At 69.8% G+C, this 57028-nt stretch carries 51 protein-coding genes and 2 riboswitches (1 of these 53 cut by a window edge); of the genes, 39 read left to right on the top strand and 12 right to left on the bottom strand.

The features are described 5' to 3' along the window. The 8 genes from ACFWN2_RS34610 to ACFWN2_RS34575 all read left to right on the top strand — a co-directional run. On the top strand, nucleotides 1-621 hold the 3' end of the coding sequence (locus tag ACFWN2_RS34610; RefSeq protein WP_382434685.1) for an MFS transporter. It extends 867 nt beyond the left edge of the window; 621 of the gene's 1488 nt are visible here — the last part of the coding sequence; its start codon lies off the left edge, out of view; the stop codon is at nucleotides 619-621. A gap of 23 nt (nucleotides 622-644) precedes the next feature. Next, complete coding sequence (locus ACFWN2_RS34605) at nucleotides 645-1595, top strand: ScbA/BarX family gamma-butyrolactone biosynthesis protein (protein WP_382434683.1); 951 nt, start codon at nucleotides 645-647, stop codon at nucleotides 1593-1595. Next, on the top strand, nucleotides 1592-2542 hold the full coding sequence (locus ACFWN2_RS34600) for a beta-ketoacyl-ACP synthase III (RefSeq protein ID WP_382434681.1): 951 nt from the start codon (nucleotides 1592-1594) through the stop codon (nucleotides 2540-2542). Before ACFWN2_RS34605 ends, ACFWN2_RS34600 begins: the two co-directional genes overlap by 4 nt. Next, nucleotides 2535-2762: an acyl carrier protein gene (locus tag ACFWN2_RS34595; protein WP_382434679.1), complete on the top strand. Its 228-nt coding sequence runs from the start codon at nucleotides 2535-2537 to the stop codon at nucleotides 2760-2762. The genes ACFWN2_RS34600 and ACFWN2_RS34595 overlap by 8 nt, the downstream gene beginning before the upstream one ends. Then, nucleotides 2762-3979, top strand: coding sequence for a beta-ketoacyl-[acyl-carrier-protein] synthase family protein (locus ACFWN2_RS34590; protein ID WP_382434677.1), 1218 nt, complete (start codon nucleotides 2762-2764; stop codon nucleotides 3977-3979). Before ACFWN2_RS34595 ends, ACFWN2_RS34590 begins: the two co-directional genes overlap by 1 nt. A 26-nt stretch (nucleotides 3980-4005) precedes the next feature. Next, complete coding sequence (locus ACFWN2_RS34585) at nucleotides 4006-5421, top strand: 3-hydroxyacyl-CoA dehydrogenase NAD-binding domain-containing protein (RefSeq protein WP_382434675.1); 1416 nt, start codon at nucleotides 4006-4008, stop codon at nucleotides 5419-5421. Beyond that, on the top strand, nucleotides 5418-6044 hold the full coding sequence (locus ACFWN2_RS34580; protein ID WP_382434674.1) for a thioesterase II family protein: 627 nt from the start codon (nucleotides 5418-5420) through the stop codon (nucleotides 6042-6044). The genes ACFWN2_RS34585 and ACFWN2_RS34580 overlap by 4 nt, the downstream gene beginning before the upstream one ends. Nucleotides 6045-6157: 113 nt before the next feature. Continuing rightward, nucleotides 6158-6970 (top strand): DNA/RNA non-specific endonuclease, encoded by an 813-nt coding sequence (locus tag ACFWN2_RS34575; protein ID WP_382434673.1) that lies wholly within the window; start codon nucleotides 6158-6160, stop codon nucleotides 6968-6970. Here ACFWN2_RS34575 and ACFWN2_RS34570 read toward each other — a convergent pair. Both ACFWN2_RS34570 and ACFWN2_RS34565 read right to left on the bottom strand, forming a co-directional pair. After that, the gene (locus tag ACFWN2_RS34570; protein WP_382434671.1) at nucleotides 6960-9824 is read right to left on the bottom strand and encodes an NACHT domain-containing protein; all 2865 of its coding nucleotides are present in this window, start codon (nucleotides 9822-9824) and stop codon (nucleotides 6960-6962) included. The genes ACFWN2_RS34575 and ACFWN2_RS34570 overlap by 11 nt on opposite strands. Nucleotides 9825-9876: 52 nt before the next feature. Continuing rightward, entirely contained in the window at nucleotides 9877-11811 is a 1935-nt protein-coding gene (locus ACFWN2_RS34565) for a helicase-associated domain-containing protein (protein WP_382434670.1), read from the bottom strand. A 76-nt stretch (nucleotides 11812-11887) separates the two neighbouring features. On the opposite strand from ACFWN2_RS34565, the gene ACFWN2_RS34560 reads away from it, so the two are divergent. Then, the gene (locus ACFWN2_RS34560; protein ID WP_382434668.1) at nucleotides 11888-12535 is read left to right on the top strand and encodes a DUF2461 domain-containing protein; all 648 of its coding nucleotides are present in this window, start codon (nucleotides 11888-11890) and stop codon (nucleotides 12533-12535) included. Here ACFWN2_RS34560 and ACFWN2_RS34555 read toward each other — a convergent pair. After that, on the bottom strand, nucleotides 12483-12827 hold the full coding sequence (locus ACFWN2_RS34555; protein ID WP_382434666.1) for a VanZ family protein: 345 nt from the start codon (nucleotides 12825-12827) through the stop codon (nucleotides 12483-12485). The two genes, ACFWN2_RS34560 and ACFWN2_RS34555, sit on opposite strands and share 53 nt — an antisense overlap. A gap of 64 nt (nucleotides 12828-12891) precedes the next feature. Between ACFWN2_RS34555 and pyk the strand changes: the two genes are divergently transcribed. From pyk to ACFWN2_RS34540, 3 genes are all read left to right on the top strand, one after another. Then, nucleotides 12892-14316: a pyruvate kinase gene (pyk, locus tag ACFWN2_RS34550; RefSeq protein ID WP_089917150.1), complete on the top strand. Its 1425-nt coding sequence runs from the start codon at nucleotides 12892-12894 to the stop codon at nucleotides 14314-14316. A 142-nt stretch (nucleotides 14317-14458) separates the two neighbouring features. Continuing rightward, nucleotides 14459-15379 (top strand): acyl-CoA thioesterase II, encoded by a 921-nt coding sequence (gene tesB / locus ACFWN2_RS34545; protein WP_382434664.1) that lies wholly within the window; start codon nucleotides 14459-14461, stop codon nucleotides 15377-15379. 2 nt (nucleotides 15380-15381) lie between these two features. Next, nucleotides 15382-15729: a nuclear transport factor 2 family protein gene (locus ACFWN2_RS34540; protein ID WP_382434662.1), complete on the top strand. Its 348-nt coding sequence runs from the start codon at nucleotides 15382-15384 to the stop codon at nucleotides 15727-15729. A gap of 6 nt (nucleotides 15730-15735) precedes the next feature. Here ACFWN2_RS34540 and ACFWN2_RS34535 read toward each other — a convergent pair whose 3' ends face one another. Then, nucleotides 15736-16245, bottom strand: a complete 510-nt coding sequence (locus ACFWN2_RS34535; protein ID WP_382434660.1) for an Lrp/AsnC family transcriptional regulator — start codon at nucleotides 16243-16245, stop codon at nucleotides 15736-15738. Nucleotides 16246-16305: 60 nt separating this feature from the next. On the opposite strand from ACFWN2_RS34535, the gene ACFWN2_RS34530 reads away from it, so the two are divergent. Further along, nucleotides 16306-16899, top strand: coding sequence for a LysE family translocator (locus ACFWN2_RS34530; RefSeq protein ID WP_382434658.1), 594 nt, complete (start codon nucleotides 16306-16308; stop codon nucleotides 16897-16899). Here the strand turns inward: ACFWN2_RS34530 and ACFWN2_RS34525 are convergent. Next, nucleotides 16882-17184 carry a DUF2218 domain-containing protein gene (locus ACFWN2_RS34525; RefSeq protein WP_382434656.1) on the bottom strand — a complete coding sequence of 101 codons (303 nt, stop codon included), beginning with the start codon at nucleotides 17182-17184 and terminating at the stop codon, nucleotides 16882-16884. The genes ACFWN2_RS34530 and ACFWN2_RS34525 overlap by 18 nt on opposite strands. A gap of 120 nt (nucleotides 17185-17304) precedes the next feature. Here ACFWN2_RS34525 and gndA point away from each other — a divergent pair, with 120 nt between their 5' ends. Both gndA and dacB read left to right on the top strand, forming a co-directional pair. Beyond that, nucleotides 17305-18735 carry an NADP-dependent phosphogluconate dehydrogenase gene (gene gndA / locus ACFWN2_RS34520; protein WP_382434654.1) on the top strand — a complete coding sequence of 477 codons (1431 nt, stop codon included), beginning with the start codon at nucleotides 17305-17307 and terminating at the stop codon, nucleotides 18733-18735. After that, on the top strand, nucleotides 18732-20264 hold the full coding sequence (dacB, locus tag ACFWN2_RS34515; protein ID WP_382434652.1) for a D-alanyl-D-alanine carboxypeptidase/D-alanyl-D-alanine-endopeptidase: 1533 nt from the start codon (nucleotides 18732-18734) through the stop codon (nucleotides 20262-20264). Before gndA ends, dacB begins: the two co-directional genes overlap by 4 nt. 53 nt (nucleotides 20265-20317) lie before the next feature. Here the strand turns inward: dacB and ACFWN2_RS34510 are convergent, their stop codons facing one another. Together ACFWN2_RS34510 and ACFWN2_RS34505 are read right to left on the bottom strand one after the other, a co-directional pair. After that, on the bottom strand, nucleotides 20318-22531 hold the full coding sequence (locus ACFWN2_RS34510; RefSeq protein WP_382434651.1) for a SulP family inorganic anion transporter: 2214 nt from the start codon (nucleotides 22529-22531) through the stop codon (nucleotides 20318-20320). A 414-nt stretch (nucleotides 22532-22945) separates the two neighbouring features. Beyond that, nucleotides 22946-23263, bottom strand: coding sequence for a hypothetical protein (locus ACFWN2_RS34505; RefSeq protein ID WP_089917134.1), 318 nt, complete (start codon nucleotides 23261-23263; stop codon nucleotides 22946-22948). Nucleotides 23264-23410: 147 nt separating this feature from the next. Between ACFWN2_RS34505 and ACFWN2_RS34500 the strand changes: the two genes are divergently transcribed. The 11 genes from ACFWN2_RS34500 (at nucleotide 23411) to ACFWN2_RS34450 (ending at nucleotide 39395) form a co-directional block, all read left to right on the top strand. Beyond that, a complete protein-coding gene (locus ACFWN2_RS34500) occupies nucleotides 23411-24259 on the top strand; it encodes a helix-turn-helix domain-containing protein (protein WP_382434649.1) in 849 nt (282 codons plus the stop codon). Nucleotides 24260-24291: 32 nt separating this feature from the next. Beyond that, nucleotides 24292-24474, top strand: a complete 183-nt coding sequence (locus tag ACFWN2_RS34495) for a DUF397 domain-containing protein (protein WP_382434647.1) — start codon at nucleotides 24292-24294, stop codon at nucleotides 24472-24474. 324 nt (nucleotides 24475-24798) lie between these two features. Then, nucleotides 24799-27633, top strand: a complete 2835-nt coding sequence (locus ACFWN2_RS34490) for a BTAD domain-containing putative transcriptional regulator (RefSeq protein ID WP_382434645.1) — start codon at nucleotides 24799-24801, stop codon at nucleotides 27631-27633. Between the two features lie 70 nt (nucleotides 27634-27703). After that, complete coding sequence (locus ACFWN2_RS34485) at nucleotides 27704-27859, top strand: hypothetical protein (protein ID WP_382434643.1); 156 nt, start codon at nucleotides 27704-27706, stop codon at nucleotides 27857-27859. An 11-nt stretch (nucleotides 27860-27870) separates the two neighbouring features. Then, nucleotides 27871-30843 (top strand): helix-turn-helix transcriptional regulator, encoded by a 2973-nt coding sequence (locus ACFWN2_RS34480; RefSeq protein WP_382434641.1) that lies wholly within the window; start codon nucleotides 27871-27873, stop codon nucleotides 30841-30843. Nucleotides 30844-30962: 119 nt separating this feature from the next. After that, the gene (locus ACFWN2_RS34475) at nucleotides 30963-31715 is read left to right on the top strand and encodes an ABC transporter ATP-binding protein (RefSeq protein WP_329789774.1); all 753 of its coding nucleotides are present in this window, start codon (nucleotides 30963-30965) and stop codon (nucleotides 31713-31715) included. A gap of 7 nt (nucleotides 31716-31722) precedes the next feature. Next, entirely contained in the window at nucleotides 31723-34242 is a 2520-nt protein-coding gene (locus ACFWN2_RS34470) for an ABC transporter permease (RefSeq protein ID WP_382434639.1), read from the top strand. Nucleotides 34243-34917: 675 nt separating this feature from the next. Beyond that, nucleotides 34918-36180: an extracellular solute-binding protein gene (locus tag ACFWN2_RS34465; RefSeq protein ID WP_382434637.1), complete on the top strand. Its 1263-nt coding sequence runs from the start codon at nucleotides 34918-34920 to the stop codon at nucleotides 36178-36180. Between the two features lie 77 nt (nucleotides 36181-36257). Next, complete coding sequence (locus ACFWN2_RS34460) at nucleotides 36258-37157, top strand: carbohydrate ABC transporter permease (protein WP_382434823.1); 900 nt, start codon at nucleotides 36258-36260, stop codon at nucleotides 37155-37157. 2 nt (nucleotides 37158-37159) lie between these two features. Next, nucleotides 37160-37984: a carbohydrate ABC transporter permease gene (locus ACFWN2_RS34455; protein WP_382434635.1), complete on the top strand. Its 825-nt coding sequence runs from the start codon at nucleotides 37160-37162 to the stop codon at nucleotides 37982-37984. A 4-nt stretch (nucleotides 37985-37988) separates the two neighbouring features. Continuing rightward, entirely contained in the window at nucleotides 37989-39395 is a 1407-nt protein-coding gene (locus ACFWN2_RS34450) for a GH1 family beta-glucosidase (protein WP_382434633.1), read from the top strand. A 79-nt stretch (nucleotides 39396-39474) separates the two neighbouring features. Here the strand turns inward: ACFWN2_RS34450 and ACFWN2_RS34445 are convergent, their stop codons facing one another. After that, nucleotides 39475-40674, bottom strand: coding sequence for an esterase-like activity of phytase family protein (locus tag ACFWN2_RS34445; RefSeq protein WP_382434631.1), 1200 nt, complete (start codon nucleotides 40672-40674; stop codon nucleotides 39475-39477). Nucleotides 40675-40747: 73 nt separating this feature from the next. Between ACFWN2_RS34445 and ACFWN2_RS34440 the strand changes: the two genes are divergently transcribed. From ACFWN2_RS34440 to ACFWN2_RS34430, 3 genes are all read left to right on the top strand, one after another. Next, nucleotides 40748-41770, top strand: a complete 1023-nt coding sequence (locus ACFWN2_RS34440) for a GNAT family N-acetyltransferase (RefSeq protein ID WP_382434629.1) — start codon at nucleotides 40748-40750, stop codon at nucleotides 41768-41770. A 78-nt stretch (nucleotides 41771-41848) separates the two neighbouring features. Continuing rightward, nucleotides 41849-42874, top strand: a complete 1026-nt coding sequence (locus ACFWN2_RS34435) for a LacI family DNA-binding transcriptional regulator (RefSeq protein ID WP_382434627.1) — start codon at nucleotides 41849-41851, stop codon at nucleotides 42872-42874. 75 nt (nucleotides 42875-42949) lie between these two features. Next, nucleotides 42950-43336, top strand: coding sequence for a hypothetical protein (locus ACFWN2_RS34430; protein ID WP_382434625.1), 387 nt, complete (start codon nucleotides 42950-42952; stop codon nucleotides 43334-43336). Nucleotides 43337-43458: 122 nt separating this feature from the next. Here the strand turns inward: ACFWN2_RS34430 and ACFWN2_RS34425 are convergent, their stop codons facing one another. Beyond that, nucleotides 43459-43809 carry a hypothetical protein gene (locus ACFWN2_RS34425; RefSeq protein ID WP_382434623.1) on the bottom strand — a complete coding sequence of 117 codons (351 nt, stop codon included), beginning with the start codon at nucleotides 43807-43809 and terminating at the stop codon, nucleotides 43459-43461. A 60-nt stretch (nucleotides 43810-43869) separates the two neighbouring features. Between ACFWN2_RS34425 and ACFWN2_RS34420 the strand changes: the two genes are divergently transcribed. Beyond that, nucleotides 43870-44406: a DM13 domain-containing protein gene (locus ACFWN2_RS34420; RefSeq protein ID WP_382434621.1), complete on the top strand. Its 537-nt coding sequence runs from the start codon at nucleotides 43870-43872 to the stop codon at nucleotides 44404-44406. Between the two features lie 215 nt (nucleotides 44407-44621). Continuing rightward, complete coding sequence (locus tag ACFWN2_RS34415; protein WP_382434619.1) at nucleotides 44622-45572, top strand: AraC family transcriptional regulator; 951 nt, start codon at nucleotides 44622-44624, stop codon at nucleotides 45570-45572. Between the two features lie 158 nt (nucleotides 45573-45730). On the opposite strand, the gene ACFWN2_RS34410 is transcribed toward ACFWN2_RS34415, so the two are convergent. From ACFWN2_RS34410 to ACFWN2_RS34400, 3 genes are read right to left on the bottom strand one after another with little or no spacing between them, the layout of a single operon-like run. Next, nucleotides 45731-47758 (bottom strand): 3-hydroxyacyl-CoA dehydrogenase NAD-binding domain-containing protein, encoded by a 2028-nt coding sequence (locus tag ACFWN2_RS34410; RefSeq protein WP_382434617.1) that lies wholly within the window; start codon nucleotides 47756-47758, stop codon nucleotides 45731-45733. A 3-nt stretch (nucleotides 47759-47761) separates the two neighbouring features. After that, complete coding sequence (locus ACFWN2_RS34405; RefSeq protein WP_382434615.1) at nucleotides 47762-48964, bottom strand: acetyl-CoA C-acetyltransferase; 1203 nt, start codon at nucleotides 48962-48964, stop codon at nucleotides 47762-47764. A 55-nt stretch (nucleotides 48965-49019) separates the two neighbouring features. After that, complete coding sequence (locus ACFWN2_RS34400; RefSeq protein WP_382434614.1) at nucleotides 49020-49454, bottom strand: GNAT family N-acetyltransferase; 435 nt, start codon at nucleotides 49452-49454, stop codon at nucleotides 49020-49022. A 106-nt stretch (nucleotides 49455-49560) separates the two neighbouring features. On the opposite strand from ACFWN2_RS34400, the gene ACFWN2_RS34395 reads away from it, so the two are divergent. The 8 genes from ACFWN2_RS34395 to glyA all read left to right on the top strand — a co-directional run bounded on the left by ACFWN2_RS34395 (nucleotide 49561) and on the right by glyA (nucleotide 56479). Further along, nucleotides 49561-50697 carry an acyl-CoA dehydrogenase family protein gene (locus tag ACFWN2_RS34395; protein ID WP_382434612.1) on the top strand — a complete coding sequence of 379 codons (1137 nt, stop codon included), beginning with the start codon at nucleotides 49561-49563 and terminating at the stop codon, nucleotides 50695-50697. Then, a complete protein-coding gene (locus ACFWN2_RS34390; protein ID WP_382434610.1) occupies nucleotides 50694-51818 on the top strand; it encodes a CaiB/BaiF CoA transferase family protein in 1125 nt (374 codons plus the stop codon). The genes ACFWN2_RS34395 and ACFWN2_RS34390 overlap by 4 nt, the downstream gene beginning before the upstream one ends. A gap of 336 nt (nucleotides 51819-52154) precedes the next feature. Next, nucleotides 52155-52334: a hypothetical protein gene (locus ACFWN2_RS34385; RefSeq protein WP_382434608.1), complete on the top strand. Its 180-nt coding sequence runs from the start codon at nucleotides 52155-52157 to the stop codon at nucleotides 52332-52334. A gap of 164 nt (nucleotides 52335-52498) precedes the next feature. Next, nucleotides 52499-52990, top strand: coding sequence for a transcriptional regulator (locus tag ACFWN2_RS34380; protein WP_090012227.1), 492 nt, complete (start codon nucleotides 52499-52501; stop codon nucleotides 52988-52990). A 93-nt stretch (nucleotides 52991-53083) separates the two neighbouring features. After that, nucleotides 53084-53464, top strand: a complete 381-nt coding sequence (locus tag ACFWN2_RS34375) for a hypothetical protein (protein WP_382434606.1) — start codon at nucleotides 53084-53086, stop codon at nucleotides 53462-53464. A gap of 14 nt (nucleotides 53465-53478) precedes the next feature. Beyond that, nucleotides 53479-53781, top strand: a complete 303-nt coding sequence (locus ACFWN2_RS34370; protein WP_382434604.1) for a DUF3817 domain-containing protein — start codon at nucleotides 53479-53481, stop codon at nucleotides 53779-53781. 45 nt (nucleotides 53782-53826) lie between these two features. Next, nucleotides 53827-53917, top strand: a riboswitch (glycine riboswitch). Beyond that, nucleotides 53918-54009, top strand: a riboswitch (glycine riboswitch). It abuts the riboswitch before it with no gap. A gap of 96 nt (nucleotides 54010-54105) precedes the next feature. Continuing rightward, nucleotides 54106-55200: a glycine cleavage system aminomethyltransferase GcvT gene (gcvT, locus tag ACFWN2_RS34365; RefSeq protein ID WP_382434602.1), complete on the top strand. Its 1095-nt coding sequence runs from the start codon at nucleotides 54106-54108 to the stop codon at nucleotides 55198-55200. Between the two features lie 13 nt (nucleotides 55201-55213). Next, a complete protein-coding gene (gene glyA / locus ACFWN2_RS34360) occupies nucleotides 55214-56479 on the top strand; it encodes a serine hydroxymethyltransferase (RefSeq protein ID WP_382434600.1) in 1266 nt (421 codons plus the stop codon). Nucleotides 56480-57028: the final 549 nt, after the last annotated feature.

Here is a 57028-nt window from a genome sequence, read left to right as displayed (position 1 = left end):
CTCGTCTACCTGCCGCTGTACTTCCAGGGCGCCGGAGGGCTGTCGCTGGCCGCGTCCGGTGCGATCCTGCTGCCGTTGACGCTGCCGGTGCTGGTGCTGCCGCTCATCTCCGGCGCGCTGGCCGCCCGTGTGTCACCTCGGGTGCTGCTCGCGGCGTCGCCCGCGATCCTCGCGGTGGCGCTGGTGGCGCTGACCCAGGTCCGGCCGGGCGGTTCGACGGCGTGGCTGGTCGGGTCGCTGCTGCTGGCCGGCGTCGGCATCGGTCTGGCGTTCGGCGTCATGGACAACGCCGCGGTCAGCGTGGTGCCACCGGAGCAGAGCGGTATGGCGTCCGGCATGTTCAACACCATCCGGCTCACCGGCGAAACGCTCGGCATCGCGGCCGTGGGCGGGGTTCTCCTGACGCTCACGCAGGGGTCGAGCTCCGCCGGACCGGCGGACGCCGTGGTGCAGGGCCGGCTGGAGACGGCGCGGACCACCTTCGGCGACCAGGTCGCGCAGCAGGCGGTGGACGCCTACGTCAGCGGCTGGCACGTGGTGTTCGGCGGCATGGCCGTGCTCGCCGCCGCCGGTGCCGCCGCGATCTACCTGATGGTCTCCGATCGCGATCTCGCGAGCTGACATTTCTTTCTTGGGGGGAAGAAGTGACGATTCCGCACGCCGACCTGCGACCGCGGATGGCGGTCCTCGACCGCACCCGCACCGTCGACCGGACACTGCTGCACCGCACGCACCTGTCCGAAGTGTTCCTGACCGACGCGGTGGAGGTGGACGCCGACCGGTACCTCACGGCCGCGCACCTGCCTCCGTCGCACCCCTACTACACCGACCACCTGCTGGCGCCGGGGGTGCCGGACCCGTTGCTGCTGCTGGAATGCACGCGGCAGGCCGAGACCTACGGGGGACACGCGTTCCGCGAGGTGGGCTTCGACCGGAAGTTCATCCTGCTTCGCTGGACGCTGGACCTGCCGGGACTCGCGTCCGCTCCCGCGGGGCACGAGCTGACCATGGTGACCACCACCTCGGGCCGCAAGGGCACGGGGCCGAGGATCCGGGCGCTGACGTACGAGACCGAGCTGTACCTGGGGGACCACCACCTGGGCCGGACCGTGATCGACGTGGGCTACCAGCCCGCCGAGTCGTACCGGTACCTGAGGTCGCAACGCCGGGGGACGCCGCCGCCGACGTCCGCCGCGGCGGGCCTCGCGATCACTGCGGGCACACCTGCCGACCCGTTGGTCGCGGGCCGCGGCCGCACGGACAACGTGCTGCTCGTCGACGTCGCCCTGGAGGGATCCGAGCTGAGCGCCGGGGTGCGCGCGGTGACGGCGAACCCGAGCATGTTCGACCACGCGCAGGACCACCTGCCCGGCATGGTGCTGGTGGAGGCGGCACGGCAGGCGGCCGTCGCGGTGGCCGGAGCCACCCCGTCCGCTCTGCTGACCGGGATGGACCTCGAGTGCCACCGGTACGCGGAGCTCGACTCGCCGCTGCGGGTGATCGCCCACCGCGGTGCCGGCCGCACCGAGATCCGGTTCGAACAGGACGGCGAGGTCGTCGCGACCGGTGGCGTGCGACTGGTGGTCGGGTCGTGACGCGCGCGGCCGTGCTGTGCGGTCTCGGCTCGTCCGTGCCACCGACGATCGTCGGCAACGAGGAGCTGTCCGCCGAGCTCGACACCTCGGACCAGTGGATCCGCAGCCGCACCGGCATCTCCCAGCGGCACATCGCCTCCGGACTGTCCACTTCGGACCTCGCGGTGCTGGCGGGCAGGGAGGCGCTGGACTCGGCCGGTGCGGACGGGGTCGACGCGCTCGTGCTCGCCACCAGCACGCCGGACCGGCCGTGCCCTGCGACCGCGCCCGCGGTCGCCGCGGAGCTCGGACTCGGTGAGGTCGCGGCGTTCGACGTCGCGGCCGTCTGCACCGGGTTCGTCTACGCGCTGGCGAGCGCGGCGGGGCTGATCGCGACCGGTGTCGCCGACCGGGTGCTGGTGATCGGCGCGGACACGTTCTCGACGATCCTCGACCCTGCCGACCGGACCACCAGGGCCATCTTCGGCGACGGGGCCGGCGCGGTGGTGCTGCGCGCCGGACGTGCCGGCGAACCCGGCGCCCTGCGGGGCTTCCAGCTCGGCAGCGACGGGTCGCGGGCCGATCTCATCACGCAACGCCGCGGCGGCTACTTCGAGATGAGTGGACGCGAGGTGTTCACGCAGGCCGTGCTGCGAATGGCGGAGTCGGTGCGCCAGGTCGTGAAGGAGGCGGACTGGGAGCTCGCGGACGTCACGCACGTCGTGGCGCACCAGGCGAACATCCGCATCCTGCACGCCGTCGCGGACCAGCTCGGCCTCCCGCGCACGCTGATGTCCAGCAATCTCGACCGGGTCGGCAACACCGTCGCCGCGTCGATCCCGCTCGCCCTCGCCGACGCCGCCCTGCCCGCGGGCGCGAAGGTCGTGCTGACCGGCTTCGGCGGCGGGCTCACCTGGGGGTCCACGGCGCTCACGTGGCCCGTTCTCGGAAAGGAAACCGATGTCTGACCTGCACCACCGCCTCGTGACCATGCTGATCGACGACCTGGGCGTCGAGGACCGCGCGGCCGAGCCCGGCATCACGTTCGACGAGATCGACGTCGACTCGTTGCTGCTGGTCGAGTTCGCCCTGCTGATCCGCCGCGAGTTCGGCAAGGAGCTGCCGGAGGGCTCGCTCACCGCGGACAGCACCGTCGCCGACGTCGTCGGCATGCTGCGGGAGGCCTGATGTTCAACGCGGCGATCACCGGCCTGGGTCTGGTGACCCCGGCCGGGATCGGCGCCGACGCCAACTGGGGGCGGATCAGCGCCGGTGGCACGGCCGCCTCCAGGGACGCGGCGCTGGAAGGGCTGCCCGTCGACTTCTCCTGCCGGGTACCGGACTTCGACGCGACAGCGCTGCTCGGCAGGGCGTCCGCCCGGCGGCTGGACCGGTTCGTCCAGCTGGCCGTGGTCGCGGCCCGTCAGGCCGTGCGGTCGGCCGGACTCGATCCGTCCACCTGGAACGGTGCGCGGGTCGGGGTCGTGCTGGGCAACTCGCTGGGCGGGCCGGCCACCACCGAGGAACAGCACCGGGCGTTCCTCACCGGCGGACCCGAGGACGTCTCGCCGCTGACCGTGCCGAAGTCGATGGTCAACATGGTCGCCGGCTACGTGGCGATCGACTGCGGCGCGACGGGACCGAGCCTGGTCACGGCGACCGCCTGCGCTTCGGGCGCCACGGCCGTGGGGATCGCGCGCGAGTTGCTGCGGTCCGGTTCCTGCGACGTCGTGCTGGCCGGTGGCACGGAGTCCGCGCTGACCGCGGCGACGGTGACGAACCTGCAGAGGATGGGCGCGCTGACCGCGCGGGTGCACGAACCGGAAGCCTCCTCGCGGCCGTTCGACGCGGCCAGGGACGGCTTCACGCCGGCCGAGGGCGCCGGGATCCTCGTGCTGGAGCGGGAGGAGGACGCCCGCGCCCGCGGCGCCTCGGTGGTCGCCTGCGTGTCCGGGTACGGGGCGGCGTCGGACGCGTTCCACGCGACGCGCCCGCACCCGTCCGGTGCGGGCGTGGAACGGGCGTTGCGCGCCGCTCTGACCGACGCGGGGATCGAGCCCGCGGACATCGGGCACGTGAACGCGCACGGGACGTCGACGCCGATGAACGACGCCACCGAGGCGTTGGCGCTGACGAGGGTGCTCGGCGTGGGGACGCCGGTCACGTCTACCAAGGGCGTCACCGGGCACACCCTCGCCGCCGCGGGGAGCATCGAGGCCATCTACACCGCGCTGTCGTTGCACCACGGTGTGGTGCCGCCGACCGCGAACCTCGAGTCGCTGGACCCGGCGGTCGAACTGGACGTGGTGGCGGGGGCGCCGCGTCCGCTGCGGGCGAGGGCCGCGGCCTCCACGTCGCTCGGATTCGGCGGCCACAACGCGGCTCTCGTGCTGACGGCCGTCTGAAGAGGACATCTACCAGGGGGGAAGTCATGCACACCGAAGTTTCTCCGTTCCCGGAGGTGGGCGTCGTCGGTGCGGGACCGGCGGGCCGCCGCCTCGTGGACCTGCTCGCGGCGAGCGGCCGCCGGGTCGTCGTGCTCGGCCGCGGGTTCACCGCGCGGGACGTCGCCAGGTGCGGGCTCGTGATCGCGGCCGTGCCCGGTGCGGCCGAACAGTCCGTTCTCGACGAGCTGGACCGCCTGTGCTGTGAGACCACGGTGCTGGCGACGACCGCGGTGCCGGCGGGGGTCTCGCCGCCGCGGCCCGACCGCTTCCTGGCCGTGCAGTTCTGCGGCCCGGCGGCGCGCACGACCGTGCTGGAGATCAACACCCCGGCCGGGGCACCTCCGGCGCTCACCGCCGTGGCGGACGCGTTCGCGGCCGACCTCTCCCGCACCGGGCCGCGAGTGAGGTCCGGCACTAGGTGCGCCGAGGCCGCCAACGCCGTCGTGCTCGCGATGCTGCGCGACGCCGCCGGCATGGTCGCGGAGGGGTACGTCACCGCCGAGGACCTCGACGCGGCCATGCGGGCGGGTGCGGGCATGGCGGTCGGGCCGATGGGGCTGGCGTCCGAGTGGGGTCTGCCACCGGTCGCGGCGGCCGACGTCGTGCCGCGGGCATCGGGCACGCCCAGGACCGTGCGCAAGATCGCGGTGGCCGGGACCGGCACGATGGCGCAGGGCATCGCGCGGGTCTTCGCCTCCGCCGGCTTCGACACGCTTGTCGTCGGCCGCAGCGCGGACCGCCTGGCCGGTGACGGGTTCGCGGTGAGCACCGACTACGCGGCACTGGCCGACCGGGACCTCGTGGTGGAGGCCGTCGCCGAGGACCTCGCGGTGAAGCGGGAGGTCATGGCGCTGATCGACCTGGAGTGCCGGCCGGGCGCGGTGCTCGCCACCACGACCTCCAGCCTGCCCGTGGTCGAGATCGCGCTCGCGACCTCGCGCCCGCACGACGTGGTGGGCCTGCACTTCTTCAACCCGGCGCCGGTGATGGAACTCGTCGAGGTCGTGCGCACCGGCCACACGGGGGCGGACGTGCTCGCCACGGCCCTGCGGGTGTGCGCGGACCTGGGCAAGCTGCCCGTGGTGTGCGGTGACCGCGCGGGGTTCGTCGTCAACCGTCTGCTGTTCCCGTGCCTCAACGCGACGCTCGCGTCGCTGGACGGGCTCGACCCCGGCGCCCTGGACGCGGCCGTGCGCGCCGCGCTGGGCCTGCCGCTCGGACCGTTGCGGCTGCTGGACGTCGTCGGCACCGACATCGCGCTGGAGATCCAGCGCAGCCTGTGGCGGGCCACCCGCGGCAGCGCGCCGGCCTCGGTGCTGGAACGCCTGGTCGCCGACGGTGTGCTGGGCAGCAAGAACGGCCGCACCGTCCGCAAGGCACTGACCGGGGCCCGCGCATGACCGCGTGGACCGCACCGCTGCGGGTGACCGCGTTGCCCGCCAGGGCCCGTCTCGTCGTCTTCCCGCACGCGGGGGCGGGTCCCGGCGCGTACCTGCCGCTTTTGCGCGACCTGCCGCGGCACGTGGAGGTGCGCGGTGTGACGCTGCCCGGCCACGAACGCCGCCGCGGTGAACCGGCGGGCACCACTGCCTCGGACGCCGTCGCGCGCATCACGGCGGAACTGGCCGCGCTGCGCCGGATCCCGACCGTCTTCTTCGGGCACAGCCTCGGCGGCACGCTCGCGCTGGCGTGCGCGGCGCAGTGCGACGCCCTGGTGGTGAGCGGATCCGTGCCGCCGAGCACCAGCCGCGTCCCGCGGGCCGACCTGTCCGAGGAGGACCTGGCACTGGCGCTCGAACTGCTGACCGAGCATCGCCGCACGGTCGCGGCGGTCCCGTTGACCGCGCTGGTGGGCGCCGAGGACCCGGTGGTGCCGGTGGAGCTGGTCTCGTCGTGGGAGAACCACACCCGTGCGCGGTTCCGCCCGGTCGTGCTGCGGGGAGGGCATTTCTTCCCGTTCGTCCCCGCACGCCGCGAGGAGGTGTGCCGGGAGATCGAACACGCGGTGCTCGCCGCCGTGTGAGGACGGGAAGAATCGAGGAGAAGGGTGGATGAACACTGGGCCGTTCGGGTGCACGTGGCTAACGGCCCTGTGGGAGAAGTCGACCCTGCAGGTGAACCAGTAGGGGGCGACACATGACCAGCGCAGGGTTTGACGCGAAGTTCCTCGGCACCACAGCCGGCATCCCGGTCCTGACCGAGTCGGGCGCGGCCGACGCGGTGGAGCTCGACGGCGAGACCACGATCGACTACACGCACTTCTCGCTCGCGATGAGCAAGTCCCGCAAGTTCGCGAGCTGGGTCGCGTGGAACGTGGACGGTGGCGAGCTGAAGGCGTTGAGCCGCAGCAACATCCCGTTCGTCAAGGACCCGCGGGTCCCGGCCGAGTTCCAGACCGGCGACGAGCTCTACCGCGACAACAGGCTCGACCGCGGCCACCTCGCCCGCCGCGCCGACCTGTGCTGGGGCCCGAAGGCCGAGGCGCAGAAGGCGAACAAGGACTCGTTCTTCTTCACGAACATCACGCCGCAGATGGACGACTTCAACCAGAGCACCAAGGAAGGGCTCTGGGGGCGGCTGGAGGACGCCGTGCTCGCGGACGTCGACGTCGACAACCTCAAGGTCAGCGTCTACGGCGGTCCGGTCTTCAACGCCGACGACAGGGTGTTCCGCGGCGTGCCGATCCCGCGTGAGTTCTACAAGGCGATCGCGTTCGTGGTGGACGGAGAGCTGCGGTGCAGCGCGTTCCTGCTCACCCAGAACATCGTCCTGGCCGAGGCCCTGGACCTGGACGAGTTCCGGGTGTTCCAGGTGTCGCTGGGCGAGCTGGAGAAGCGGCTGAGCTTGACGTTCCCTGCCGAGCTGCACACGGCGGACACGGCGTCGGTGCAGCTGCTGGAGGAGACCGAGCGCAGGCCGCTGGACAGCCTGGCGGACATCAGGTGGTGATCGTCAGACCTGGCAACGCCTGACGCATTTCTTCCAGCCGGGGCAACGACTCCGGCTGGTGCACCACCAGGTGTTCCAGCGCCGGCAGCACGCGCAGGTCGTCCGCCGCCGGCACCCCGAACACCTCCAGCGTCGTGATGGTCGGCCACCGCTGCAGCCCCGCCAGCGGGTAGGGCGGGCGGTGGTCGATCGCCAGTTCGCGCAACGCGGGCAGTGCGGGCAACGAGGAGAGCCCCTCGTCGGTGGCCGCGTCACGGATCTGCAGTCGTCGCAGGGTGCCGCCCTCCAGTGACGCCAGGTCCACCCGGCTGAAGTGCAGGTGCAGCTCGTCGAGGTCCCTCACCGGCGCCAGGTCGATCCGGCCGAGCGGACGGCACCGGCTCAGGTGCAGCTCCTTCAGTGACCGCGACAGGCCCAGTGGCGAGAGGTCGCGCATGACCTCGTTCTGCCACAGCTCCAGCCGGTGCAGCGACGGCATGGCGGCCAGCGGGTCGAGCGGGTTGATGTTGCCGATGCACCGCACGTACCGCAGCTTCTCCAGGTGCATGATGAACTGGATCCGGTGCCAGCCGCGGACGTCCACCCGCCGGTCGCCGAAGTCCACTTTGGACAGCACGGACCTGGCGTACTGCTCCGCGTCCGGGGTGTTGCGCCACGCCCGCAGCAGCTCGTCGATGACCATGGTGTGGTCGACGTCCACGAACTCCGCGATCCGCTCCCACGCGCCCTCGCCGCCGATGTTGGCCAGCGTCCGCACGATGTACGCCGCCTCGTCGGAGGCCTCGGGGCCGGGGAGCAGGTCCACCACGAACGACCCGGCCTCGGACAACGCGTCGGCGTGCGCGAAGCTCGTCGGCGGGATCAGCGCGGCTGCCGCGGCCGTCACCTGGGCGCGTGCGGTCTCCGGTTCGATCACGTCGGCCTGGTCGAGGCACGCCAGCGCGAGCAGCCGCAGCTTGTCGCGGCCGCGTTCGTCCTTGCGCGTGTCGTCGTTGCCCGCCAGCAGGTCCATCAGCACGCGGGCCCGTTCGCGGGGACGGGCGTGCGCGACGGCCATCACCACGACGTCGTGCCACTCGTCGAGATGTGCCCTGTCCACCAACAGGTTCAGGTCGCCGGCGTCCACGACCTCCTTGGCGGCCAGGTAGTCCCGGAACGTCCGGTGCACGAACTGCACGCGTTCCGACGACACCTCGCGCAGCAGCCCGGCCCGTTCGAGCAGCCGCTGCATCGCGTCGTCCGGGTCGATGTCGTGCGACCGCAGCCCGCGCATCGCGTTGCCGAGCCGGTGCACGGCCTCCTCGCGCGGCACCATCAGCTCCCGGTTGCGCACCAGCGAGTACGCGAACCGTTGCAGCAGAACGAGCTGCTCCTCCTTCGAGAACGACGGCAGCGCGAGCCCGCGGTCCTCGTCCCACCGCACCAGCAGCAGGTCCAGCGCCGCCTCGTACAACGACCGGCGGTCGCGCGGCAGGTGCATGTTCCGGTCCTGGTGCAACGCGCACAACAACCCCGCGAGCAACGGGCTCGACGCCAGCCGCCGCAGGTCGGGACGTTTCGCGAGGGTCGCCACCAGCCGCGCCTCGCAGTCGGTCAGCCACACCCGCGCGTCACGGGAGATCCCGGGCTCGTCGCGGGCGGCGGTGTGCCAGGCCTCCACGAAGTCGCGAACACCCTTGTCGCTCAACGGCAACAGGTCGAACGCGGCGAAGTCCAGGTCCTCCAGCCAGTCCTCCGGCACCGCCGCCGGACGGGTCGTGATCGCGTAGCGGGCGTCGGGATAGGCGGTGACCAGCTTCTCCAGCCACAGCCGGGCCTCGGCCCTCCGCTCCCACACCAGCTCGTCCACGCCGTCGACCAGGACCAGCGCGCGACCTTCCTTGAGCCGCGCGGTGACCCACCCCGACGGCTTCTCCTCCTCGATCATCGAGGCGGTCGTCGAGATGAACTCCTCCGGCTTCGGCAGCGTCGGGTACTGCCGCAGCGGCACGAAGAACGGCACGAGCCCGAGCCACTCGTCGCCCGAGGTCCGCGCCTGACCCAGCGCGTTCATCGCGAGCCAGCGCAGGAACGTCGTCTTGCCCGCGCCCGCGCCGCCCCGGATGAGCACGCGGGGCGTGTCCGCGAGCGCCGACGCGACCGGCAGTCCCGCCCCGGTCAGTTCGTCGGTGTCCCCGACCCGCGCCACCGCCAGCGAGACGTACGACGAGTCGAACGAGTGCCTGCGCGGCGCCCGTCCGCGCGACACGCCGAACAGCTCCAGCCCGCCCAGCGCGTGTGCGACCTGGTCGGCGTAGCGGTCCTCGAAGTCCCGGTGCGACGCCGTCAGCGCGAGTTGTTGCTGGTCCGCGAGCCGTGCGACGGCGTCGGCGGTCGCCCGGCCCATCCGGAACATCTCCACCGCGAGCCGCCGCGCGTACTCCGGCTGCGACCACACCAGTTCGACGACCGCGACGCACACCCGCAGCAGCAACGCGTCGTAGACCGCCGTCGCCGGGCCGGAGAGCCCCGCCGCCCGCCGGATCGCCTCCGACCGCGACAGCACGTGGGCCCGCAACGACTCGGGCGTCAGCATGACCTTGAGCGCCTCTTCCGGGCGCAACGGCAGCGAGGCCTCGATCGACTCGCGCACCGCGTCCACGGCGGCCTGCCACTCGTGCTCCTCGACGGTGCTCAGCTCACCGCGCGCGAGCTCCGCGCTGACCCGCTCGACCAGCGGCCCGGGCCTGGTCAGCTCGCGCTGACGCTTCTTGTCCTTGGCGCCCTTGTGCACGACCTCGAACAGACCGAGCAGCACGCGCTCGAGCACGGTCTCCAGCACCATCAGCAGTCCGGCGGAAAACGGGTCGGCCACACCTCCAGTATTCGCACGTGATCACCGGAGGGGGACGGACTTCACCAGCTGTTCATCCGTGCTGTTCGAGGTCGGGCAGGGCGACCTTGCGCACGTGGCCGATGTCGAACTCCCTGCTCGTGCCGTCCTCGCAGTCCGCGCTCACCACGCCTTCGAGGTGCTTGGTCGGCACGATCACGTGCGTCTCCGTCCTGCGCGGGCCGGTCGCGTACTTGATCTCCACGCGACTGCCGTCGACCAGCGCGGACGACAGCAGCAGCACCTCCTCGTCGCGCAGGAAGACGTTCTGGTCGCGCAGCATCCGCGCCGCGTTGGCCCGCGGTGTGCCGCGCCCGACGCTCGGCCGTTCCTGCTCCACCAGCCGGACCGCGAGCTGGGTCAGCTCCAGGTCGTCCATCTCGGTCCGCCACCAGCGCTCCGGCCTGCGTTCGCCGCGGGCGGGGGCACGCAGCCGCTCCACACTCTCCACAATGGACTTCTCGCCCGCGTCCAGCCCGGTCGGCGCGTACCCGCACCGGCGCAGTGCCACGAGGGTCTCCGCCATCGGCCGGTCCGACGCCAGCACCGTCGGCGCGAGGAACCGCAGCTTCAACGACCCCAGTCGCTTGGACTTCACGATCTCCTGCAACAGCGAGGGATCCGACGCCCGCACGCAGCTCGCCACGTCCGTCACCGTGAGCTGGCCGTGCCGGCGCGCCACGTCCCGCACCTGGTAGCCGATCACCTGCGGCAACGCGACGTCCGAGACCGCGGACAGCCTCGCGAGCACCTCGTCGGCGGACAGCCCCGAGTCGAGCGCGCGCCGCACCGACCCCGCCGACAGCCGCCACACCCGTGCCGCGTCGTTGTCCTCCAGGTCCGCCACCAGGTTCAGCGTCGCGCTCAGCTCCGGCGACGGCAGCCCGTTCACCACCGCCGTCATGTCCGTCTGGAACGCCGCCTTCTCCGTCGCCGGGGGCATCAGCTCGCCGGCGGCCGCCTCGACGTCCCCGTCCTGGAGGACCGCCACACCTAACGGCGTGAGCGCGCCACCCGCCACGAGCCCCAGTGATTCCATCTCACCGACCACAGCGGCCGTGGCCCGCAGGTCGTGCACCGCGGGGCGTTCCCAGGCCAGGTCCTCGACCAGTTCGGTGATGTCGGTGAACGCCTCCTGCGCCGAGAACCGCTCCAGCGCGCTGCGCCGCAGTTCGAGCCCGGCGGCACCGGTGTAGTCGCGCAACGCCGCCCGCGCCTGGTCCGGTTCCGGGCGCCAGTCCATCCGCCGCCACGCCCCGGTCAGCGCCGCGAGCCGCGGTCCCGGTTGCGAGTCGAGCCACGCGTCACCGTGCCTGGTCGGCAGCAGCCGGGAGCGTTCGACACCGACGAGTTGCGCCTCGGCCGCGAGCTCCAGCCACAGCCGCAGCACGCCGTCCGGGACCCGCAGCGCCCGCGCGACCCGCCGGATCTCCACGGTCGCCACGCCGCCGGTGTACCGGGCGTCGAACGTGTCCTGCTCACAATGCGCCAGCAAACGCGCCACCCCGTCCACAGTGGACATCGCGGCCACGATCGGCGAGGTCTCGGACGCCTTGCGCTTCCGCGGTGTCCTCGGCCGCAACGTCAGCTGGCCCTGCACCGCGCCGGTCGCCCGCACCGAGTTCACCGCGGCCAGCTTCGGACCCTCCGGCCAGGCCAGCGCCCGCCGCTTGAGCTCGCCGAGCGCCCGTTCGAAGTCGCCGACCGAGCACCTCAGCTCGGCGCACACCGTGTCGATGGTCCCGGCGTTGCCCTGCGCGACGATCGCGCCGAGCACGTCGAGCGCGCCCTGGTCCAGCGTGTCCTCGGCCGCGTGCACCGAGTCGGAGTCGGTGAGTTGCGTCGCGAGGTCCTTCAGCGTGCGGATGTAGCGGTCGGCGACGTCTCGGCGGTGCACGAGCACCGCGGCCACCTCGTCCGGCCCAAGTTGGAGGAGCCAGGTCGCGAGCGCGTTGATACGGCGTGGCATTCGTCGGATTATGGCCCCGGTTGTGTGTCCTCAAACGAATTTTCACGCACATGGGCGATCGGCCTAGGCTGACTCGGTGACGTTCGACGGTTTTGGCGAGTACGCCATCGACTTCTACGACGGCCTGGTTCTGGACAACTCGAAGGCGTACTGGGACGACAACAAGGAGACCTACCTGCGCGACGTGCGCGCCCCGATGGAGGCGCTGCTGCTCGCGATGGAGAAGGAGTTCGGCGAGGGCAAGGTCTTCCGCCCGTACCGCGACGTGCGGTTCGCCAAGGACAAGACGCCGTACAAGGACCACTGCGGCGGCGTGATCGAGAAGGGTCGCGGTGGCGGCGCGTACTACGTGCAGCTCAGCCCCGAGGGCCTGATGACCGGCGGCGGCTCGTTCCACATGCAGTCAGACCAGCTGGCGCGCTACCGCGCCTCGGTCGACGCGCATGGGATCTTGCTGCGCAAGATCGTGGACAAGCTGGTCAAGCAGGGCTGGACGGTCGCCGGTGACGTGATGAAGTCCAAGCCGCGCGGGTTCGCGGACGACCACCCGCACCTCGACCTGCTCAAGCACCGGTCGATCTACGTGCGCAAGGTCTGGGAGCCGGACGACGTGCTGCACGAGCCGGGCTGTCTCGACAGGGTGCGCAAGTCGTGGAGGCAGCTCAAGGACTTCAACGCGTGGTGCGAGGACCACGTCGGCGTGAGCGAACAGCCGCGGCGATAGCCCAGCCGAGGCCGATCCCGAGCACGTCCACCAGGGCGTCGAGCACGTCACCGCTGCGGTGCAACGGCGTGATCAACTGCTGCAACACCTCCGAAACGCCTGCGTAAACCACCAGCCACAGCAAAATGCGAGGAAGTTTCGCGTACAGGCCGGTGAACGCGAGGAGCGCGAACAGCAGGGTGTGAACGACCTTGTCCGTACCCGGCGGGGAGCTCGGCACACCTGACTCGGGGGTGAACAGCACGATGACGCTGAGCAACCCCGCGATTACGAATGGCAGCACTCGACCCATTGTCGAAACATTACCCAGGAGTAGTTCGGGATCGGTCCAGGAACGGGGTCTACTCTCTCTAGACGTGAGTCGACGCGCAAAGATCGTCTGTACCCTCGGTCCCGCCACTGGCACGCCGGACAAGGTCCGCGACCTGGTAGCGGCCGGTATGGACGTGGCCAGGATGAACTTCAGCCACGGCAGCCATGCCGACCACAAGCAGGTCTACGACATGGTCCGCGCCGCAGCCGACGAGTCCGGCCGCGCCGTGGGCATCCTCGCCGACCTCCAGGGCCCCAAGATCCGCCTCGGCCGTTTCGCCGCGGGTCCCGTGGACTGGAACACCGGCGACGTCGTCCGCGTCACCGTCGAAGACGTCGAAGGCACGCACGACCGCGTGTCGACGACGTACAAGGAGCTCGCGAAGGACGCCAAGGTCGGCGACCGCCTGCTCGTCGACGACGGCAAGGTCGGCCTCGTGGTCGTCGACGTCGAAGGTTCCGACGTCGTCTGCGAGGTCACCGAAGGCGGACCCGTCAGCAACAACAAGGGCCTCTCGCTGCCCGGCATGGACGTCTCCGTGCCGGCGCTGTCGGAGAAGGACATCGAGGACCTCGAGTTCGCGCTCTCGCTGGGCGTGGACTTCATCGCACTGTCGTTCGTCCGCTCGCCCGCCGACATCGACCTGGTCCACCAGGTCATGGACCGCTCGGGCAGCAAGCGCCTCCCGGTGATCGCGAAGATCGAGAAGCCGGAGGCCGTGGACAACCTCGAGGCCATCGTGCTGGCCTTCGACGGCGTCATGGTCGCCCGCGGTGACCTGGGCGTCGAGCTGCCGCTGGAGCACGTGCCGCTCGTGCAGAAGCGCGCGATCCAGATCGCCCGCGAGAACGCCAAGCCGGTCATCGTCGCGACCCAGATGCTCGACTCGATGATCACGAACTCCCGCCCGACCCGCGCCGAGACGTCCGACGTCGCGAACGCGGTGCTCGACGGCGCGGACGCCCTGATGCTGTCCGGTGAGACCTCGGTCGGCCGCTACGCCATCGAGTCCGTGCAGACCATGGGCCGCATCATCGAGGCCGTCGAGACCGAGTCGGTCGTCGTGCCGCCGCTGACGCACGTCCCGCGCACCAAGCGCGGCGTGATCTCGTACGCGGCCCGCGACATCGGTGAGCGCCTCAACGCCAAGGCCCTGGTCGCGTTCACGCAGTCCGGCGACACGGTCCGTCGTTTGGCGAGGTTGCACACGCACCTGCCGCTGCTGGCGTTCACGCCGGAGCCCGCGGTGCGCTCGCAGCTCGCGCTGACGTGGGGCACCGAGACGTTCCTGGTGCCGCGCGTGGAGTCCACGGACGAGATGGTCCGCCAGGTCGACGTCGCCATGATCGAGATCGGCCGCTACCAGGCCGGTGACCTGATGGTGGTCGTGGCCGGTTCGCCTCCCGGCACCATCGGCTCGACCAACCTCATCCGCGTGCACCGGCTGGGCGAGGACGACCACGCGTAAGTGGTTCGCCTCTCAGCCTGAGACGTCGTGATGCCGGCCCCGCTCCCTCATACTGGACGTGTGAGGGAGCGGGGCCGGTGCCGTGTCGGGACGTGGCAGCGGACTCGTCGCCCACTTCCTGAGCCGCTAGGAGAGTTGTGCCGTGACTGAGGCCGCCCGTGCCGCCGCGTCGAGCCCGTCCGGTTCGAGTGGACAATCCGCAGTGGACGACCTGGTCGCGTTGCTCGACCTGGAACGCATCGAGGAGAACATCTACCGGGGAGTGTCACCCGCCTCGTCGCCGGTGCGCGTCTTCGGTGGCCAGGTAGCGGGCCAGGCCCTCGTCGCCGCCGGCCGCACCGTCCCGGTCGAACGACGGGTGCACTCGCTGCACTCGTACTTCATCCGCCCCGGCGACCCGCGCGTGCCGATCGTGTACGAGGTGGACCGCATCCGCGACGGCCGCTCGTTCACCACCCGCCGCGTCGTGGCGGTGCAGCACGGCAAGGCGATCTTCGCGCTGTCCGCCTCGTTCCAGATCGAGGAGCGCGGCAACGAGCACTCGTCGGCCATGCCCGAGGTGCCGGACCCCGAGTCGCTGCCGACGTGGAACGAGGCGGCCGAGGGCTACGGCCTGCACACGTCCGACTTCCCGCGCCCGATCGACGTCCGGTACGTGAGCGAGCCGCCGTGGGAGTCGCGTGAGGACGGTCCGGGCGAGGCAGCGTCACGGGTGTGGATGAAGGCCGACGGCAAGCTGCCGGACGACCCGTTGCTGCACCTGTGCGTCATGACCTACGCCTCGGACATGACGCTGCTGGACGGAGTTCTGGCCAAGCACGGCGTTTATTGGGGTCTGGACAAGGTTCTCGGGGCCTCGCTGGACCACGCGATGTGGTTCCACCGGCCGTTCCGGGCCGACGAGTGGTTGTTGTACGACACCGCTTCGCCCTCTGCTTCGGGGAACCGCGGGCTGGCGACCGGGCAGTTCTTCTCGCGGGACGGGGAGCTGGTGGCGACCGTGGTGCAGGAGGGGCTGATCCGCGTGATCAAGCCGTCACCCGGAGAGGGCACGCAGGTGTAGCGGTGCCGCCGTCAGGCGCGCCGGCCGGCAGCAGTGCCGCGCCGGACAACACGGCCTTGGAACAGCAGGTGCGCGCGTACTCGACCGCGTTCCTCGCGGGCGACGGCGATGCGGCGTACGACCTGCTGTCGCAGCGGTGCAAGGAGCGGAACACGCGTCCGAACTTCGTGACGCTCGTCCAGCAGGCGGGGACGACGTACGGCCCGCAGGAGATGCGGTCGTTGAAGGTCGACCAGGCAGCGGGAGATCTCGCCCGCGTGACCTACACCTATGACAGGGCCGAGCTGGACCAGCGCGGTGAGCCGTGGGTTCGTGAGTCCGGCGTGTGGCGGATCGACGACTGCGGCTGACCCGCGTTAGTCGGTGCGACGCCGCCGGTGAGTCGGTCGCAGGTTCGCCGGCGGCGTCAACGCGCGGGTCTCCACCCGCTCCAGCACCACCGACGAGGTCAGGTTCCGCACCTCCGTCCGCGACGCGATCTTGTCCATCAGGAACGCCTGCAGGTGCGTCGAATCGGCAACAGCGATGTGGATCAGGAAGTCGGCCTGCCCCGACACGTGGAAGATCGACCGGGTCTCCGGCTGCGCCATCACGAACGCCCGGAAGCCGGCCACGACCACACGGGTGTGCGGCCGCACGTTCACCGAGATCACGGCCTCCAGCGGCAGTCCGGTGGTGGCGGGATCCACCACCGCGTGGCAGCCCGTGATCACCCCGAGGTCCCGCAGCCGCCGCACCCGTTGCAGGCACGAGGAAGGCGCGAGTCCGACGATCTCGGCCAGCGACCGGTTCGGCAGGGTCGCGTCGTTCTGCAACTCCTCCAGGATGTGCCAGTCGACCGAATCCAGTTCGGCTTGTTCGCGCATAACCGAACATCGTACTGACCTGCTGGAACTCACACGAACAAAGCACAGATGATCTGCGCCATGCACATCGCGTGGACGTCGTTCCTGCTGGCACTCGTGGTCATCACGGTCGTGCCCGGTCCCGACTTCGTTCTGGTCATGGGGAACGCGGTCAGGAGCCTCGGGAAGGGCGTCGAGGCGGCGCTCGGCGTGCTGACCGGGCTGCTGATCCACGGGACGCTCGCGACGGTCGGGTTGTCCGCGCTCGTGGCGGCGGCGCCGACGGCGTTGTTCGTGGTCAAGGCGATCGGCGCGGCGTACCTCGCCTACATCGGGTTCATGACGCTGAGGACGGCCAGCAGGCCGCTCGCGGAGCAGCCGCAGCAGAAGAACGTGTTCCTGCGCGGCATGTTGTGCGACCTGTTGAACCCCAAGGTGATGCTCACGTTCCTGAGCCTCATCCCGCAGGCGATGGACCCGAACGCCGCGCCCCTCCCGCAGGCCGCGCTCCTGAGCGCCGTCACGGTCGGGGTGTTCGCGGTGTTCTGGGTGATCGTCGTGCCGAGCGCGCGTCAGCTGGGCAGGCTGCTCTCCAGGCCGCGGACGCGCGCGCACTTCGAGCGGGTGTGTGGGACCGCTCTCATCGGGCTGGCGGCGTCAGTTCTCGCTACCTGAGTCCCACGTGACGGTCAGCTCGTCGCGCGTTCCGAAGCGGACGAGGTGGCGTTCCACGACGTCGCGCAGCCTGGCCGTGTCCTCCTCGGACGACGCCACGACGCGCATGATCAGCGCGTCGTCCGCCGCCTCGAACTCCGCCAGGCCGGCCGAGAAGCGCACGAAACCCTTCGTGTCCTCCCAGGACCCTTCCAGGTCCTTGTGCGTGAAGTGCTTCACCAGCTGCGAGCCGTACCTGGAGGCGCGGTCGGTCGCCGAGCGTCCCACGCTCGTGAATTCCGTCATGAAGCCAACTTACGCCTAGGCGTACGTACCGGCACGTGACGCGGTTCACCTGCCAAAACGGAGGCTGAGAACACGCTGTGACACCTCGCGCAAACGTGAAGAACACGGCAGGCTGTCCGCATGACGGAAGGCAAAGCACGTATCGCGGTCACCGGTCTTGCCACCATGGGCAGCAACCTCGCGCGCAACCTCGCGCGCCACGGCTTCAAAACGGCCGTGCACAACCGGACCCCCGCGAAGATGAAGGCCCTGCTGGACGAGCACGGCCACGAGGGCGATTTCGTCGGCGCCGAGACGCTGCAGGACCTGGTGGACAGCCTGCAGACGCCGCGCCAGATCATCATCATGGTCAAGGCGGGTGGCCCCACCGACGCCGTCATCGACGAGCTGAGCGGGCTGCTGGAGCCCGGCGACATGGTCATCGACGGCGGCAACGCGCACTTCAACGACACGCGCCGCCGTGAGGCCGCGCTGAAGGAGAAGGGGCTGCTGTTCGTCGGCGCCGGCATCTCCGGCGGCGAGGAGGGCGCGCTCAACGGCCCGAGCATCATGCCGGGCGGTCCCGCGGAGTCCTACAAGCACGTCGGGCCGGTCTTCGAGGAGATCGCGGCCAAGGTGGACGGTCAGCCGTGCTGCGTGCACGTCGGGCCGGACGGCGCCGGGCACTTCGTGAAGATGGTCCACAACGGCATCGAGTACGCCGACATGCAGCTGATCGCCGAGGCGTACGACCTGCTGAGCCGCATCGGCGGGCAGACGCCGGCGGAGATCTCCGAGGTCTTCACGCAGTGGAACTCGGGCGACCTGGAGTCGTACCTGGTCGAGATCACCGCCGAGGTGCTCAAGCACGTCGACGCCGACGGCACCCCGCTCGTGCAGGTCATCGAGGACGCGGCGGAGCAGAAGGGCACCGGCCGCTGGACGGTGCAGGAGGCGCTGGAGCTGGGCGTGCCGGTCACCGGTATCGCCGAGGCCGTGTTCGCGCGCTCCCTGTCCGGCCACACCGACCAGCGCAAGGCCGTGCGCGACGCGTTCGGCGCCAGCGAGGTCGTCGCGAAGCCGGACGCCGACCTGGTCGACGACGTGCGCCAGGCGCTCTACGCGTCGAAGGTCGTCGCGTACGCGCAGGGCTTCGACATGATGCGCGAGGCGTCGAAGAACTTCGACTGGAACATCGACCTCGGCGCGATGGCGACGATCTGGCGTGGCGGCTGCATCATCCGCGCGCAGTTCCTCAACCGCATCCGCGAGGCGTACGACGCGAACGCGGACATCGCGTCCTTGTTGGTGGACAACTACTTCCGCGATGCGGTGCAGAACGCGGAGGCCGCTTGGCGCAGGGTTGTGGTCCGTGCGGTCGAATCCGGCGTGCCGACTCCTGGCTTCGTGTCCGCTTTGGCCTACTACGACGGACTTCGCTCTGAGCGACTGCCCGCCGCGCTCGTGCAGGGACAGCGGGACTTCTTCGGGGCGCACACGTACAGGCGCACCGACAGGCCCGGTAGCTTCCACACGTTGTGGTCGGGTGATCGATCAGAGGTGGAAGCGTGAAATTTCGTGTTCTGGGGGCGGTCGTCGCTGTGGCGGCAGGGTTCTCCCTGACGTCCAGCGGCGGCGCCGTGGCGGTCGGAAACGAGGCTCTCACGGCTGATCTCGACACGATCCTGGCCGACAACGCGCTCAAGGGCGCGGACGTCGGCCTGGTCGTGCGGGACGCCAACTCCGGAGAAGTGATCTACACCAGGCAGAGCAGCAGGCGTTCCCAGGTCGCGTCGAACCTGAAGCTGCTCACCACGACGACGGCGCTGGACCTGCTGGGTCCCGACTACCGCTGGAAGACCGAGCTCGTCTCGGGCGGCACGAAGTCCGGGTCGACGCTCAACGGCGACCTGGTGCTGCGCGGCGGTGGCGACCCGACGATGTCCCGGCTGCGCTACCAGCAGCTCGCGGACTCGTTGAAGGCCAGCGGTGTCACGACGGTCAACGGCGCGTTGCTCATCGACGACACCAAGTTCGACGCGACGCCGTACGGCAGTGGCTGGGCGTGGGACGACGAGCCGTTCTCCTACAGCGCGGAGACGTCGGCCCTCACGCTCTCGCCGGACGCGAAGTTCAGCGCGGGCACGGTCGTCGTGCGCGTCAAGCCGGGCGCCGCGGCGGGCGCCCCGGCGGTCGTGACGACCGAACCGGCGAACGACCACGTGCAGATCGTGTCCACGGCGACGACCGGCGGCGGCGGTGTCGTGGTGGAACGAGAGCACGGCACGAACCGGATCTTCGTCAGCGGGTCCACGACGGTCGAGACGACCAAGCTCTCGACGGTCAAGGACCCGACAGGGCTCGTCACGTCGGTGTTCCAGAAAGCCTTGCAGGCCAGCGGGATCACCGTCACCGGCGAGGTCAGGAGGCAGAAGGCGCCCGCGGGTGCCGCCGTCCTCGCGACCGACACGTCGATGAAGCTCAGCGAGCTGATCGTGCCGTTGCTCAAGGACAGCAACAACATGCTGGCCGAGGTGCTGGTCAAGTCCGCGGGTGGATCGTTCACCAACGGCGTCAACCAGCTCAGCACCAAGTGGTCCGGTCTCGGTGTCGACCCGAACGCGGTCGAGATCTTCGACGGCTCCGGCATGTCGCGGCTCGACCAGTTCTCGCCGGACGACCTCACCTCGGTGCTGGTCAAGGCGAAGACCAAGCCGTGGTTCGCCGCGTGGCAGGCGTCGCTGCCGGTCGCCGGTGTCGACGGCACGCTGGTCAACCGCATGAAGAACACCCCGGCGGCGGGCAACGTGAAGGCCAAGACCGGGTCGCTCTCGGGCGTCTCCGGCCTGTCCGGCTACGTGACCACGCAGGCCGGCCGGGAGCTCGTGTTCTCGGTGGTGCAGAACAACGTCCTGCTGTTCAACAGCCCGCGCGCCATCGAGGACAGGATCGCCGTGCGCCTGGCCTCGGAGGGCGGTACCGCGGTGGCGCCGCAGGTGCAGTCCGTTCCGCAGCAGCGCAAGGCTCCCGCGCAGGACCGCACCGCGGTTCCCGCGAAGGAGCGCGTCGACGTGGAGTGCTCCTGGATCGGCACCTGCTAGAAGAAGTCCGAAGTGGAGCCGCCCCGAGCGTTTTCGGGGCGGCTCCTCGTTTTCTAGGCCGGCGCCGGCACGGGTTCGAGCCCGTTGCGGTCCGGGTCGACCAGGTACACGCGGGCGTTCGAGATGTCGAAGTACAGGCCCTTCAACGTCAGCGTGCCCGCCGCGATCGCCTCCCGCACGCTCGGGTGCGCGAGCAGGTTGTCGAGCTGCTGCGCGACGTTCGCGACGGCGAGCCGGTCGGCCACCGGCAGGTCCGCGCAGCCGGGCGACGTCGGCGCGTGGAACCGGATCAGCGACGGTTCGGCGTTGCGCAGCCAGGAGTGCAGGTGCGAGCCGCGCGTCGCGGAGCCCTTCACCAGTGCCTTCATCGCGCCGCAGTCGGAGTGTCCGCACACGACGATGGTGCTGACGTTGAGGATCTCCACGGCGTACTCGACCGCCGCGCCGACCGAGCTGTCGTCCGCCGACGGCATCGGCACCAGGTTGCCGATGTTGCGCACGCAGAACAGGTCACCCGGACCGGACGTGGTGATCAGGTTCGGCACCACGCGGGAGTCCGCGCACGTGATGAACAGCTGCTGCGGCCGCTGCCCGCGCACCGCCAGCTCGTGCAGGAACGGCCGCACCAGCGGCGCGGAACGCTGCTCGAACTCGTGCATCCCGCGCAGCATCGGGTCACCTTCCACCGAGGACCGCTGGGCGGGCAGCGTGACCGCGCCAGGGGTGCCCTGCCAGTGCGACCACGGCGCGAACCAGCGCGGCAACGGACCGGGCAACGTCTTGCGCCGCCCCGGTTTGCCCTGGTTCGCCCGGTCGTACCAGGTGTCGTGCACCTCGTCGACCCGCACCCGGCCGCCGAGCCGTTCGTAGCCCTCGCGCCAGTCGTTGATCGCCTCGTACGACGCGTGGTCCAGGTAGTCGACGTGCAGCTCCAGCACCACGGTCCGGCCCAGCGGCATCCGGCGCAGCTCGCGCACGAGCCGCCCGACCCCCAGGAACACCAGCGATCCCCGCACGCACACCCGGTCGCCCTCGACGTGCACCGAGCAGTGCGTCAACCGGTACAGGGCGCGCAGCAACGCGATGGCGAGCCCGACGACCACGCCCTCCAGCAGTCCGAAGAGGACGACCCCGAGCGCGGTCGCCGCGTAGACGACGAACTCCCCGTGCCGCAACAGGGTTCGCATCCGCTGGACCGACACGAGCTTGAGGCCGACGACGAACAGCACGCCCGCCAGCGCCGACAGCGGGATCATCTCCAGCGCGGGGGCGAACGCCAGCACCGCCACCGCGATCCACAGGCCCTGCAGGATCGCCGCGTACCGGGTCTTCGCACCCGCCGCGACGTTCGTGGAGCTGCGCGCGAGGCCACCGCTGATCGGGAAGCCGCCGAGCGCGCCCGCGAGCACGTTGCCGGTGCCCTGCGCGACGAGCTCCTTGTCCAGCCGGGCACGCGGCCCGTCGTGCAGCCGGTCCGTGGCGACGGCCGACAGCAACGACTCCATGCTCGCCACCAGCGCGACCGTGACGACCGCCGCGATCACCGCTCCCGCACTGCCCCGCGGCATCTCCGGGAACACCAGCGCGTGGCTGTCCGGCAGGTCGACCTTGGCGACGTCGAGGCGCAGCGCGAACGTCAGCGCGGTCGCGGCGGCGACGGCCACCAGCGGCGCGGGGATCACCGAGATGCGCGGAACACGGGGCCACAGCAGCAGAACCGCGATCGCCACCGCACCGGCGGTCACCGGTCCGATCGACGCGCCGGCGAGCTCTCCCGGCAGCAGCGCGAGGTTCGCCGGCACGGTCGACCCGGCCGTGCCGCCCAGCACCACCACGAGCTGCCCCGCGGCGATCGAGATGCCGATGCCCGCGAGCATGCCGTGCACGATCGCGGGGGACAGGGACATCACCAGGCGGCTGATCCCGGTGAGCCCCAACGCCACCTGCAGCACCCCCGCGGCCAGTGTGATCGCCGCCGTGGCGGCCCACCCGAACTGCGCGACCAGCCCGGCCACGATCACCACGAGTCCGGTGCCGGGCCCGCTGATCTGCAGCGGCGCGCCGCTGAGCGCGCCGACGACCACGCCGCCGATGATCGCGGAGATGATCCCCGCCATCAGCGGCGCGCCCGTGGCGTGCGCGATGCCGAGCGACAGCGGGATGGAGATGAGGAACAGCACGAAGCTCGCGGGCAGGTCGTGCTTCAGGACCAGCGGAGGGCCGTGCGGGGTGTGGTCGCCGGTGTTGGACCTGGGGTGACGGTTCACGGGTTTTCCTTTGCGGAATGGCGGCATGGCCCTGTGCGACGGAGTGCACAGGGCGGGGAAAGGGGGTGAGCTGGGAGGTGCGCTCTAGTGGTGTGGCGTTCTGCGACGCGTCACCAGAGGCGCTCTAAGGGCAGCATTCGGCGCGGCCGGACGGCATCGAGCTCGTCGGCGCGGTCATGCGGGGTCGGCACGGGAACACCTCCGTGTCGGCACAGGCATCGTGGGGCGGGATCAGGCCGCGTCGCCCTCAATGATGAGGCCGGAATCGGTGCTGTGACAGATCTTTCAGCCAACCGTGTTGATCTTGGCGCGCACCGTCACGCGAGGTGATGACGTAGAAGGGCCGGCTCCGGTCGGGGGGTGCGGAGCCGGCCCAGGTCGGGACGGAACTGAAGAACTATCGAGTTCCGGAATTCAGCCTACCGAGCGCAGGTGCTTGCCGTGCGAAGTCTCCTGGCCGACGACGGTCAGGATCAGCTGCGCCGAGAGGTAGGCACGGCACGGTGCGGGCATCCGCCTGGAGAACCAGCCGCGCTTGCAGGTGGCGCACCGGCCGTGCTCGTCGGGCTGGTGCTCGTCGAGCAGCGCCTTCACCACCGCGACCACCCTCGGCAACTCAACCCTGGCGAGTACGAGGGCGGTCTGGTCGTCGCCGCGTTCGGCGAGATCGGTGAGCGTGGCCAGGTGGGAGTGCAGCGACTTGTCCAGTTGGCTGAACACCGTGACGGCCATCAGGCTCAGAGCTCCAGTCCTTGCGTGAGCAACCCATGCAGACTGTCGCGCCGAACCTGCGATCTGCAAGTTGCAGTACACGAATGGATGACGTCTCTTTGCGACGGGCTCCTTTGCTCTCAAACTGGGAACGACCAGGAGGTGTGGATGCCACGGGGTAGCAGTCCGACCCTGCGCAAGCGACGGCTCGTGAGCGAGCTCCGGCGGCTGCGTGAAGTGGCCGGGCTGACGATCGAGGAGGTGGGCGAGCGCCTGGAGTGCTCGGCCTCCAAGATCAGTCGCATCGAGACGGGCCGTGTGGGTGTGAGCCCGCGCGACGTGCGGGACATGCTCGCCGCCTACGGTGCGGACACCACCACCCTCGAAGAACTGGTCCAGCTGGCCAGGGAAGCCCGTCGCAAGGCGTGGTGGGACGAGTTCGGCGACATCGTGCCCGGTCGTTACGTGGGGTACGAGGCCGACGCGGACTCGATCAGGACCTACCAGGGGCTGATGATCCCGGGCCTGCTGCAGTGCGAGGCGTACACGAGGGCGTTGATCTCCCAGGTGCTGCCGGACGCGAGCGCCGCCGAGATCGACCGGCGCGTCCGGTTGCGCAAGGCCCGGCAGGCCTTGCTGAGTGAGGACGACCCGTTGCGCCTGCACGTCGTGATCGACGAGGCGGCCCTGCGCAGGCTCGTCGGCGGCGCCGGGGTGATGCGCGTGCAGATGGCGCGTCTTCTCGAAGTCGGTGCGTTGCCGAACGTCACGATGCAGGTCGTGCCGTTCAGCGCCGGAGGTCATGCCGCGATGGACGGCCCGTTCGTCATCCTGAGCTTTCCGGAGCGGCTCGACCCCGACGTGGTGTACATCGAGAGCACCAGAAGCGGCGTCTACCTGGAACAACAGTCAGACGTGAATTCCTACGCCGAGATGTTCGAGCGTCTCGTGAAGTCCGCTCTGAGTCAGCGGGAATCGGAAACCCTGATCACCGGGATCGCTCGCACTCTCGCGTGACAGCGACCGGGAGTGAACAGACAGTGGAAAGCTTGCGTTGGCGCAAGAGCAGCAGGTCGTCGGCCGGTGGACCGGAGTGCGTCGAGATCGCCCTCGACGCCCGCGGCGCGGCCGTTCGCGACAGCAAGAACGCGGACGGGGCTCGGCTGAAGTTCGGCGACGCGGGATGGGACACGTTCCTCGCCGCCGCGAAGACCGGCTCTTTCGTCAGCTGATCGGAAGATGAAGCAGAGGGCCCCGGCTGGATGATCCAGCCGGGGCCCTCTGCGTTTCACGGGGGGACGTGGGTCGGCCGGCGTTCCGCCGCCGCGGGCTGGATGCCCCTTGCACGCCGGCCGACCCACGTCGATCATGGGGAGCAGCGGGTGTTCCGCTGTCCGGTCCAACCTGTTCCGACTCCGCGATCTCCGGTTTCCTTTGATCTCGCGGTCTGTGGTTGGTTGGACACGCTAAGCGTAAGAATGGCTTCTACAGCACGACTGGAGCCCGACTGAAGTGATCTTCGAGCTCCCGGTGGCCCACAGGCGAAGGACAGATCGGTGACGGCTGGCGAGGAACCCCCGCGGTTCGAGGTTCTCGGCCTTCTCCGAGGCGTTCGCGCAGGTCAAGAGGTTGATCTCGGGGCAGCGAAGCAACGTGCCGTCCTCGCCGTCCTGCTGCTGGCGCGCAACACGCCGGTCAGCCGCGGGCAGATCATCGAGGCCGTCTGGGGCGACAACGTGCCCTCCAGTGCCGTGAACCTGGTCCAGACCTATGTGGCCGGCCTGCGCAGGGCACTCGAACCGACCCGCGCGCGCAGGGCCCCGGCCGAGCTGCTGACGTCCGTCGGCGACGGCTACCTGATGCGCGTCGAGCCAGGCGCCCTCGACCTCGACGTGTTCGAACGTCAAGTCCTGCTCGCGAACCGCCTGCGCGCCGCCGGTGACCTCGCCGGAGCCGCGGTGGAGCTGGACGACGCGCTGGCGTTGTTCCGCGCGGAGCCCCTCGGCGGCGTCTCCGGCCTCTTCGCCGACGTCGAACGCGGCCGTCTCGTCGAACGCAGGCTGGCGGTGCTGGAGGAACGCGCCGAGCTCGGCCTCGCGATCGGGCAGGGCCCGGAGCTGTTGTCCCAGCTGGGGTTCATGGTCGCCGAGCACCCGTTGCGCGAACGCGGCCACGGGCTGCTGATGCGCGCGCTGGTCCAGGCGGGCAGGCAGGCCGAGGCGCTGGCCGCGTACCGGGAGGCCCGCGCGGTGCTGATCGAGGAGCTCGGCGTCGAGCCGGGCTTCGAGCTGCGCCGCGTGCACCAGGCCGTGCTGACGGGGGACAGCCCCGAGCCGGAACGCGCGCCGGTCCGCGTGCCGGTCCAGCCCACCGCTGCCGAACCCGCGCCGGTGACGGTTCCCGCGCAGCTGCCCCGCGCACCCGCGTCGCTGGTCGGCAGGGACGCGGAGGTGGCGTGCATGGACGCGTTGCTGCGCGGCCCCGGCGGCCCGGTGGTGCTGGTGACCGGTCCGGCGGGCGTGGGCAAGACCGCGCTGGCCCTGCACTGGGCGCACCGGGTGCGCGAGGAGTTCCCCGACGGCCAGCTCTACGTCGACGTGCACGGCTACGACCCGAACAGGGAACCGCTGGAGATCGGCGAGGTGCTCAACCGGTTCCTGCGGGCGCTGGGCGTTCCCGCCGGCGACACCCCGGTCTCGGTCGACGAACGCTCCGCGTTGCTGCGCACGTTGCTGGCCGACCGCAGGATGCTGGTGATGCTCGACAACGTCCGCGGCTCGGCCGACCTGCTGCCGTTGCTGCCGGGCGCGCCCTCGTGCGTCGTCGTGACGTCGCGCCGACGGTTGGTCGGGCTCGTCGCGCAGGTCGAGGCGAAGCTGGTCGAGCTGGACATGCTCGACCCGGACGCCGCCGTCGCCGTGCTGGACCGCATCGCCGGCCGGTCCGACACGGAGGCTCACGCCCTTCGTCAACTCGCTGAACTCTGCGACGGCTTACCCCTCGCGCTGCGCATCGCGGCCGCCCGTCTCGCCGTGTCACCCCGTCTGCGCGTGGCCGAACTGGTCGAGGAACTGCAGGACGAACAGGGCCGTCTCGCCGCTCTCGGCTTGGAAGACGGCGAGGGGACCGTGCGCGCCGCACTGGACGCCTCGCGCCGTGCGTTGCCCGAGGAACCGTCCCGGTTGCTGGCGATCATCGGCCTGCACCCCGGCGCCGACCTGACCCCGCACGTGGTCGCCGCGCTGGGCGACGTGCCGCTGCTGGAGGCCCAACGCGCTTTGGACGCGTTGACGGCCGCGAACCTGCTGTCCGTCAGCGAACCCGGCAGGCACTTCGCGCACGACATCGTCCGCGTCTACACGAAGACCCTGGCGGGGGAGCTGTCCGAACCGGAACGCCGTGCCGCCACCGGCCGGATGCTCGACTACTACCTGCACTGCGCGGACCTCGCCGACGGCCTCCTGCCGATCAACCGCGGCAGCGTCCTGGTCGCGCCGGAGCACCGGCCCGTCCACGTGCCGGTGATCTCCGGTCCCGCGGACGCGACGGCCTGGTTCGACGCCGAACGCGCGAACCTCATCGCCGCCGCCGAGCTCGCCTCCGCCGCCGGCTGGCACGTCCACGCGTGGCAGCTGCCGTACACGTTGTCGCGGTACCTGTGGCTGCGGACCGAACGCGAGACGTCGTTGCGCCTCACCGAGGCCGCGCTGCAGGCGGCCATCGCGCTGAACGACGACGACGCCCGGTTCGTCATGCAGTTCAACCTGGGCGTGGCGTTGCTGCAGTTCGAACGCTTCGAGGAGGCCCTGCAAGCTCAGCAGGGCGCGCTGGACGTGGCCCGCCGCAAGGAGGACGTGCACCAGCAGGCACGCGCGTTGACGACGGTCGCCGGCACGTTGCTCGACCTGGGCAGGGCCGAGGAGGCCGAGCAGCACTACCGCGAGGCCATGGAGATCTCGCGGATCGCGGGCTCGAAGTGGGCCGAGGCCAACGCCCACCACCACCTCGGCCTGCTGTACCTGAGCACCCAGCGGTTCGACGACGCGATGCCGTGGCTGCGGGTGGCGCTGACGATGTACCACGAGGTGGGCGAGCAGTGCGGGGAAGCGGCCTGCCACACCGACATCTCCACGGCTCTGCTGGAGACCGGCGACACGGACGGCGCGCTGTCCTCGGCCCGTACGGCGCTGGCCGTGGCGTGCGACGCCGTCTCGCCGTACCACCAGGCGTTGGCGCACGACCGGCTCGCGGCGGTGTTCGAACGGCTGGGGGCGGCTGGGGCGGCGGCGCACTGGCAGCGGGCTTTGGCGCTGTTCACCGAGCTGGGGGCGCCTGAGGCGGACGGGGTGCGGGCGCGGCTGGCTCGGGCGCGCGTGGTGACGGTCGGGTAAGGGATCGTCCGCCCACGACTGCGTGATCGCCTGATGCCCGAGGTGAGGCCTCAGGACGACTCTCAGGTCCATGAACGAGTGGACCCCTGAGGCGATCAAGGCGGAAATCGACTACCGGCGTGGCAACGCCCGGTGCAACTGGCAGCGGTCGAACGGCACCGGGCCGTCGTGGCTGGGCCGGGTGATCCACCGCACGGCTCGGAAACTCGGCGGCAACCACGCATGACGTGTGACAGCATGCCCCTTGTGGCGCGCCTGGGTTCCGGAATTCCGCTGGTCGCGCGCGATCGGGAACTGGACCGGTTGCGCGCTGCTCTGGCCCAGGCGGGCGAGGGCACCGCGGGGGCCGTGCTCCTCGCCGGTGACGCGGGCGTCGGCAAGACCCGGCTGATCGACGAGCTGGCCGCCAGCGCCGAGGACACCCTGGTCCTCACGGGACGGTGCCTCGACGCGGGCGAGACCGGCCTGCCGTACCTGCCGTTCGCCGAGGCGCTGGGCAAGCTCAAGACCGACGTGCTGAACCGCCCGGCGCTCGCGATGTTGCTGCCGCAGCTGGCATTGCCCGCCGCACGCGAGCCCGGCACCGAGGGCATGATCGCGCCGAGCCTGATCCCAGGCCGCAGGCCCGAGCAGGACGTCGGCCAGCTCCAGCTGTTCGACGCCGTGCTCGGGCTGCTGAGCGATCTCTCCGAACGGCAGCGCGTGCTGCTCGTCGTCGAGGACCTGCACTGGGCCGACGCGTCGACCCGCTACCTGCTGTCGTTCCTGTTGTCCCGCCTGCGTTCCCAGCGTCTGCTGGTCGTCGGCACCTACCGCGCGGACGACCTGCACCGCAGCCATCCGTTGCGCCCCTTGCTGTCCGAGCTGGTCCGGCTGTCCGCCGTCGACCGCCTGGACCTCACGCCGTTCAACGCCGCGGACGCCCGCCGGTTCGTCGAGGCGTTGTCCGACGACCTGCCCGCCGACGTCGTCCAGCAGGTCGCGCAACGCTCCGAGGGCAACGCGTTCTTCGCCGAGGAGCTCATCGCGGTGGCCACCTGCGACGACGCCAGGTCGTTGCCGTCCGCGCTCGCCGACGTCCTGCTCAGCCGCGTCGAGAGCCTCGGTTCCGAGGCGCAGCACGTCGTCCGCGTCGCGTCGGCCTGGGGGCGCCGGGTCCGGCACTACCGGCTGCACGAGGTCTCGGGCATGACGGACATCGCGTTCGACACGGCGTTGCGCGAGCTGGTCCAGCACCACCTGCTCGTCGTGAACGACGACGAGGTCTACGCCTTCCGGCACGCCCTCGTCCGCGAGGCCGTCTACGGTGATCTGCTGCCGGGCGAACGGGTTCGGCTGCACGCCGCCTACGCGCGTCACCTGGCCCAGCGGCTGGACGAACGCGGTACGTCGGCGGCACTGGCCCACCACGCCTTCGAGAGCCACGACCTGCCGCAGGCGCTCACCGCCTCGATCCAGGCGTCCAAGGAGGCCGAACGCGCCGGAGCGCCCGCGGAGTCGTTGCGGTACCTGGAGAAGGCGCTCAACCTGTGGAACGCGGTGCCCGAGCCGGACCGTCCGTCCGATGTGGACGAGTCGGTGCTGTTGCGGCGTGCCTCCTGGGTCGCGGGCACGGCGGGGCAACCGGAACGGGCCGTGGCGTTCGCCCGCAGTGCCACCAAGGCGATCAGCGCCGAGCAGACGCCGGAGGAGGCGGCCGAGATCTGGCTGCGGCTCTCGCAGGCCCTCTCGATCCTCGACGGCAACGAGGAGGAGGGCTTCCTGGTCGTCGGCAAGGCGCTCGCTCTCGTGCAGGACCGCGACGCCAGCCCCACGCGTGCCCGTGTGTTCGCCGGCAAGGCTTCTTCCCTGCGCCAGCAACGCGAGGACGCGGCCGCGCGCGAGGCCGCCGAGCTCGCGATCGCGGACGGTCAGACGGCGAACGCGCCCGGTGCCGTCGCGGACGGCCTGGGAACGCTGGCGATCCTCGACGACCACGCGAACGAGCCGGAGGTCGCGAAGGCCAGCTTCGAGCGCGCGATCGAGTGCGCGCGTGAGGTCGGAGCGTTCAACAACGAGCTGAGGGCCTGGTACTACTACGGCCTGATGCACTACGACCGCGGTGAGCTGGCCGAGGCCGCGCGCGTCTTCAACCTGGCGGGGGACAGGGCCAAGGAGACCGGCCTGACCTGGAGCATGTTCGGGCTGGAGATCCGCATCCTGCAGGTGCTGGTGCACTACTACATCGGCGACTGGGACTACGCGGCGTGGGCCAGCGAACCGCCCGGCATGTCGGTGTCGTCGACCGTGCTGGCCAGGCTGGCGGCGGCGAGCACGCACCTCACGGTCTCGCGCGGCGACCTGGCCGAGTCCGAGCGGATGATCACGAAGCTGCGCAGCGACTGGCACCGCGACATCCAGATCGCGCTGATCACCGGCGGTACGGGCGCGGAGCTCGCGTTGTGGCGCGGCCGTCCGGAACTGGCCGTCGAACGCGTCACGGACGCGCTGGCGTGGGCGCGCAAGCTCGGTGGCCCGTGGATGCTCGCCGGGATCAGGATCGGCGCGGTCGGCATCGCGGCGCACGCGGAGATCGCCGCGAAGGCCCGCCGCAAACGCGACGCCGAGGCCGAGAAGAACGCTGTCGCCGCGGGACATGAGCTCGCCGAGCACGTGCGGCTGACCGCGCGGAACGGCAAGCCGCGCGCCGGCGTTCTGGGACCGGAAGGCCGCGCGTGGCTGGCCCGTGCGCTCGCCGAGGAGTCCAGGCTGACCGGGGCCGGTGACCCAGAGCTGTGGCAGGCCGCCGTCGACGAGTTCGCCTACGGGGTCCTGTTCGAGCAGGCGCTGAGCCGGTGGCGGCTCGCGGAGGCGTTGCTCGGCGCGGACCGCCGTGACGAGGCCGCCGACCAGCTCCGCCAGGCAGACGAGGTGGCCGCGAAGCTCAAGGCCGTTCCGCTCGGCGAGGCCGTCGCGGCGTCCGCCAAGCGGGCCCGCGTCACCCTCAGGGCGGACGTCCCGGTGCGCGAGCAGATCGACCTCTTCACCCCGCGCGAACGCGACGTGCTCGGCCTGGTGGCCTCGGGACGCACGAACCGCGAGGTCGGCGAGGAGCTCTACATCAGCGAGAAGACCGTTTCCGTGCACCTTTCCCGGATCATGGCCAAGCTGGGGGCGTCACGGCGTGCCGAGGCCGTGGCGATCGCGTACGACCGGGGTCTGCTGGAGTAGCGCGGGTTGTCATACCTCAGGCTGATGCGCAACGCGTCGCGGAGTTGATGTCCGCTCACTCAGGCTGCTCATAGCTTCTTCCTCAGCACGGAACATCCCCTGTGAGGAAGGCAAGAGACATGTCAGCACTGGTGTCCGAGGTCGGGACCCGGACCGCCGCGGCGGCCCACAACCTGGTGAAGGTCTACGGCAAGGGTGACACCGCGGTGCGGGCGCTCGACGGCATCAACGTCGCCTTCCAGGCCGGCCGCTTCACCGCGATCATGGGCCCGTCCGGCTCCGGCAAGTCCACGCTGATGCACTGCCTCGCGGGACTGGACACGGTGGACAGCGGCGCGATCCACATCGGACAGACCGAGATCACCAAGCTGAACGACAAGGACCTCACCAAGCTGCGCCGCGACCGCGTCGGCTTCGTGTTCCAGGCGTTCAACCTGCTGCCGACGCTGACCGCCGAGCAGAACATCCTGCTGGGCCTCGAACTCGCGGGCCGCAAGCCCGACAAGGAGTGGTTCGACACCATCGTCAACGTGCTGGGCCTGCGCGACCGCCTCACGCACCGCCCGACCGAGCTGTCCGGTGGCCAGCAGCAGCGCGTGGCGTGCGCCCGTGCGCTCGTCGCCCGTCCCGAGGTCATCTTCGCGGACGAGCCGACCGGCAACCTGGACTCCCGCAGCGGCGCCGAGGTCCTCGACTTCCTGCGCATGTCGGTCCGCAAGCTGGGCCAGACCGTGATCATGGTGACGCACGACCCGGTGGCCGCGAGCTACGCGGACCGCGTGGTGCTGCTCGCCGACGGACGACTCGCGGGCGAGATCCACCAGCCCACCACCGAGTCCGTCGTCAACGCTCTCACGCACCTGGGGGCGTGAGCTAAAGATGCTGAAGACGATCCTTGCGGGCCTGCGAGCCCGCACGGCGAGGCTGGTGCTGTCCAGCATCGCCATCGCGCTCGGCGTCGCGTTCGTGACGGGCACGCTCGTGCTCGGCGACGCCGTCGGTGAGCAGACCAGGGACAACTTCGCCCGCAGCGCCCGCAACGTCGACGCGGCCGTGCACACGACGGAGACCAGCCCCAACCGGGAGGACGGCATCCCAGCCGACTTCCTGCAGAAGATCCGCAGCACGCCCGGCGTCGAGGGCGCCGACTCGCGCGAGTTCGGCAGCGCCGCGTTGCTCAGCGGTGAGGGCAAGGCGCGCAACGCGCTGGTGCAGCCACTGCCGACCACGGAGAAGCTGCGCGACTTCAACGTCAAGGAGGGCCGGTACCCGGCCAAGGCCGACGAGGCCGCGGTCGACACCAAGACCGCCCAGATCGCGAAGCTCAAGGTCGGCGACAAGCTCAAGCTGCTCGACAAGGACAACGCCGAGCACGTCTACACCATCGTCGGCACCTACCAGCAGGGCGCGAGCAGCATCTCGATGTCCGGCAGCGACCACGTCGTGCTGTCGCCGGACGGCCTGCGGGCGTTGATCCCGGACCAGCGGATCTACGAGATCGTCGCGGTCGCCAAGTCCGGCGTGACTCAGCAGCAGCTCGTCGACAACATCACCAAGGCCATCGGCACCGGCTACCAGGTGCAGACCGGCGAGCAGCTGACCCAGGCCACGCTGGCCCAGGTCGGCGACGCCGCCAACGAGATCAAGACGGTCCTGCTGGGGTTCGCCGCCATCTCGCTCATCGTCGCGGGCATGGTCATCTACAACACCTTCACGATCCTCGTCGCCCAGCGCACGAAGGAACTGGCGCTGCTGCGCTGCGTCGGAGCGGAACGCGGGCAGGTGTTCCGGTCCGTGCTCGCCGAAGCGCTCTTCATGGGCCTCGCGGCGTCGGTGCTCGGCATCCTCGGCGGACTCGGCGTCTCGGCCGGCCTGCAGGCGTTCATCAGCACGGTCGGCGGCCCCAGCGGCAGCGAGGACGCGCCGATCCGCCTGCCGATCTCTTGGGTGACGATCGCCGCCGGCTTCGGCGTGGGCGTGGTCGTGACCGTGCTCTCCGCCGTGCTCCCGGCCCGCCGCGCCACCCAGGTCGCCCCCGTGGCGGCCCTGCGCTCGCAGCCGGACAGCTCCGACGACGTCGCCCGCACCGGCAAGGTCCGGATCGCCGTCGCGACCCTCGTCGCCCTCCTCGGCGGTGCCGGCGTCTACCTCGGCCTGCAGCAGGAGAAGGAGGAGCCGGCGATGTTCATCACCGGCGGCGCCACCATGGTCCTGCTGTTCGCGGTGCTGCTCCTCGGCCCGCTCTACGTGCCGCTGGTGAACCGCCTGTTCGGCAAGGCGCTGCGCGGCGTCCCGGCCAAGCTGGCCTCGGCCAACGCGGGCCGCAACCCCAAGCGCACCGCCGCGACCACGGCGGCGCTGATGATCGGCGTGACCATCGTCGCGATGGTGACCGTCGTGGCGGGCAGCGGCCGCGCGACCATGAACGAGAAGGTCGACGCGCGCTTCCCCTCCGACTACGCGGTCAAGTCGAACGTCTACAGCCAGCCGCTGTCCCTGAAGTTCGTCGACGACCTCGCGAAGGTGCGCAACGTCGCCCAGGTCGCCCCGGAGCTCAGGATCTTCGGCGAGTCCCCGAAGCTCGAGTACGCCGACGTCACCGGCTACCCGACCGAGGCGCTCGGTTCCCTGGTGCGCCCCGAGCTCGCCGGCGGCACGCTGACCGGGCTCAAGGACGGCGAGCTCGCCATGCGCGAGAAGGAAGCCACGGTCGCGGGCGTCACCATCGGCTCCACCGTCCCGATCAGCGGCAAGGACCTCAAGGTCGTCGCCCTGATCAAGGACAACAACTTCGGCACCGGCATCGTGACGCTCAAGACCGCCGAGTCCCTGTCGAGGGAACCCGTCAAGGGCTACCAGAACGTGCTGGTCAAGCTCGCCCCCGGCACGGACATCACCGCGGCCCGCGCCGACCTGGAACGGGTCATCGCGACCTCACCGGTGGCGGTGCTGGACTCCGCCGCCGAGACCAAGGCCGAGCTCAACGCGCAGATCGACCAGATCCTGCTCTTCATCTGGGCACTGGTCGGCCTTGCCCTGATCATCGCCCTGTTCGGCATCGCGAACACGCTGACGCTCTCCGTCCTGGAACGCACCCGCGAGTCCGCGCTCCTGAGGGCGTTGGGCCTGACGAGGGGCCAGCTGCGTCAGATGCTCGTCGTCGAGTCGATCCTGATGGCCCTCATCGGCGCCGTCGTGGGCGTCCTGCTGGGCGCGGGCTTCGGCTGGCTGCTGGTCGAGGCGATCTCGAACCCGGAGTTCCGGATCAGCTTCTCGATCCCGTTCGGACAGATCGGCATCATGCTCGGCCTGGCGGTGATCGCGGCGATCATCGCGGCGGCCCTGCCCGCCCGCCGCGCGGCCAGGAACTCGGTGGTCGCGGGCATGGCGGACGCTTAGGGCCTGTGTCGAAGTCCGATCCGCGACAGCCGGGCCCGAGGAGGCCCCTGGCGGCACGGCCGAAAGGCCCACGTACAACACCGGTACGCGGGCCTTTCGGCCGCACCACCAGGAACCACCTCAAGCGCGACTGTCATCGAACCGGACTTCGACACAGGCCCTAGTACACCCCGCCCGGCCTCGCTGTCGGGGGCCACGGCCGGGCGGGTTCGGGAGTGCGGGAAACAGGGGCCCGCACGACCGGGGGATCGGTGGAGGTCCGGTGCCGTCGGGGGCACCGGGCCTCTGCTGTTTCGATGCAGCCACGCTCGCAAGGGGACGGACGCAATCCATGTTCACCTGCATGAACAACTGAGACGCGTACCCCAGAATCCCGGCCCCAACCCACCCCGCCGGAAAAATCTTGGTCCCCACGCGTCACGTTTCCCCCGAAACCCCCTCTACCAGGGGTGAGGGACGACCGGAGCGAGGGCCCGGTCGTCCCTCTTCGTCGTTCTGGCACCCCCGGCCGCCGCTCCGAAGGACACGTTCGGCTCTCGGGCGAAGGTTTTTGTTGCCCGCCTCCACAAAGTTACGGAACGATGTCGACCGCTTGACACCCGCGCGTCTCCGGTTGAGTGTGAGAGCGCTCTCATCACAGTTAAGCGCCGCTCACGGCGTCGTCGAGGAGGACGGATGAGCAAGAGGCTGGTCGGCAGCGCTGCTGCGGCCATGGTGATGGTCATGGTCGCCGGTTGCGGCGGGGGTTCACAGGCCGACGGAAAGATCGAGCTGTCGCTGGGCCTCTTCTCGGACTTCGGGTACGACAAGCTCATCGAGGAGTACCAGGCCTCGCACTCGAACATCAAGATCGAGCAGCGCAAGGTCAAGATGGAGCAGCACAACACGCAGCTCGCGACGCAGCTCGCGGGTGGCCGTGGTGCCGCCGACATCGTGGCCCTCGAGGAGGGCGTGGTCTCGCAGTTCCGCGCCTCCAAGGACAAGTTCGTGAACCTGGCCGAGTACGGGGCCAAGGACCTGAAGGACCAGTGGGCCGGGTGGAAGTGGAACCAGGGCACCGCTGACAACGGTGAGTTCGTGCTGGGGCTGGGCACGGACATGGGCAGCCTGGGTCTCTGCTACCGCGCTGACCTGTTCGCGGCGGCGGGCCTGCCCACCGACCGCGCCGAGGTCGCGAAGTTGTGGCCCACGTGGGCCGACTACGCGAAGGTCGCCGACCAGTTCGCGGGCAAGACGCCGGACGTGAAGTTCGTCGACACCGCCCGCAACGTCTACAAGGCGATCCTCGACCAGACCGAGGAGGGCTACTTCGCGAAGGACGACTCGTACATCGCGGAGAAGAACGACAAGGTCAAGACGGCGTTCGACCAGGCGGCGGCGCTGGGCACCAAGGGGCAGACCGGTGCCCTGGAGCCGTTCAGCCAGGACTGGAACGTCGCGCTGAAGCAGGGTTCGTTCGCCACCACCACGTGCCCGGCCTGGGCGCTCGCGCTGATCAAGGCGGGTGCCGGCGACGCGGCGGCCGGGAAGTGGGACGTGACGACGGCGCCCGGTGGCGGCGGCAACTGGGGCGGTTCGTTCCTGGCCGTCCCGAAGCAGGGCAAGCACCCGAAGGAGGCCTACGAGCTCGCCAAGTGGCTCACGGCCCCCGAGCAGCAGAAGCGCATCTTCAAGGAGACGGGCAACCTGCCGTCGCAGCCGAAGGTCTACCAGGACTCCGAGGTGCAGGCGACCGTCAACGAGTACTTCAACAAGGCTCCGGTGGGCCAGATCTTCGCGACCTCGGCGGAGTCGCTGAAGCCGACCTACCGCGGCACGAAGGACTCGAAGGTCGGACCGGTGTTCGGCACCGCTCTGACCCGCGTGGAGCAGGGCAAGCAGTCCGCGGCTGACGCGTGGACGCAGGCCCTGAAGGAAGCGACGGACGCCGCCAAGTGACGGTGACTCGTCCAGGGACCGAGGCGGCTCCGGCCGCCTCGGTTTCGCCTTCCAAGGAACCGCCGAAGCGCTTCAGGCTGAGCAACTGGGACGCCAGGTACACGCCGTACCTGATCATCGCTCCGTTCTTCCTGGTGTTCGGGATCTTCGGGCTCTACCCGCTGATCTACACGGCGTGGGTGTCGCTGCACGACTGGCAGCTGATCGACGGCGACCAGGGTTTCATCGGTCTCGACAACTACGTCAAGTTGTTCGGTGACGCCAACTTCTGGAACGCGCTGTTCAACACGCTGAGCCTGTTCGTGCTCTCGACCGTGCCGCAGCTGCTCGCGGCACTGGGTCTCGCGGCACTGCTCGACCGCGGTCTGCGCGGCAGTGCGTTCTGGCGCGCCGGTGTGCTGCTGCCCAACGTCATCTCGGTCGCCGCGGTGGCGCTGGTGTTCGCGCAGTTCTTCGGCCGCGACTTCGGCATCGTGAACTTCCTGCTCGGCTTCGTCGGCATCGACCCGATCGACTGGCGCGCCGAGACGTGGGCCTCGCACCTCGCCGTGTCCACGATGGTCATGTGGCGCTGGACCGGCTACAACGCGCTGCTGTACCTGGCGGCCATGCAGTCGGTGCCCAAGGACATGTACGAGTCGGCCACTCTGGACGGTGCCGGTCGCTGGCGCATGTTCTGGTCGATCACCGTGCCGTCGATCCGCCCGACCATCCTGTTCACCGTCGTCACCTCGACGATCGGTGGCCTGCAGCTGTTCGCCGAACCCGCGCTGTTCGACCCGGCCTTCGCCACGAGCAACTCCACCGGCGGCTCCGACCGGCAGTTCCAGACGCTGGTGCTCTACATGTACGAGAAGGGCTTCCGGTTGTTCGACGCCGGCTACGCGGCCACCGTCGCGTGGATGTTGTTCCTGGTCGTCCTCGTGGTCGCGGTCATCAACTTCACGCTGACCCGGCGCATCGCGGGCAAGGGGTGATCATGAAGAACGCCAAGGCAGGTCCTCTGCTCTACGGGTTCCTGGTCGCCGTGCTCGCCGCGTCGATCTTCCCGCTGTACTACTCGTTCATCGTGGCGTCGAAGGACAACTCGGTCCTCGGCGAGAAGGTCCCGCCGCTGGTCCCCGGCGGCAACCTGGTCGAGAACATCACCCGCGTCTTCGACACCGTCGACTTCTGGCTCGCCATGCAGAACTCGTTCATCGTGGCGTCGAGCGTGGCGATCTCGAACGTCGTGCTGGGCACGCTGGCCGGGTTCGCGTTCGCACGACTGAGGTTCAAGGGCCGCGACTCGCTGTTCCTCGTGGTGCTCGGCACCGCGATGGTCCCGACGCAGCTCGGCGTGATCCCGCTGTACATGCTGATGTCCGACCTCGACTGGTACGGCACGCTGCAGGCGGTCATCGTGCCGGTCCTGATCGGGTCGTTCGCGGTGTTCTGGATGCGCCAGGCGTGCGAGGAGACCGTCCCGTACGAGCTGATCGAGGCCGCGCGCGTCGACGGCTGCTCGGTGCTGCGGACGTTCTGGCACGTCGGGTTCCCGGCCGTGCGCCCGCAGGCCGCGGTGCTGGGCATGTTCACGTTCATGACCGCGTGGAACGACTTCTTCTGGCCGTTGATCGTGCTGGACCCCAACGACAGCCCGACCGTGCAGGTCGCCCTGTCGACGCTGGCCAGCGGCTACTACACCGACTACTCGTTGATGCTCGCCGGCGCCTCCATCGCGGTGCTGCCGGTGATCGCGATCTTCGTCCTGCTGTCCCGCCAGATCGTCGGCGGCATCATGCAGGGCGCGGTGAAGGGATGACTGAATGACGACCGACTCGGACGTCGAGGTCGGGCGAGAGGTGCTGACCTTCCCGCCGGACTTCCTCTGGGGGGCGGCCACAGCGGCGTTCCAGATCGAGGGCGCGACCACTGTGGACGGTCGTGGGGCCTCGATCTGGGACACGTTCGCCGCGACGCCCGGCAAGGTGCTGGCCGGCGACACGGGCGATCCCGCCTGCGACCACTACCACCGGTACCAGTCCGACGTGGACCTGATGAAGTCCCTCGGCCTGGCGTCGTACCGGTTCTCCGTCGCGTGGCCCCGGATCCAGCCCAGCGGCAGCGGCCAGGTCAACGAGCGCGGGCTCGCGTTCTACGACCGGCTCGTGGACTCGTTGCTGGAGAAGGACATCCAGCCGCTGGTCACGCTGTACCACTGGGACCTGCCGCAGGTGCTGGAGGACTTCGGCGGCTGGCGCAACCGCGACACCGCCTACCGCTTCGCCGAGTACGCCGCGATCGTGCACGAACGCCTCGGCGACCGGGTGCAGGCCTGGACCACGCTGAACGAGCCGTGGGTGTCGGCGTTCCTGGGCTACGGCAACGGCATCCACGCGCCGGGCATCACCGACGCGGTGGCCTCCCTGGAGGCGGGACACCACCTGCTGCTGGCCCACGGGCTCGCCACGCAGGCGTTGCGCGCGCAGGCACCGGAGTCGCACCGGCTCTCGATCGTGCTGAACTTCAGCACCATCTGGGGCGACGACGCGGAGGCGGTGCGCAAGGTCGACGGCCTGCAGAACCGCATCCTGCTCGACCCGGTCCTGGGCAAGGGCTACCCGCTCGACGTCCTGCAGGACACGACGTGGCTGGGCGACTGGACGAACGTGGTCCGCGACGGGGACATGGAGACCATCGCGACCCCGATCGACTGGATCGGCGTGAACTACTACAACCCGACCAGGGTCGCGCCCGCCGACCCCGACTTCGTGCCGCTCGGGCCGCACGCGGGACTGCGCGGCGTCACGATCGAGCCGCCGCAGGGCGAGCTCACCGGGTTCGGGTGGGAGCAGAACGCCGACGCGTTCACGGAGCTGCTCGTCCGGTTGTCGCGCGACGCCGGCGGAGTGCCGCTGGTGGTCACGGAGAACGGCTCGGCGTTCCCGGACGTCGTGGACCCCGCGGGCCGCGTGCACGACGTGCAGCGGACGAAGTACCTGGTGGACCACGTCCGCGCGGTGCACAGGGCCATCTCCGAAGGCGCCGACATCCGCGGGTACCTGGCGTGGTCGCTGCTCGACAACTACGAGTGGGCCGCCGGGTACTCGCAGCGGTTCGGCATCGTGCACGTCGACTTCGAGACGCAGCAGCGGACGGTGAAGGAAAGCGCGGTCACGTTGTCGCGGATCATCGGGCAGAACGGGCTTCCCGCCCACGGTTACACCGTTTAGCCCCGTAGTCGGGCCGAGGGGGCCTCAGCGCTCTCACCTGCGGACACTGCTGTGTCGCAGGTGAGAGCGCTCTCTTCTTCTAACGCCTGCGCAGGACCCGCGGGTCGGCGTGCAGGCTCTCAACGAGCTTGATGGTGATGAACTCGTTGTCGTCCGGCTTGCCAGGGGTGCGGCCCGACGACGAGGGGAAGTTGTTGTCGTTGAGCACCGCGATCGTGCGGTCGTCGAGGATCGTGACGTCCTCGATCGTGACGAACGGGAAGCGGAACGGGTCGGCCTGGCCGCCCACCTTCCTGGGGTTGGCCAGGTTCAGCAGGTCGGCGACCAGCGTCTTGTCGAGCTCGCCGTTGCGGTCGCGGTCCCGCTTGTCCGCCAGGTACACCCGCTTGACCTTGGCGTCGGCACCCTGGCCGTTGTCCCGCTCGATGATCAGCAGGCGGTTGGCGTCGACCGCGATGGCGTCACCGATGGCGAAGGACGGGTCCTCCAGCCGGTAGCGCCAGGTATTGCCGGTGAACGAGCGGGACGCGACGTCGAACTCGTTGAGCCGCAGGGTTCCCGGGGTGTCACCGGCGACGGTGCCCTCCAGCAGCGCGTTGATCCTCCTGCCGTCCGGCGAGAGCGTGATGCCCTCGAAGCCCTTGCTGCCGCCCAGGTTCGGGTTGCCGGCGGGGTTCTCGGGAGCGCGCACGCCGGGCAGCGGCACTGGCGGGGCGAGCAGCCGGCCGGCGCGGTCGAAGTGCAGCAGGTACGGGCCGAACTCGTCGCCCATCCAGTACGTGCCGTCGGCGCTGCGGGTGACCGACTCGACGTCGATGTCCGCGCCGGTGATCACCCGGTCCTGGCGGGTCAGCGGGAACGGGATGTGGCCGTTCGGGTCGGTCAGCGTGACGCCGCCGAGCACGTCCACGGTGTTCTTCGCGAAGTCGGGCGCGATGCGGTGGATGCGCAGCAGGAAGTCCGCGCTGTTGGCCTTCGCGCCGTACCCGTTGTCGGAGATGGCGTCGAAGGTGCCGTCGCTGTTGCGGACGAGACCGCTGAAGCCTTGGATCGGCTGGTCGGCGAACGGCGGCGTGACGCCGTTGATCGGCGCCGTCCCGAGAGCCGCGCCACTCGGTTCGCTGCCGGGCAGGAACGTCTGCGCCGGGAGGAAGGCGAAGTTGGTCAGCGTGGCCTGCTTCGACCCCTTCTGACCAGCCGTACCGGGTGCCGCGGTGGTGGGCGTGGCCAGTGCCGTCACGGTGAGCAGGGTGAGGCCTACGGCCAGTGTTCTCCTCATTCCGTGGACCCTATGAGGATCGTTTTACTCATGGTTCGTCTCGCGGCAACAACTTCCATGAACTCTTGACGGCATGACGACGACCTGGCGCTTGCGCTTCGAACTCAGCGACAGCCCCGGCGCGCTCGCCCGCGTCACCGTCCGGCTGGCCGCGGCCGACTGCAACGTCCTCGCGCTGCACGTGATCCCCGTGCCCGGCGGGGTGCTGGACGAGATCGTGGTGCGCGCGGGTGAGGGCGTGCTCCCCGCGGACCTCGTCGACGCCGTGCGCTCCGAGGGCGGCAAGCGCGTCGGGATCACCCAGGCGGACATGCGGGATCTTGTGGACGAACCGACGTCCGCGCTGCGGGCGGCCAGGATCGCGCTGGCCGATCCGTCGCGGACCGGTGAGGCGCTGCGCCGGGTGCTGGCCGCGGACTCGGTGACCGCGGGGGAGGCCGCGGACGGTCAGGTCCAGTTGGGAGAGTGGGTGGCCCGGCGCGGCTGGGCCCGGTTCACGGACGTGGAACTCACGCGGGCGCAGGCGTTGCTCGACCTCGTCGAGGCTCCGGCCCCCACACTGCGCGCGACCGTTCTCGACGACGGCGCGGCCCTGGTCCTGCGCCCCGGTTCGTCCTCGGACGAGGACCTCGTCGCAGGCCTGCACTCCCGCTGTTCGATGAGGACGTTGTTCAACCGCTACCACTCCGGCATGCGCTCGCTGCCCCGGCGCTGGGTGCACCGCCTGCTCAACCCGCCGCGCGGCACCACGGTGCTCGTGCAGGGCGGGGACCAGGTCGTGGCACTGGGACAGCTCATCCACACCGGAACACCGGAGTGCGCCGAGATCTCGTTGCTGGTCGAGGACGCCTGGCAGCGCCGGGGCGTGGGCGCGGCACTGCTGGGCGCGCTGGCCATGGACGCCCGAGCCGCCGGCTTCACGGAGCTCGTCGCGTGGTGCCTGCCCTCGGAGTCCGCGCTCGTGCGCACCGCCGCGCGTGCCGGACTTCCGGCCACGACACGCCGGGAGGACGGCCTGCTCCGCGTTTCGATCACGCCTGGTGCGCGCGCCGTGCCGGCCCCGAACGCAGGAGTCATAACCGAAAAAACACGATGAACAGCGCGGAAACCCTCCTCGGAGATCGCTTGGGGCTAAGCTGCTTAGCGACTCAAAGGTTTTCATCGAGGAGTGGTGGTGCTCGTGTCCAACCACGCGCGTCCGACGTTGGAAGACGTTGCCGCGAGGGCAGGGGTTTCCCGCGCCACGGCGTCACGGGTGCTGAACGCGTCACCGCGCGTGAGCCCCGAAGCGCTGGAGGCGGTCAACGCGGCGGTGTCGGCACTGGGCTACCAGCCGAACCGCGCCGCACGGGCGTTGGTCACCCGTCGCACCGGCGCCGTCGCCGTGCTCTTCTCCGAGCCGGAACCCAAGATCTTCGATGACCCGCACTTCGCCCGGCTGATCCGTGCGGGGGCTCGTGCTCTCGCGGACGTCGACGTGCAGATGGTGCTGATGCTGGTGCACTCGCCGGACGACCAGGCGCGCGCACACCGGTTCCTGGCGGGCGGCCACGTGGACGGTGCCCTGGTGTTCGCGCCGCACCGCAACGACGAGCTGGTCTCGATCGTGAAGAAGCTGCCGTTGCCGGTGGTGTACGCCGGTAAGCCGTGGGGTTCGTTGCGGGGCATGCACCTCGTGGACAACGACAACGAGGGCGGCGCGGTCCTCGCCACCGAGCACCTGAAGTCGCTCGGGCGCAAGAAGATCGTTCACGTTTCCGGGCCGTTGGACGAGTTGTCGGCCATAGACCGGTTGAACGGCTTCAAGTCCGCTCTGTCGCTGGACGACAAGGGTGTCGCGCGGCTGGTCGAGGACGGCGGGTTCACGCGGGAGGGCGGCCGCAAGGCCATGTCCGTCCTGCTGAACAAGATCCCGAACCTCGACGCCGTGTTCGTGGCCTCCGACCTGATGGCGGCCGGAGCTCTCGAATCGTTGCAGGAAGCCGGGAAGCGCGTGCCGCAGGACGTCGCCGTCGTCGGGTTCGACGACCACGTGGCCATCGCCGAGCACACCACGCCGCCGCTGACGTCCGTTCGTCAGGACTCCGACGAGCAGGTCGCGCACATGGTCGAGCACCTCATGAAGCTGCTGAGGGACGAGACCGTGAAGCGCAAGCAGCAGATGCTGCCCACGGTGCTGGTGCGGCGCGAGTCCGCCTGACAGCCTCGCGAACCGGCCCCCGTCCAGTGCTTCCGGACGGGGGCCGACTCGTGTCAGTTGCCCAGGTTCTTGCAGGTGGGCGGAGGCAACGGGTTCAGCGGACTGCACGGCCACCCCGACGAGGACGGCGGTGGCGTCGTCGTGGGTGCCGGCGTGGACGGTGGCTGCTGCTCGGGGTTCGTCGCCGCCGGGGGCGGCGTGGTCTTCTTCGGGCTCTGCTGCGTGCTCGGGGTCGAGCTCGTCGAGCTCGACGGCGCGCTGCTGCTCGGCGCCGAACTCCCGGTCGAGCTCGGCGCGGTGCTGGAGGTCGACGAGACCCAGCTGGAAGCAGGTGTCCTGCTCAGCGGGTCCTCGCCTGCCGCTCCGTGGAACGCCATGCCCACCAGCACGCCGAGCAACGCTGACCCGAGCACAGCGGAACCACCTGCGGCCCACAGTGCGCGCACAGCGGTCCTCCTCTAGATGCTCACGGTGTGAAGTCGGACGATCACGCTCCCGGCACAGTACCGGCTGGACCGGTCGCAGGAGAACGCTCGCCTGAATGCCTTATCGGCTCCTTGATGGCCCCGGTTGAGTGATCGCCGTCACTGAACTGTGATCCGGGCGAGCACCAAACTGGCCCCGGAAAGGCCTGCCACCAGCACGGTTCCGGTCAGATGCCACGTCGGAGCGTCACCCGTGCAGGTGAACACCTCGGTGAAGCGCTCCGACGAGCAGGTGACGAACGGGACGGAGGACAGGGCGATGGAGGCGGCCGCGACACCGCCCAGCAGCGCGGAGCCGAACGTGCGCATGACGGGGAACGCGGCGTTGGCCGTGCCGACCGCCGCGACGGCGAAGAGGAGCGGGACCGGTCTGGGGAAGAGGCCCGTCAGCGCGCAGCCGACCATCAGGACGCCGAGCACGGCCTGGCCGATCCTCGCCTGTGTCGCCACGGCGGCACCCTAACAACTCCGTAAGCTCTTTTCGGTCCGGTTTGAGCCAGTATTTTCGGTATGCGCAGTCGCCGTTTCCTGATTCCCGTCTCAGTTTTCCTGGTCGTCGCCCTTGGAGTGGGGTTGTACCTGTTCCAGCCGTGGCGGCTGCTCACCGTTCGCGAAACCCGCGACGCCTTGCTCGTGCCTCCCGCGCCCGTGTCCACGACCGCTCCCGCGACCCCCGAGTCGTCCGCTGAGCCACCCGCCGAAACGGCGAAGGAGGTCGCGGCGGGGCAGTGGCGCTCACTTGAGCACGCGACCACGGGTAAGGCGAGCCTCATCTCGCTGCCGGGCGGCGGGCATTCGGTCCAGTTCGCTTCCCTGGACACCAGCGACGGTCCTGACCTGTACGTTTACCTCTCGCCGCACGCGTCGAGCTCGTTGGAGAAAACGTTCGGTGAGGGATTCACCAGCCTCGGCAAGTTGAAGGGGAACCGCGGCGACCAGGTGTACGAAATTCCCGCGGGCGTGGACGTGTCCACCATTCGGAGCGTGGTGATCTGGTGCAAGAGGTTCAGCGCGGGCTTTGCCGTAGCGCCACTGGAACAAGCCTGAAACATCGGCGCCGGACTACGCTCTTCGCACTATTGACTTTCCTGGTCTAGACCACATAGCGTTAACGTCAACAACACCACATCGTCCCTTGTCGATGGGCGTGCGGAAGCCCCGTCGGCAAGGAGCACGGCTCACTGGGTGGGCCCACTGCGGCGGTGACGCGACTCCAACTCTCCCCGGAGCCGCGTCACCGCCGGTGGCGTTTACTGTGGTTCGTGCACTCCAGGACGGTGGCGATCCACTACGTGCGCGCGGCGCTCCGAGCGTGCCCGGAGCCGTCCGCCGTGCTGCACGGTGCCGGCATTCCGCCAAGCCTCCTCGCGGACGACCGCGCCCGCGTCACGCCGGCGCAGTACACGAAGTTCGTCCAGACGCTCTGGGAAGTCCTCGACGACGAGTTCATGGGCTTCGGGCCGCGCCCGTCGAAGCGCGGCACGTTCGCCATGATGTGCCTGCTCTCCGTGCACTGCCCGGACCTGGAGTCGGCGTTGCGCCGCGGCCTCGCCTTCTACGCGCTCTTCGACGAACCGCTGGACCTGTCCCTGGACGACGGCCGCTTCACCCTGCACATCCCGGGCGACCCGGACCACTTCCTCACCGAGTCGCTCCTGGTGCTGTGGCACCGCTTCTCGTCGTGGCTCATCGGCCGCCGCATCCCGTTGCGCGGCGCCGAGTTCGGCTACCAGGAACCGCCCCACGCCGCCGAGTACCACCTGATCTTCGGCTGCCCGCTGCGCTTCGACGCGCCCGCCACCACGATCGCGTTCGACCCGAAGTTCCTGCGCATGCCGGTCGTGCAGGACGAGGCGGCGCTGCGGCGGTTCCTGCGGCACTCGCCGGCGGAGTTGTTGTCGCGCAGGGACCACGGCGCGGACACGGCGGGGCACGTGCGGCGGCTGCTCGGGCGCGGCGTGACGGGCCTGGAGGCCGTGGCGGCGCAGCTGGGGGTGTCGGCGCCGACGTTGCGGCGCAGGCTCGCGGGCGAGGGGACGTCGTTCCGCGAGGTGCGCGAGCAGCTGCTGCGCGACCAGGCGGTGGCCTCGCTGGTGCGGGGCGGGGAGTCGGTGGAGGAGTTGGCGCTGCGCCTCGGGTTCTCCGAGGCGAGCGCCTTCCACCGTGCCTTCAAACGCTGGACCGGGTCCTCACCCGGCTCCTACCGCGCCTAGTGGCGTGGCCCGGCTCGTTGGCGGACGGATTCGCGCTCAGCAGGGCGCCTCGCGGCACCGCCCCCACGCCCCCGTACAACCAGTACGAGGACGTGGGGGCGGCACCACGACGCACCCGTCTGACCACGAATCCGCCGGCAACGTTCCGAGCCACGCCACTAGAACTTGTCGCGCTCCCGCAGCGAGGCGGGCGGCCGGAACCGCTCCCCGTACGTGTCCGCGAGGTAGTCCGCGCGCTCCACGAACGCCTGCACGCCGTAGGAGTTGACGAACTGCAGAGTGCCACCGCTCCACGGCGCGAACCCGAACCCGAAGATCGAGCCGATGTTCGCGTCCGCCACCGACGTCAGCACGCCCTCGTCCAGGCACCGCACGGTCTCCAGCGACTGCACGAACAGCAGCCGGTCGCGCACGTCCTGCTCGGACACGCCCGCGTCCGCCTTCGCGTACCGGGTCGTGAGCTCGGGCCACAGGAACTTCTTGCCGCCCTCGGGGTACTCGTAGAACCCGGCGCCGGTCGACTTCCCGCTGCGTCCCAACGAGACCAGCTCGCGGATCAGGTCGTAGGCCGGGCTCTCCGACACGAGCGACGGGTCGTCGGCGAGCGTCTGGTCGTGGATCTTCAGCTGCAGCGACAGCGTCACCTCGTCCGACACCGCCAGCGGGCCGACGGCCATGCCGGACTTCTTGGCGACGTTCTCGATCAGCGCCGGCGCCACGCCCTCGGCCAGCATCGTGATCGCCTCGATCACGTACGTGCCGAACGTCCGCGAGGTGTAGAAGCCGCGCGAGTCGTTGACGACGATCGGCGTCTTCCCGATCTGCCGCACGTAGTCCAGCGCGCGTTGCAAGGTTTCCTCGGACGTCTTCTCGCCGCGGATGATCTCCACGAGCCGCATCTTCGGCACGGGCGAGAAGAAGTGCAGGCCGATGAACCGCTCCGGCGCCGTCACCGCCGACGCGAGGCCGGTGATCGGCAGGGTCGAGGTGTTGGACGCGATCACCGCGTCCGGCAGCGCCTTCTCCTCGGCCGCGGGCAGCACCTCGTTCTTCAGCTCGCGGTTCTCGAAGACGGCCTCGATGATCAGGTCGCAGCCCGCGAGGTCGTCGTCCGAGTCGGTCGGCGTGATGCCTTCCAGGCCCTGAGCGCCCTTCTGCGCGCCTTCGAGGCTGACGTCCTTCAGGACGACCTCGATGCCCGCCTTCGCGGACACCTCGGCGATTCCGGCGCCCATCATGCCCGCGCCCAGCACACCGAGCTTGGCGACGCGCTTGCCGGTGGCGGACGCGCGGCCGTTGACCTCGTTGAGGTTGAACCAGAACGCCGTGATCATGTTCTTGGAGACCTGACCGGAGGCCAGTTCCACGAAGTAGCGGCCCTCGATCTGCAGCGCCGTGTCGAAGTCGACATAGGCGCCCTCGACGGCCGTCGCCATGATCTTCTCGGGCGCCGGGTACACGCCGTGCGACTTCTTGCTCAGCACGGCAGGTGCGGCGGCGAGAAGGCCGTAACTGTTGGGGTCACCGAACTTCAGGTCCGGCACACCCGCGCCCTGCACGTCCCACGGCTGCGAAGGCGCCGGGTTCGCCTTGATCCACGCGACGGCCTCGGAGATCAGTTCCTCGCGCGTCTCCACGACCTGGTGCACGATCCCGGCCTGCAGCGCGCGTTCCGGACGGAGCTGCTTGCCCTCCATGAGCAACGGCAACGCCTTCTGCACGCCGAGCAACCGCACCATGCGCGTGACGCCACCACCGCCGGGCAGCAGGCCGAGCGTCGCCTCGGGCAGACCCACGCGGATCTTGTTGTCGTTCAACACGATCCGGCGGTGCGAAGCGAGCGCGATCTCGAACCCGCCGCCCAGGGCGGTCCCGTTGATCGCGGCCACGACCGGCTTGCCGAGCTTCTCCAGCCGGCGCAGCTGGGACTTGAGCTCCTCGACGCCTTCCAGCGCCTGCGAGGCGTTCTCCGGCGTGATCGCGATCAGCACGTTCAGGTCGCCGCCGGCGAAGAACGTCTTCTTGGCGGACGTGATGACCACGCCGGTGATGTCGTCGGCTTCGAGCTTCGAGACCGCGTCGCCCATCAGCTCGCGGTACTCGTCGTTCATGACGTTGGCGGAACCGGACATGTCCATCGTCAGCGTGACGATGCCGTCGGAGTCCTTGTCGTAGTGGAAGGGCATGCCTCAGACCCTCTCGATGATCGTCGCGATACCCATGCCGCCGCCCACGCACAGCGTGGCGAGCCCGCGGCGCAGGTCCCGGCGCTCCAGCTCGTCCAGCAGCGTGCCGAGGATCATGCAGCCGGTGGCGCCGAGCGGGTGGCCCAGCGCGATCGCGCCGCCGTTGACGTTGACCTTGTCCTCGGGGATGTCCATGTCCCGCAGGAACTTCAGCACGACCGAGGAGAACGCCTCGTTGACCTCGAACAGGTCGATGTCCTCGACCGAGAGCCCTGCCTTGTCCAGTGCCTTGCGCGCGGACGGCGCTGGCCCGGTGAGCATGATCGTCGGCTCGGTGCCCACGACGGCGACCGAGACGATCCGGGCGCGCGCGGTCAGTCCGAGAGCCTTGCCCGCCGCCGCGGACCCGATCAGCATCGCGGCCGAGCCGTCGACGATCTGCGACGAGTTGCCCGGCGTGTGCACGTGGGAGATGCGCTCGACGGTGGGGTAGCGGTCGATCGCGACGGTGTCGTAACCGAGGTCGCCGTGGAACTGGAAGCTCGGCTTGAGCCTGCCCAGGGACTCCACGGTGGACTCGGGACGGATCGTCTCGTCCTCCTTGAGCACCACCGTGCCGTTCTGGTCGACGACCGGCACGACGGACCGTTCGAACCAGCCGTTCTTCTGCGCCTCGAACGCGCGGGCGTGCGACCGGGCGGCCCACGCGTCGACGTCCGTGCGCGAGAAGCCCTCCAGCGTCGCGATCAGGTCGGCCGAGACGCCCTGCGGCACGAACGACAGGTCGAAGTTCGTCTGCGGGTCGATCGCCCACGCGCCGCCGTCGGAGCCCATCGGCACGCGCGACATCGACTCGACGCCACCCGCCACCACCAGGTCCTCGAACCCGGACGCGACCTTGGCCGCGGCGAGGTTCACCGACTCCAGGCCGGACGCGCAGAAGCGGTTGAGCTGCACACCGGCGGGACGCTGGTCCCACCCGGCGGCCAGCACCGCCGTGCGGGCGATGTCCCCGCCCTGCTCGCCGAGCGGAGACACCACGCCGAACACGACGTCGTCCACCGCGGAGGTGTCGAGGGAGTTGCGTTCGGACAGCGCGCGCAGCACGCCGGCGGCCAGATCGACGGGCTTGACGCTGTGCAGCGACCCGCGCTTCCCCTTGCCGCGCGGCGTGCGCACCGCGTCGAAGATCAAGGCTTCGCTCATGACACCACGCTAGGCCCGCCGCTGGTGGCTGGCCATGACCGTGAAGGGTGACCGATTAGCTCACCGCGAGCTGCAGGTACTCGGGATCCTCAGTCTCGACGAACCCGAGCCTCTTGTAGAGCCTGCGCGCAGGCAGGTTGTCCACCCACACGCGCAGGCGCACGACCTTCCAGCCCTCCTCCACCGCCCACTCCAGCACGGCCTTGAGCAGGCCCTCGCCGAGCCCGCGGCCGCGGTGCGACGGCCGCACCCACATCGAGTAGAGGTAGAGCCCCTCCGGCTTCGCCGTGGCCGCGACCAGGGCGACGGGCTCGTCGTCGAGCGCGACGACCTTCAGGCCCTCCGCGGCGCGCTCCCGCCACTCGGTCTCGTCGTACTCCTGCTCGACCGCCAGCGTCGACCCGAACTCCTCGGGGTCGCTCGACAGCGCTTCCAGCCGGATGTCGCGCCACAACCGCCACTCGTCCGGCGCGACCTGATGGATCTGCATACCGGGCAGTCTGGACGACGGGGTGGGAATTTCGCTCAGTTTTTCGGGTGACGGCCTGGCGCGGCGGTCATGGCGTGGATCACCGCCCGGTGGTTTCGTGGACCGCATGGCAGAGCGTCGATCGCGGTGGATGGACAGCGACCTGGACCAGTTGCGCCAGCTCGCGCGCACGTTCTTCGAGAAGGAGGTCACGCCGCACGCCGAACGCTTCGCCGAGCAGAAGCAGGTCGACCGCGAGCTGTGGCGCAAGGCCGGTGAGCTCGGCCTGCTGTGCCTCTCCATCCCCGAGGAGTACGGCGGCGGTGGCGGCACGTTCGCGCACGAGGCCGTGTTGCTGGAGGAGCAGGCACGGGCCGGCGACAGCGCGTGGGGCAACAGTGTCCACAGCGGCATCGTCGCCCACTACCTCAACTCCTACGGCACCGAAGAGCAGAAGCGGCGCTGGCTGCCCAAGCTCGCGTCCGGCGAGTACGTCGGCGCGATCGCCATGACCGAACCCGGCGCGGGCTCCGACCTCCAGGGCATCCGCACGAAGGCCCTCAAGGACGGCGACGAGTACGTCATCAACGGCTCGAAGACGTTCATCACGAACGGCGTGCACGCCGACCTGGTGATCGTCGTGGCCAAGACCGACCCCGCGCAGGGCGCCACCGGCATCTCGCTGCTCGTCGTGGAGAACGACATCCGGCGCGGCCGCGTGCTCGACAAGGTCGGCATGAAGGGCCAGGACACCGCCGAGCTGTTCTTCGACGACGTCCGCGTGCCCGCCGCGAACCTCCTCGGCGGGCAGGAGGGCCTCGGGTTCGTCCAGCTCATGCAGCAGCTTCCGCAGGAGCGCCTGATCATCGGTGTCTGCTGCATCGCGGGCATCGAGGCCGCCGTCGACCTCACGCTGAAGTACGTGAAGGAGCGCACGGCGTTCGGCAAGGAGCTGATCAAGTTCCAGAACACCCGGTTCAAGCTCGCCGAGTGCGCCACCGAGGCGGCCGTGACCAGGGCGTTCATCGACGAGTGCGTCGAGAAGCACCTGCGAGGCGAACTGGACGTGCCGACCGCCGCGATGGCGAAGTGGTGGGCGAGCGACCGGCTGAGCAAGGTCGTCGACGAGTGCGTGCAGCTCTTCGGCGGCTACGGCTACATGAACGAGTACCCGATCGCACGTGCCTGGTCCGACGCCCGCGTCCAGCGGATCTACGGCGGCACGAACGAGATCATGAAGGAAATCATCGCGAGGTCCCTGTGAGCGGGCCGCTGGCAGGACTTCGAGTCGTCGAGCTCGCGGGCCTCGCGCCCGCGCCGTTCGCGTGCATGGTGCTCGCCGACCTCGGCGCGGACGTGGTCCAGGTGCACAAGCCGGGAAGCCGCTCGACCGTCCCCGGCGACTTCCTCGGCCGCAACCGGCGCTCGATCGCGATCGACACCCGCAGGCCGGAGGGCGCCGAGCTGGTGCTGGGGCTCGTCGAGCGCTCGGACGTGCTGGTCGAGGGCTTCCGGCCGGGTGTGACCGAACGCCTGGGCATCGGGCCCGCGCAGTGCCTCGCCCGCAACCCGCGCCTCATATATGGACGCATGACCGGCTGGGGCCAGGACGGGCCCCTGTCCGACCGCGCCGGGCACGACATCAACTACATCGCCGTCGCGGGCGCTCTGGAGCCACTGGGCCGGGCCGGCGGGCCGCCGTCGTTCCCGATCAACCTGCTCGGCGACTTCGGCGGGGGAGGGCTGCTGCTGGCCCTCGGCGTGCTCGCCGCGCTGTACGAGAGGGAACGCTCCGGGCGCGGCCAGGTGGTCGACGCCGCGATGGTCGACGGGGCTGCGTTGCTGACGACGTTCCTGCACGGGATGCGCTCGGCGGGCATGTGGTCGGGTGGCCGCGGCGAGAACATGCTCGACGGTGGAGTGCCGTTCTACGACGTCTACGAGGCCGCGGACGGGCAGTACGTGGCGGTGGGCGCGCTGGAGGAGAAGTTCTACGCCGACCTGGTGCGCGTGCTGGGCCTGGAGGAAGCACCCTCGCGCAACGACCCGGCGAACTGGCCCGAGCTGCGCGAGCGCATCGCGGCGGCGGTGAAGACGCGGTCCAGGGACGAGTGGGCCGACCTCGCGCGGGACACGGACGCGTGCCTGGCACCGGTGCTGACCCCGGACGAGGCGGCGCGTCACCCGTACAACGCGAGCCGCGACACCTTCGTGGACGTGGCGGGGGCACTGCACCCGGCGCCGGCGCCCCGGTTCGACCGCACTCCCGCCGCCGTTCCGACGTCGCCGGTTCCGACGGGGACGAACACCGCGGAAGTGCTTGCCGACATGGGTGTGGCGGATGCCCGAATTATGGAACTACGACGGTCTGGAGTAATTGGATAATGCCCGGGAGCGCATTTATTGCGCCACAACGGCGTGACGGTGCGTGATGGGACACGTTCGGCATCCGGGTGAGGCCCGGTGCAACAGTCTCTCTTCCAAGCTGTGGGATGCGAGGGTCCTCGTGTTCACCTCGTGCCCAGGACATCGGCGCTGTTGACGCCCCTCTTTAGCCGCCATTCGGGTGACGTTGGCCGTCCTGCAGGCGTGCGTCGCTGGTGGATCTTAGGGCGAGTTGGGCGTGGTCGTTGTTCATCGCAAGGGTGAATGAGGGACCATGACGGGTGACACGGGCGGTCCGCCGCCTGACCGGTGAACCACACGGACGGAGAGGTACCTGTGAACCTCAAGAAGGTGCTAGTGCTGGCGGGCGTCGCGCTGGTGCTGTTCCTCCTGATCACCCGGCCAGAAGAGTCCGCCTCGGCGGTCCAGACGGCTCTCGGCTTCCTGCGGGACGGCGCGGAGTCGATCATCACCTTCGTCCGGAGCCTCTTCGGGACGGCCACCCCTCTCGCCTAGTGACGGAGGGTGATCTTCGGCCGTTCGCGTTGAGCCGGACGGGTGGAATGAGGCCAATCACGCACTGGTAACGGGTGTTCTGGGGATTCAGGGTCTGGCGATTGTCAGACCTACCGAATACCTTCCGCTGCAATGGCCGATCCCCGACCGACGAGGAGGCATTGATGGTCGAGGACTCCGGGGTCCACGAGCTGTTGCAGCAGTGGGCGGCTGAACGGTCTGATGACGCAGAGATGCAGGAGGTGAACCGGATCAAGAACGCGTGGCTCGCGGAGGCTCCCCCCTCGGCGCCTGGCATCCCCGTCCAGCGGGGCGGCAGGAGTGGGTCGCGTGGCTTGGTCAAGGTCGACTCGGCGGATCCGGCCTACGTGGCCGCGATGCGCAAACGGGCGCCGGAGGCACCCGAGGCACTGCTCGCCGCCGCGGCGAGCTACTGGCAGCTGGTGGGCGACGTCGCCGAGGCCGAGCAGTGGTGGGACGCGGGCATCAGCCCGTTGGACCAGCGCGCGCTCGACTACCGCGCGGCCGGCCTGTCTCCTGCCGATCTCGGGAGGCGCCTGGGACCGATGACGGTTCTCCAGCACCTTCGTCGTGGCTCCGCCGCGGCCTGGTGCGTCGCACGTCTGCAGAGGCAGCGCCGGGACGGCGTGGCGTAAGTGGTCGACGGGCTCTCGGAGGCGAGAGCCCTGCAGTTCCCCTCACGGGTGGCCTCCTCTTCGCGGAGGCCTCACCCAAGTAGTGTGGAGGTCGTGCGCGGCCTCCTTACTCCCCAGCGTGTGCTGATCGCGTTCGCCTGTCTGGCGGCGCTGATCGTCTGTTGCGGGCTCGCGTACTGGCAGTGGCAGCGCTTCGAGTCCGCCAGCGGCACGTTCCAGAACCTCGGGTACGTGCTCCAGTGGCCGCTCTTCGGCCTCTTCCCGCTCTTCATGGTGTGGCGGTTCCGCCGTCTCGCCCGTGAGCGTCGTGACGCGGCTCTCTCACCTGAGCCGGTTGCGCCTGCTCCGAAGCCGGTAAGTACGGTTGTCGCCGTCAAACCCGCGCCTGTCGAGCACTTCGACGATGACGAGGACGCGGAGCTCGCGGCCTACAACCGCATGCTCGCGGACCTCAACGCGCGGGACGGTCGTTGAGCGAAGGCGGGCAGATGAAGGGTGCGTTGACCCGGTTCAGGGTCATGGCTTACGTGGTCGGAGTCTTCCTGCTGCTCCTGGTCGTGGCCATGGTGCTCAAGTACGCCGCGGACATGGACGGCGCGATGAAGGTCGTCGGCCCGGTCCACGGCTTCCTCTACGCCATCTACCTGGTGATTTCCGTCGACCTGGCGCTGAAGCTGCGCTGGTCGATCAAGGGCACCGCCCTGGTGCTGCTCGCCGGCACCGTGCCGTTCCTGTCGTTCTGGGCGGAGCGCAAGGTGGTGGAGAAGACCGCGCAGGGCGTGCCACTGTGACGTTTGGCCTGCTAGCGTCTGGGGCTACCAACTGAACACGGCCGTTGATGTCGCGCGGGAGAGCTCCCTTCGGTGGGAGCGCCGAAGGAGCAACTCCTCCCCGGAATCTCTCAGGTACAAGTACCGCGCGACGAAGGCAACTCTGGAAAGCAGGCTGCTCGGCAGCCTCGCCCACGGTGCAAGCCACTTCGGTGGTGAAGCTCTCAGGCTCATGACAGAGGGGGAGGCTCGCTCTAGTGAGGAGTCTCCGATGGACCGTGTCATTCTTCTGATGCCTCAGCCGGCCGCGTCCGGCTCTTCGGCGCACCCTGGAGGAGCGTTCTGATGTCCCGCCTCACGCCTCTGAACGCCGAGCACGAGCAGCTCGGCGCGATGTTCACCGACTTCGCGGGCTGGCGGATGCCGCTGCGCTACTCGTCCGAACTTGCGGAGCACCACGCGGTGCGCACGACCGCGGGCCTGTTCGACCTCACGCACATGGGTGAGATCGTGCTGACCGGCCCGGCCGCGGGCGAGGCCCTCGACTACGCGTTGGTGGGCCACATCTCGGCGCTGGCCGTCGGCAAGGCGCGCTACACGATGATCACCCAGGCCGACGGCGGCGTGATCGACGACCTGATCGTGTACCGCCTCGGCGACGAGGAGTTCATGGTCGTCGCGAACGCCTCCAACGCTTCAGTGGTGGCCGAAGCCCTCGTCGAGCGTGCCGCCGGCTTCGACACCGTCGTCACCGACAGGTCGACCGACTACGCGTTGATCGCGATCCAGGGTCCGAAGTCGGTCGAGATCCTTTCGGGGCTGACCTCCACCGACCTGTCGACGGTCAAGTACTACGCCTCCTACCCGTCCACGGTGGCCGGCGTCGAAGCGCTGCTCGCCCGCACCGGCTACACCGGCGAGGAGGGCTTCGAGCTCTTCGTGGCACCCGCCGACGCACCCGCCGTGTGGGCCGCGCTGCTGTCCGCGGGCGAGGCGCACGAGCTCAAGCCGTGCGGTCTCGGCTGCCGCGACACGTTGCGTCTCGAAGCCGGAATGCCCTTGTACGGCAACGAGCTGACGACGTCGCTCTCGCCGTACAACGCGAACCTGGGCCGCGTCGTGAAGCTCGACAAGCCTGGCGACTTCGTGGGCCGCGACGCCCTGACCAAGGTCGCCGAGTCCGGTGTGGACTCGGTCCTGGTCGGCCTGAAGACCCCCGAGCGCCGCGCCCCGCGCCACGGCTACGCGGTGCTCAACGGCGACGAGGTCGTGGGCGAGGTGACGTCGGGCGCGCTGTCCCCGACCCTCGGCTACTCCGTCGCCATGGCCTACGTGACCCGTGCCAGTGCCGAGCCGGGCACCCAGTTGCTGGTCGACGTCCGCGGCAAGAAGCAGCCGGTCGAGGTCGTCGCACTTCCGTTCTACAAGCGCGCCAAGTAGGGAGATCTTCCAGATGTCCGACCAGTTCAACGCTTCCCTCGCGGAGTACGACCCCGAGGTGGCCGAGGCCGTTGCGGCCGAGCTGGCACGCCAGCAGGGCACTCTCGAGATGATCGCCTCGGAGAACTTCACGCCCGTCTCGGTGCTCCAGGCCCAGGGCTCGGTGCTGACCAACAAGTACGCCGAGGGCTACCCCGGCCGCCGCTACTACGGCGGCTGCGAGCACGTGGACGTCGTAGAGCGCCTCGCCATCGAGCGCATCAAGTCGCTCTTCGGCGCCGGCTTCGCGAACGTCCAGCCCCACTCCGGCGCGCAGGCCAACGCCGCCGCCATGTTCGCGCTCCTCCAGCCCGGCGACACGATCCTGGGCCTGGACCTCGCGCACGGCGGCCACCTGACGCACGGCATGCGCATCAACTTCTCGGGCAAGCTCTACAACGTCGTCCCGTACCACGTCGCGGACTCGGACGGCCGCGTCGACATGGCCGAGGTCGAGCGCCTGGCCACCGAGCACCGCCCGAAGCTGATCGTCGCGGGCTGGTCCGCCTACCCGCGCCAGCTGGACTTCGCGGAGTTCCGCCGCATCGCGGACTCGGTCGAGGCCTACCTGATGGTCGACATGGCGCACTTCGCCGGCCTGGTGGCCGCGGGCCTGCACCCGTCGCCCGTGCCGCACGCGCACGTCACGACGACCACGACCCACAAGACCCTCGGCGGCCCCCGCGGCGGCGTGATCCTGTCGAACGAGGCGGACATCGCCAAGAAGATCAACTCGGCGGTCTTCCCAGGCCAGCAGGGCGGCCCCCTGGAGCACGTGATCGCGGCCAAGGCAGTGGCGTTCAAGCACGCCGCGTCGCCGGAGTTCGCCGACCGCCAGCGCCGTACGCTGGAAGGCGCGCGGATCCTGGCCGACCGGCTGTCGCAGGCCGACGTCGCCGATGCCGGCGTGAAGGTGCTGACCGGGGGCACCGACGTGCACCTGGTTCTCGTGGACCTGGTCTCGTCCGAGTTGGACGGCAAGCAGGCCGAGGACGTGCTGCACCAGATCGGGATCACGGTCAACCGCAACGCCGTTCCGAACGACCCGCGTCCGCCGATGGTGACGTCCGGGCTGCGGATCGGTACGCCGGCGCTTGCCACGCGTGGGTTCGGCGAGGTGGATTTCGTCGAGGTCGCGGATGTGATCGCCGAGGCTTTGAAGCCTGGTGCTGCGGTTGAGGAGTTGCGGGGGCGGGTTGAGGTGCTGGCTGCGAAGCACCCGCTGTACTCGACGCTCTGATTCCTGTGGTGTTGAGCGCGGTGGTGTGCTGATCTCGGTGAGGCTCTGATCTCGGCGGCGTGCTGACCGGGTTGGCGTTCGGGCTGGGTTCGCGGTTTGAGCGCCGTGTTCTGTGTTTTCTGATCTTGTCGGACCCCCTGAGTAGCGTTTGGGCTCAGGGGGTCTTCCTTTTGGGGGGACGCCTGCGTCAGCTTGCGGCCTTCTTGTTGGGGACCGTTTTCGGCGCGTCGGTTTCGTGGGTCGTCTCCCTGTTGCGTTGGCGGCTGCCTGTTTGTTGTTCGTAGGTGGTGGCGTTGCTTGCGGGTGTTGCGGTTGTGTGCGTTGGCTGAGGGCTCTGCCCTCAGACTCCCGACACTCCCAAAGGAGCCGGTCCAGCGCCGTGTGTGGGTTGATGGCACGCCTGTTGTGTTGGGCGGCTTGCTGTTGGGTTGGTGGTTGCGTCTGCGGTGGTGGCTCCCCCGTCCAGCGCGCCGGAGTCGGCCACACCCGAGGGGTGGGGGTGTCAAGACCTCTAAACAAGGAACAAGATAAACACCAAACACCCCCGCC

It is taken from the genome of Lentzea sp. NPDC058436, from assembly GCF_042721515.1.
Classification (GTDB): domain Bacteria; phylum Actinomycetota; class Actinomycetes; order Mycobacteriales; family Pseudonocardiaceae; genus Lentzea.
Note: the sequence above shows the minus strand (reverse complement) of the source record. Positions and strands in the feature narration are given on the sequence as shown.

What these genes read in the sequence shown, in the direction of transcription:
- ACFWN2_RS34595 (WP_382434679.1), top strand. Translation starts at nt 2,535, where the DNA reads ATGTCTGACCTGCACCACCGCCTCGTGACCATGCTGATCGACGACCTG.
- ACFWN2_RS34590 (WP_382434677.1), top strand. Translation starts at nt 2,762, where the DNA reads ATGTTCAACGCGGCGATCACCGGCCTGGGTCTGGTGACCCCGGCCGGG.
- ACFWN2_RS34585 (WP_382434675.1), top strand. Translation starts at nt 4,006, where the DNA reads ATGCACACCGAAGTTTCTCCGTTCCCGGAGGTGGGCGTCGTCGGTGCG.
- ACFWN2_RS34580 (WP_382434674.1), top strand. Translation starts at nt 5,418, where the DNA reads ATGACCGCGTGGACCGCACCGCTGCGGGTGACCGCGTTGCCCGCCAGG.
- ACFWN2_RS34575 (WP_382434673.1), top strand. Translation starts at nt 6,158, where the DNA reads ATGACCAGCGCAGGGTTTGACGCGAAGTTCCTCGGCACCACAGCCGGC.
- ACFWN2_RS34565 (WP_382434670.1), bottom strand. Translation starts at nt 11,811, where the DNA reads ATGCCACGCCGTATCAACGCGCTCGCGACCTGGCTCCTCCAACTTGGG.
- ACFWN2_RS34555 (WP_382434666.1), bottom strand. Translation starts at nt 12,827, where the DNA reads ATGGGTCGAGTGCTGCCATTCGTAATCGCGGGGTTGCTCAGCGTCATC.
- ACFWN2_RS34535 (WP_382434660.1), bottom strand. Translation starts at nt 16,245, where the DNA reads ATGCGCGAACAAGCCGAACTGGATTCGGTCGACTGGCACATCCTGGAG.
- ACFWN2_RS34530 (WP_382434658.1), top strand. Translation starts at nt 16,306, where the DNA reads ATGCACATCGCGTGGACGTCGTTCCTGCTGGCACTCGTGGTCATCACG.
- ACFWN2_RS34525 (WP_382434656.1), bottom strand. Translation starts at nt 17,184, where the DNA reads ATGACGGAATTCACGAGCGTGGGACGCTCGGCGACCGACCGCGCCTCC.
- gndA (WP_382434654.1), top strand. Translation starts at nt 17,305, where the DNA reads ATGACGGAAGGCAAAGCACGTATCGCGGTCACCGGTCTTGCCACCATG.
- ACFWN2_RS34505 (WP_089917134.1), bottom strand. Translation starts at nt 23,263, where the DNA reads ATGGCCGTCACGGTGTTCAGCCAACTGGACAAGTCGCTGCACTCCCAC.
- ACFWN2_RS34500 (WP_382434649.1), top strand. Translation starts at nt 23,411, where the DNA reads ATGCCACGGGGTAGCAGTCCGACCCTGCGCAAGCGACGGCTCGTGAGC.
- ACFWN2_RS34485 (WP_382434643.1), top strand. Translation starts at nt 27,704, where the DNA reads ATGAACGAGTGGACCCCTGAGGCGATCAAGGCGGAAATCGACTACCGG.
- ACFWN2_RS34480 (WP_382434641.1), top strand. Translation starts at nt 27,871, where the DNA reads ATGCCCCTTGTGGCGCGCCTGGGTTCCGGAATTCCGCTGGTCGCGCGC.
- ACFWN2_RS34475 (WP_329789774.1), top strand. Translation starts at nt 30,963, where the DNA reads ATGTCAGCACTGGTGTCCGAGGTCGGGACCCGGACCGCCGCGGCGGCC.
- ACFWN2_RS34470 (WP_382434639.1), top strand. Translation starts at nt 31,723, where the DNA reads ATGCTGAAGACGATCCTTGCGGGCCTGCGAGCCCGCACGGCGAGGCTG.
- ACFWN2_RS34465 (WP_382434637.1), top strand. Translation starts at nt 34,918, where the DNA reads ATGAGCAAGAGGCTGGTCGGCAGCGCTGCTGCGGCCATGGTGATGGTC.
- ACFWN2_RS34455 (WP_382434635.1), top strand. Translation starts at nt 37,160, where the DNA reads ATGAAGAACGCCAAGGCAGGTCCTCTGCTCTACGGGTTCCTGGTCGCC.
- ACFWN2_RS34450 (WP_382434633.1), top strand. Translation starts at nt 37,989, where the DNA reads ATGACGACCGACTCGGACGTCGAGGTCGGGCGAGAGGTGCTGACCTTC.
- ACFWN2_RS34445 (WP_382434631.1), bottom strand. Translation starts at nt 40,674, where the DNA reads ATGAGGAGAACACTGGCCGTAGGCCTCACCCTGCTCACCGTGACGGCA.
- ACFWN2_RS34440 (WP_382434629.1), top strand. Translation starts at nt 40,748, where the DNA reads ATGACGACGACCTGGCGCTTGCGCTTCGAACTCAGCGACAGCCCCGGC.
- ACFWN2_RS34420 (WP_382434621.1), top strand. Translation starts at nt 43,870, where the DNA reads ATGCGCAGTCGCCGTTTCCTGATTCCCGTCTCAGTTTTCCTGGTCGTC.
- ACFWN2_RS34410 (WP_382434617.1), bottom strand. Translation starts at nt 47,758, where the DNA reads ATGCCCTTCCACTACGACAAGGACTCCGACGGCATCGTCACGCTGACG.
- ACFWN2_RS34405 (WP_382434615.1), bottom strand. Translation starts at nt 48,964, where the DNA reads ATGAGCGAAGCCTTGATCTTCGACGCGGTGCGCACGCCGCGCGGCAAG.
- ACFWN2_RS34400 (WP_382434614.1), bottom strand. Translation starts at nt 49,454, where the DNA reads ATGCAGATCCATCAGGTCGCGCCGGACGAGTGGCGGTTGTGGCGCGAC.
- ACFWN2_RS34395 (WP_382434612.1), top strand. Translation starts at nt 49,561, where the DNA reads ATGGCAGAGCGTCGATCGCGGTGGATGGACAGCGACCTGGACCAGTTG.
- ACFWN2_RS34380 (WP_090012227.1), top strand. Translation starts at nt 52,499, where the DNA reads ATGGTCGAGGACTCCGGGGTCCACGAGCTGTTGCAGCAGTGGGCGGCT.
- ACFWN2_RS34370 (WP_382434604.1), top strand. Translation starts at nt 53,479, where the DNA reads ATGAAGGGTGCGTTGACCCGGTTCAGGGTCATGGCTTACGTGGTCGGA.
- gcvT (WP_382434602.1), top strand. Translation starts at nt 54,106, where the DNA reads ATGTCCCGCCTCACGCCTCTGAACGCCGAGCACGAGCAGCTCGGCGCG.
- glyA (WP_382434600.1), top strand. Translation starts at nt 55,214, where the DNA reads ATGTCCGACCAGTTCAACGCTTCCCTCGCGGAGTACGACCCCGAGGTG.